The 56,524-nt window shown below is 63.8% G+C and carries 56 protein-coding genes (2 of these 56 running past the window's edge); 25 read left to right on the top strand and 31 right to left on the bottom strand.

The genetic code is table 11. The features are described 5' to 3' along the window. From FQ705_RS31770 to FQ705_RS31755, 4 genes are all read right to left on the bottom strand, one after another. On the bottom strand, positions 1–1,118 hold the 5' portion of the coding sequence (locus FQ705_RS31770; RefSeq protein ID WP_144148622.1) for a GH1 family beta-glucosidase. 286 nt of this gene lie to the left of the window's left edge; 1,118 of the gene's 1,404 nt are visible here — the first part of the coding sequence; its start codon is at positions 1,116–1,118; the stop codon falls past the left edge of the window. 196 nt (positions 1,119–1,314) lie between these two features. Continuing rightward, positions 1,315–2,532 carry a DUF2252 domain-containing protein gene (locus tag FQ705_RS31765; RefSeq protein WP_144148620.1) on the bottom strand — a complete coding sequence of 406 codons (1,218 nt, stop codon included), beginning with the start codon at positions 2,530–2,532 and terminating at the stop codon, positions 1,315–1,317. A 43-nt stretch (positions 2,533–2,575) separates the two neighbouring features. Continuing rightward, on the bottom strand, positions 2,576–3,343 hold the full coding sequence (locus tag FQ705_RS31760; protein ID WP_144148618.1) for a hypothetical protein: 768 nt from the start codon (positions 3,341–3,343) through the stop codon (positions 2,576–2,578). Between the two features lie 153 nt (positions 3,344–3,496). After that, on the bottom strand, positions 3,497–4,396 hold the full coding sequence (locus FQ705_RS31755) for a hypothetical protein (protein ID WP_144148616.1): 900 nt from the start codon (positions 4,394–4,396) through the stop codon (positions 3,497–3,499). Between the two features lie 425 nt (positions 4,397–4,821). Between FQ705_RS31755 and FQ705_RS31750 the strand changes: the two genes are divergently transcribed. Further along, positions 4,822–5,385, top strand: a complete 564-nt coding sequence (locus FQ705_RS31750; protein ID WP_144148614.1) for a GNAT family N-acetyltransferase — start codon at positions 4,822–4,824, stop codon at positions 5,383–5,385. A gap of 7 nt (positions 5,386–5,392) precedes the next feature. Here FQ705_RS31750 and ftrA read toward each other — a convergent pair whose 3' ends face one another. Together ftrA and FQ705_RS31740 are read right to left on the bottom strand one after the other, a co-directional pair. Continuing rightward, positions 5,393–6,358 (bottom strand): transcriptional regulator FtrA, encoded by a 966-nt coding sequence (gene ftrA, locus FQ705_RS31745; protein ID WP_144148612.1) that lies wholly within the window; start codon positions 6,356–6,358, stop codon positions 5,393–5,395. Between the two features lie 48 nt (positions 6,359–6,406). Further along, positions 6,407–6,814, bottom strand: coding sequence for a rhodanese-like domain-containing protein (locus FQ705_RS31740; RefSeq protein WP_144148610.1), 408 nt, complete (start codon positions 6,812–6,814; stop codon positions 6,407–6,409). Between the two features lie 247 nt (positions 6,815–7,061). On the opposite strand from FQ705_RS31740, the gene mug reads away from it, so the two are divergent. The 3 genes from mug to FQ705_RS31725 all read left to right on the top strand — a co-directional run bounded on the left by mug (position 7,062) and on the right by FQ705_RS31725 (position 10,723). Then, a complete protein-coding gene (gene mug / locus FQ705_RS31735; protein WP_144148608.1) occupies positions 7,062–7,592 on the top strand; it encodes a G/U mismatch-specific DNA glycosylase in 531 nt (176 codons plus the stop codon). 138 nt (positions 7,593–7,730) lie between these two features. Further along, positions 7,731–9,800, top strand: a complete 2,070-nt coding sequence (locus FQ705_RS31730) for a putative bifunctional diguanylate cyclase/phosphodiesterase (RefSeq protein ID WP_144148606.1) — start codon at positions 7,731–7,733, stop codon at positions 9,798–9,800. Positions 9,801–9,916: 116 nt separating this feature from the next. Next, entirely contained in the window at positions 9,917–10,723 is an 807-nt protein-coding gene (locus tag FQ705_RS31725; RefSeq protein ID WP_144148604.1) for a hypothetical protein, read from the top strand. Positions 10,724–10,763: 40 nt separating this feature from the next. On the opposite strand, the gene FQ705_RS31720 is transcribed toward FQ705_RS31725, so the two are convergent. From FQ705_RS31720 to dapA, 4 genes are all read right to left on the bottom strand, one after another. Further along, positions 10,764–11,198 (bottom strand): polymer-forming cytoskeletal protein, encoded by a 435-nt coding sequence (locus FQ705_RS31720; protein ID WP_144148602.1) that lies wholly within the window; start codon positions 11,196–11,198, stop codon positions 10,764–10,766. A gap of 128 nt (positions 11,199–11,326) precedes the next feature. Beyond that, positions 11,327–11,719: a hypothetical protein gene (locus FQ705_RS31715; protein ID WP_144148600.1), complete on the bottom strand. Its 393-nt coding sequence runs from the start codon at positions 11,717–11,719 to the stop codon at positions 11,327–11,329. Continuing rightward, the gene (locus FQ705_RS31710; RefSeq protein ID WP_144148598.1) at positions 11,712–12,722 is read right to left on the bottom strand and encodes a M23 family metallopeptidase; all 1,011 of its coding nucleotides are present in this window, start codon (positions 12,720–12,722) and stop codon (positions 11,712–11,714) included. The genes FQ705_RS31715 and FQ705_RS31710 overlap by 8 nt, the downstream gene beginning before the upstream one ends. A gap of 130 nt (positions 12,723–12,852) precedes the next feature. Further along, positions 12,853–13,776 (bottom strand): 4-hydroxy-tetrahydrodipicolinate synthase, encoded by a 924-nt coding sequence (dapA, locus tag FQ705_RS31705; RefSeq protein ID WP_144148596.1) that lies wholly within the window; start codon positions 13,774–13,776, stop codon positions 12,853–12,855. 388 nt (positions 13,777–14,164) lie between these two features. Between dapA and FQ705_RS31700 the strand changes: the two genes are divergently transcribed. Further along, positions 14,165–15,457: an aspartate carbamoyltransferase gene (locus FQ705_RS31700; RefSeq protein ID WP_144148594.1), complete on the top strand. Its 1,293-nt coding sequence runs from the start codon at positions 14,165–14,167 to the stop codon at positions 15,455–15,457. 2 nt (positions 15,458–15,459) lie between these two features. Here FQ705_RS31700 and FQ705_RS31695 read toward each other — a convergent pair whose 3' ends face one another. Together FQ705_RS31695 and FQ705_RS31690 are read right to left on the bottom strand one after the other, a co-directional pair. Next, positions 15,460–16,311 (bottom strand): alpha/beta hydrolase, encoded by an 852-nt coding sequence (locus FQ705_RS31695; protein ID WP_144148592.1) that lies wholly within the window; start codon positions 16,309–16,311, stop codon positions 15,460–15,462. Positions 16,312–16,451: 140 nt separating this feature from the next. Next, positions 16,452–17,228, bottom strand: a complete 777-nt coding sequence (locus tag FQ705_RS31690; RefSeq protein ID WP_144148590.1) for an NAD(P)H-dependent oxidoreductase — start codon at positions 17,226–17,228, stop codon at positions 16,452–16,454. Positions 17,229–17,300: 72 nt separating this feature from the next. Here FQ705_RS31690 and FQ705_RS31685 point away from each other — a divergent pair, with 72 nt between their 5' ends. Beyond that, complete coding sequence (locus FQ705_RS31685) at positions 17,301–18,209, top strand: LysR family transcriptional regulator (protein WP_144148588.1); 909 nt, start codon at positions 17,301–17,303, stop codon at positions 18,207–18,209. 27 nt (positions 18,210–18,236) lie between these two features. Here the strand turns inward: FQ705_RS31685 and FQ705_RS31680 are convergent, their stop codons facing one another. Next, entirely contained in the window at positions 18,237–19,241 is a 1,005-nt protein-coding gene (locus tag FQ705_RS31680; protein ID WP_144148586.1) for an aldo/keto reductase, read from the bottom strand. A gap of 145 nt (positions 19,242–19,386) precedes the next feature. On the opposite strand from FQ705_RS31680, the gene FQ705_RS31675 reads away from it, so the two are divergent. Then, positions 19,387–20,280 (top strand): LysR family transcriptional regulator, encoded by an 894-nt coding sequence (locus FQ705_RS31675; RefSeq protein WP_144148584.1) that lies wholly within the window; start codon positions 19,387–19,389, stop codon positions 20,278–20,280. A 12-nt stretch (positions 20,281–20,292) separates the two neighbouring features. On the opposite strand, the gene FQ705_RS31670 is transcribed toward FQ705_RS31675, so the two are convergent. Further along, a complete protein-coding gene (locus tag FQ705_RS31670) occupies positions 20,293–21,447 on the bottom strand; it encodes an acyltransferase family protein (RefSeq protein ID WP_144148582.1) in 1,155 nt (384 codons plus the stop codon). Positions 21,448–21,620: 173 nt separating this feature from the next. Further along, positions 21,621–22,502 (bottom strand): aldo/keto reductase family oxidoreductase, encoded by an 882-nt coding sequence (locus FQ705_RS31665; RefSeq protein ID WP_144148580.1) that lies wholly within the window; start codon positions 22,500–22,502, stop codon positions 21,621–21,623. 104 nt (positions 22,503–22,606) lie between these two features. Here FQ705_RS31665 and FQ705_RS31660 point away from each other — a divergent pair, with 104 nt between their 5' ends. Further along, positions 22,607–23,515 (top strand): LysR family transcriptional regulator, encoded by a 909-nt coding sequence (locus FQ705_RS31660; protein WP_144148578.1) that lies wholly within the window; start codon positions 22,607–22,609, stop codon positions 23,513–23,515. 57 nt (positions 23,516–23,572) lie between these two features. On the opposite strand, the gene FQ705_RS31655 is transcribed toward FQ705_RS31660, so the two are convergent. Then, on the bottom strand, positions 23,573–24,190 hold the full coding sequence (locus FQ705_RS31655; RefSeq protein WP_260854679.1) for a PleD family two-component system response regulator: 618 nt from the start codon (positions 24,188–24,190) through the stop codon (positions 23,573–23,575). A gap of 14 nt (positions 24,191–24,204) precedes the next feature. Here FQ705_RS31655 and FQ705_RS31650 point away from each other — a divergent pair, with 14 nt between their 5' ends. From FQ705_RS31650 to FQ705_RS31635, 4 genes are all read left to right on the top strand, one after another. After that, positions 24,205–25,422 (top strand): sensor histidine kinase, encoded by a 1,218-nt coding sequence (locus tag FQ705_RS31650; RefSeq protein ID WP_144148576.1) that lies wholly within the window; start codon positions 24,205–24,207, stop codon positions 25,420–25,422. Then, the gene (locus FQ705_RS31645; protein WP_144148574.1) at positions 25,423–25,902 is read left to right on the top strand and encodes a GNAT family N-acetyltransferase; all 480 of its coding nucleotides are present in this window, start codon (positions 25,423–25,425) and stop codon (positions 25,900–25,902) included. A gap of 248 nt (positions 25,903–26,150) precedes the next feature. Then, positions 26,151–27,185, top strand: coding sequence for a phosphate ABC transporter substrate-binding protein PstS (pstS, locus tag FQ705_RS31640; protein ID WP_144148572.1), 1,035 nt, complete (start codon positions 26,151–26,153; stop codon positions 27,183–27,185). 201 nt (positions 27,186–27,386) lie between these two features. Next, positions 27,387–27,818, top strand: coding sequence for an NUDIX hydrolase (locus FQ705_RS31635; RefSeq protein WP_144148570.1), 432 nt, complete (start codon positions 27,387–27,389; stop codon positions 27,816–27,818). Positions 27,819–27,973: 155 nt separating this feature from the next. Here FQ705_RS31635 and FQ705_RS31630 read toward each other — a convergent pair whose 3' ends face one another. From FQ705_RS31630 to FQ705_RS31595, 8 genes are all read right to left on the bottom strand, one after another. Next, positions 27,974–28,558, bottom strand: coding sequence for a copper-binding protein (locus FQ705_RS31630; RefSeq protein WP_144148568.1), 585 nt, complete (start codon positions 28,556–28,558; stop codon positions 27,974–27,976). A gap of 355 nt (positions 28,559–28,913) precedes the next feature. Beyond that, positions 28,914–30,116 (bottom strand): 3-oxoadipyl-CoA thiolase, encoded by a 1,203-nt coding sequence (pcaF, locus tag FQ705_RS31625; RefSeq protein ID WP_144148566.1) that lies wholly within the window; start codon positions 30,114–30,116, stop codon positions 28,914–28,916. A 382-nt stretch (positions 30,117–30,498) separates the two neighbouring features. Further along, positions 30,499–31,479: a D-erythronate dehydrogenase gene (denD, locus tag FQ705_RS31620; protein ID WP_144148564.1), complete on the bottom strand. Its 981-nt coding sequence runs from the start codon at positions 31,477–31,479 to the stop codon at positions 30,499–30,501. A 15-nt stretch (positions 31,480–31,494) separates the two neighbouring features. Beyond that, positions 31,495–32,283, bottom strand: coding sequence for a 2-oxo-tetronate isomerase (otnI, locus tag FQ705_RS31615; RefSeq protein ID WP_144148563.1), 789 nt, complete (start codon positions 32,281–32,283; stop codon positions 31,495–31,497). Positions 32,284–32,369: 86 nt separating this feature from the next. Further along, complete coding sequence (locus tag FQ705_RS31610; RefSeq protein ID WP_144148561.1) at positions 32,370–33,032, bottom strand: aldolase; 663 nt, start codon at positions 33,030–33,032, stop codon at positions 32,370–32,372. Continuing rightward, positions 33,029–34,351 carry a 3-oxo-tetronate kinase gene (gene otnK, locus FQ705_RS31605; RefSeq protein WP_144148559.1) on the bottom strand — a complete coding sequence of 441 codons (1,323 nt, stop codon included), beginning with the start codon at positions 34,349–34,351 and terminating at the stop codon, positions 33,029–33,031. Before otnK ends, FQ705_RS31610 begins: the two co-directional genes overlap by 4 nt. An 8-nt stretch (positions 34,352–34,359) precedes the next feature. Continuing rightward, complete coding sequence (gene ltnD, locus FQ705_RS31600; RefSeq protein WP_144148557.1) at positions 34,360–35,256, bottom strand: L-threonate dehydrogenase; 897 nt, start codon at positions 35,254–35,256, stop codon at positions 34,360–34,362. A gap of 73 nt (positions 35,257–35,329) precedes the next feature. Further along, the gene (locus FQ705_RS31595) at positions 35,330–36,034 is read right to left on the bottom strand and encodes a FadR/GntR family transcriptional regulator (protein WP_144148555.1); all 705 of its coding nucleotides are present in this window, start codon (positions 36,032–36,034) and stop codon (positions 35,330–35,332) included. Positions 36,035–36,249: 215 nt separating this feature from the next. Between FQ705_RS31595 and FQ705_RS31590 the strand changes: the two genes are divergently transcribed. Next, complete coding sequence (locus tag FQ705_RS31590; RefSeq protein ID WP_144148553.1) at positions 36,250–37,074, top strand: IclR family transcriptional regulator; 825 nt, start codon at positions 36,250–36,252, stop codon at positions 37,072–37,074. Between the two features lie 63 nt (positions 37,075–37,137). Here FQ705_RS31590 and FQ705_RS31585 read toward each other — a convergent pair whose 3' ends face one another. Further along, a complete protein-coding gene (locus tag FQ705_RS31585) occupies positions 37,138–38,445 on the bottom strand; it encodes an MFS transporter (protein WP_144148551.1) in 1,308 nt (435 codons plus the stop codon). An 81-nt stretch (positions 38,446–38,526) separates the two neighbouring features. Then, positions 38,527–39,717: a M20 aminoacylase family protein gene (locus FQ705_RS31580; protein WP_144148549.1), complete on the bottom strand. Its 1,191-nt coding sequence runs from the start codon at positions 39,715–39,717 to the stop codon at positions 38,527–38,529. A gap of 134 nt (positions 39,718–39,851) precedes the next feature. Here FQ705_RS31580 and FQ705_RS31575 point away from each other — a divergent pair, with 134 nt between their 5' ends. After that, entirely contained in the window at positions 39,852–40,757 is a 906-nt protein-coding gene (locus FQ705_RS31575; protein WP_144148547.1) for a LysR family transcriptional regulator, read from the top strand. A 20-nt stretch (positions 40,758–40,777) separates the two neighbouring features. Here the strand turns inward: FQ705_RS31575 and phnN are convergent, their stop codons facing one another. Genes phnN through phnF form a run of 3 tightly spaced genes read right to left on the bottom strand, consistent with a single transcriptional unit; the run spans position 40,778 to position 42,809 of the window. After that, on the bottom strand, positions 40,778–41,329 hold the full coding sequence (gene phnN, locus FQ705_RS31570; protein WP_144148926.1) for a phosphonate metabolism protein/1,5-bisphosphokinase (PRPP-forming) PhnN: 552 nt from the start codon (positions 41,327–41,329) through the stop codon (positions 40,778–40,780). 2 nt (positions 41,330–41,331) lie between these two features. Further along, positions 41,332–42,054 (bottom strand): DUF1045 domain-containing protein, encoded by a 723-nt coding sequence (locus FQ705_RS31565; RefSeq protein WP_144148545.1) that lies wholly within the window; start codon positions 42,052–42,054, stop codon positions 41,332–41,334. Continuing rightward, positions 42,051–42,809, bottom strand: coding sequence for a phosphonate metabolism transcriptional regulator PhnF (gene phnF / locus FQ705_RS31560; protein ID WP_144148543.1), 759 nt, complete (start codon positions 42,807–42,809; stop codon positions 42,051–42,053). Before phnF ends, FQ705_RS31565 begins: the two co-directional genes overlap by 4 nt. A gap of 182 nt (positions 42,810–42,991) precedes the next feature. On the opposite strand from phnF, the gene phnG reads away from it, so the two are divergent. The 7 genes from phnG to FQ705_RS31525 all read left to right on the top strand — a co-directional run bounded on the left by phnG (position 42,992) and on the right by FQ705_RS31525 (position 48,965). Then, a complete protein-coding gene (gene phnG / locus FQ705_RS31555) occupies positions 42,992–43,486 on the top strand; it encodes a phosphonate C-P lyase system protein PhnG (protein ID WP_144148541.1) in 495 nt (164 codons plus the stop codon). Continuing rightward, the gene (phnH, locus tag FQ705_RS31550; protein WP_144148539.1) at positions 43,486–44,097 is read left to right on the top strand and encodes a phosphonate C-P lyase system protein PhnH; all 612 of its coding nucleotides are present in this window, start codon (positions 43,486–43,488) and stop codon (positions 44,095–44,097) included. The genes phnG and phnH overlap by 1 nt, the downstream gene beginning before the upstream one ends. Next, positions 44,097–45,245 (top strand): carbon-phosphorus lyase complex subunit PhnI, encoded by a 1,149-nt coding sequence (locus FQ705_RS31545; protein WP_144148537.1) that lies wholly within the window; start codon positions 44,097–44,099, stop codon positions 45,243–45,245. The genes phnH and FQ705_RS31545 overlap by 1 nt, the downstream gene beginning before the upstream one ends. Then, the gene (locus FQ705_RS31540; protein ID WP_144148535.1) at positions 45,242–46,174 is read left to right on the top strand and encodes an alpha-D-ribose 1-methylphosphonate 5-phosphate C-P-lyase PhnJ; all 933 of its coding nucleotides are present in this window, start codon (positions 45,242–45,244) and stop codon (positions 46,172–46,174) included. The genes FQ705_RS31545 and FQ705_RS31540 overlap by 4 nt, the downstream gene beginning before the upstream one ends. Beyond that, positions 46,171–46,941, top strand: a complete 771-nt coding sequence (gene phnK / locus FQ705_RS31535; RefSeq protein WP_144148533.1) for a phosphonate C-P lyase system protein PhnK — start codon at positions 46,171–46,173, stop codon at positions 46,939–46,941. The genes FQ705_RS31540 and phnK overlap by 4 nt, the downstream gene beginning before the upstream one ends. Before the next feature lie 9 nt (positions 46,942–46,950). Continuing rightward, complete coding sequence (gene phnL / locus FQ705_RS31530; protein WP_144148531.1) at positions 46,951–47,715, top strand: phosphonate C-P lyase system protein PhnL; 765 nt, start codon at positions 46,951–46,953, stop codon at positions 47,713–47,715. 116 nt (positions 47,716–47,831) lie between these two features. Beyond that, positions 47,832–48,965, top strand: coding sequence for an alpha-D-ribose 1-methylphosphonate 5-triphosphate diphosphatase (locus FQ705_RS31525; RefSeq protein WP_144148529.1), 1,134 nt, complete (start codon positions 47,832–47,834; stop codon positions 48,963–48,965). Between the two features lie 180 nt (positions 48,966–49,145). Here FQ705_RS31525 and FQ705_RS31520 read toward each other — a convergent pair whose 3' ends face one another. Beyond that, positions 49,146–50,960: a sensor domain-containing diguanylate cyclase gene (locus FQ705_RS31520; RefSeq protein WP_144148527.1), complete on the bottom strand. Its 1,815-nt coding sequence runs from the start codon at positions 50,958–50,960 to the stop codon at positions 49,146–49,148. Further along, a complete protein-coding gene (locus FQ705_RS31515; protein ID WP_260854678.1) occupies positions 50,960–52,105 on the bottom strand; it encodes a PotD/PotF family extracellular solute-binding protein in 1,146 nt (381 codons plus the stop codon). The genes FQ705_RS31520 and FQ705_RS31515 overlap by 1 nt, the downstream gene beginning before the upstream one ends. A gap of 439 nt (positions 52,106–52,544) precedes the next feature. Here FQ705_RS31515 and FQ705_RS31510 point away from each other — a divergent pair, with 439 nt between their 5' ends. From FQ705_RS31510 to FQ705_RS31495, 4 genes are all read left to right on the top strand, one after another. Further along, entirely contained in the window at positions 52,545–52,787 is a 243-nt protein-coding gene (locus tag FQ705_RS31510) for a hypothetical protein (RefSeq protein ID WP_144148525.1), read from the top strand. Positions 52,788–53,020: 233 nt separating this feature from the next. After that, complete coding sequence (locus tag FQ705_RS31505) at positions 53,021–53,803, top strand: ABC transporter substrate-binding protein (protein ID WP_144148523.1); 783 nt, start codon at positions 53,021–53,023, stop codon at positions 53,801–53,803. 259 nt (positions 53,804–54,062) lie between these two features. After that, positions 54,063–55,178, top strand: a complete 1,116-nt coding sequence (locus FQ705_RS31500) for a succinylglutamate desuccinylase/aspartoacylase family protein (RefSeq protein WP_144148521.1) — start codon at positions 54,063–54,065, stop codon at positions 55,176–55,178. A 368-nt stretch (positions 55,179–55,546) separates the two neighbouring features. Continuing rightward, positions 55,547–56,524, top strand: partial view of a porin gene (locus FQ705_RS31495; RefSeq protein ID WP_144148519.1) — the 5' portion only. 162 nt of this gene lie beyond the right edge of the window; only the first 978 of its 1,140 coding nucleotides appear in the window; its start codon is at positions 55,547–55,549; its stop codon lies off the right edge, out of view.

Below are 56,524 nucleotides of genomic sequence, written 5' to 3'. Positions count from 1 at the left end.
TCGGTGATGTAGATCGGCGGCAGATTCCCGTAAGCGCCCTTGAAGCCGATCAGCAGATCGCGCAGACCGTCGGGATACACCTCCCAACCCATCTGCGTGCGCTCGACGCCTTCGAGCGGCACTTCCCTGAAACCATGCGCACCGTCGCTTTCGACATTAGTACGGAAGTAATAGTTGATGCCGAGAAAATCCAGCGGCGCGGCAATCGTTTTCATATCGCCGTCGAGCACGAGCGGTTCGGTGCCCGGCCACAATTCCCACAAATCTCGCGGATACGCGCCCTTGAGCAGCGGATCGAGAATCCATGCGTTGTGCTGAACCTCGAACAGGTGCGCCGCGCGCTGGTCGGCCGCGCTATCGCTGTTCGCCGTGCCACGGCCGATATTGGCGACGATACCGATCTGCGAACCCGGATCGTTGGCACGCAGCACGGGAACCGCAAGGCCATGTGCGAGCAGCAGATGATGCATGGCTTGTGTGGCAAAACGTCCATCGGCGAGACCCGGCGCGTGATGGCCGTTGCCGTAGCCGAGATAGGCCGAACACCACGGCTCGTTGAGCGTGGCCCACGCATCGACCGAGCCGGCCAGTTCGCGGCTCATCAGATCGGCGTAATCGGCGAAACGGTAAGCGGTGTCGCGGTTGAGCCAGCCGCCGCGATCTTCCAGATACTGCGGCAAGTCCCAGTGATAGAGCGTCACGAAAGTGGTGATGCCCTTCTCCTTCAGACGCGCCAGCAGGCGCTTGTAGAAGTCGATGCCCTTGCGGTTCGGCGCGCCGGAGGCGTCCATCACGCGCGGCCAGGCAATCGAGAGCCGGTAGCCTTCGAGGCCGAGCCCCGCCAGCATGTCGATGTCCGCTTCCCAGCGGTGATAGTGATCGCACGCGACCGCGCCCGTATCGCCGGCCAGCACCTTGCCGGGCGTCGCCGAGAAGGTGTCCCAGATCGACGGCAGGCGCCCGTCTTCGTTCACCGCGCCTTCGATCTGGTACGAAGCCGTGGCCGCGCCGAGCAGGAAGTTCTTGCGCCACAGCGATGAGTCCGCGGGCGGCGTAAAGGGATCGGCAAGTGTGTTGGGGGAAGTTACGTCGATGACTGCGGATGTGTCGATTGCCACGGATTCTCCTGCGCGGGGTCGTTGAACCGGTGCTGCGAAGCCCTGCTTCGCTCACGGCTTTTGCGCGAGTGGAAGCGCTTCCACACCAGACCAGCGAACGATATCAGTGGCCGATTCGGCGCGACAATCAGGGTTTGTCTGGAGCGATGCTGGCACGCACCGCGCTCCGATGCGTGACGCATTGGTCACGCATGGGTCACGCATTGCGCGCCGTTAAATTGAACGCGCCGCGATCGTAAGCTTCGCTATAGGCTTTCCAGTCGGCCGCGACCTGGGCCTCGCATTGCGTGGCGATATCGATCAGGCGCAACTGCCAGTCCGTGCGATTGCCGAACGCGATCAGATCATCGGCAATCGACGATTTCTGGCGCCCGCCGCTGCGCAGATGCGCCCACGCGCTCAACTCCGCCATGTTGTTGATCACCTCCTCCAGGCGCGGCAGCTTGCCGTCCCAGTCGCTCAAGGCCACGCGGTCTTCCGAGGGTTGCAGGCTGCGTAAAACATAGGAACGCTGATTGAAATCGACTGCGTGCAGAAAGGCTTGCGAAACCGCCTGATTGCGTCGTTGAATGTCGACCACGCGCTGCGCTTCGCTGTGCCACTTCGGCTGCGGCGTACGCACGTGCGGCGTGACCGACGAAGGCAGCGCTTCTTTCAGGTCGATCAGATAGTTACCGTCCGGCGAACCCTTACCTTCGACGAGGATCACATAGCGATCCACGCCAAGACTGCCCGTCCCGGCGATACGCCGCGCCACGTCGAGAATGCGATAGAACGCAGGATCAGGCTCGCCCGCGGCGAACGTGTTCATGAATTGCGTGACCGCGGCACGCTGTTTGTCGCTGACGGCCAGTGCCTTCTTGCCGTCCACCTTCAGCACGCGAGTCTTGCCCTTGAGTACGGTGCGCCGGTCGAGATGCGCAGCGCGAGTGCGGCTGGCGAGTGCGTCGAACAGATCGCGCACCATGCCGACCGCGCTCTCCTCTTCGATCCAGCGCGCCTTGCCGAACGCGAGCGCGCGCCCATAGGATTCCACTGCCGTATGGCACAGCGCGAGCGCTTGCGCGCGGCTCAGCTTGAGGTCGCCTGCCCCGACCAGCACGCTGCTCAGCAGGCGCACCAGTTCGTAGAGATTCGGCGCGAGACAGGCCTCGTCGAAATCGTTGTTGTCGAAATAGACGAGGCGATTGTCGCCCTTGTAGCTACCGAAGTTTTCCAGATGCATGTCGCCGCAGATCCACACCGGCGGCGCCTCGTCGAGCACCTTGTCTTGCGGCAAGCGTTCATAAAACAGATGACAGGTGCCGCGCAAAAATACGAACGGCGAACTGCGCATGGCCTTGTATTTCATGGCCAGCCGTTCGGGATCGCGCCCCGCGTTGAAGTTGGCGATGGTCTTCGCGATATCCAGCATGTCTTGCCTCCTGCATGCGGCCACCGGCCGCTTACTTCAGTGTTCAACGCGGTCGCATCGACTCCGCGAGCGCATGAAGATTGAGTGGCTTCACACGAATCACGCCGCCGCGCGGACTGTCGATATCCGCGATCAGCGCGAACGACAACGACACCACCAGCGGCACGATCAGGAGTAACCCCGCGCCCGCTTTCAGGGCTTTCGCGCCATAGCCCACCAGCACATTGGCGCACATCGCCATGAGCGTCATGAGCGCCCAGGCGGCAACGGGAATCCGATTCCACCACGCGGCCTGCGTATAGCCCTGCGTGTTCAGCACATCGTTCATCCCGCCGACGGCAAGCGCCACGACAGGTGTCGGCTGCGCAACGGCGGCGTTCCTGACCGCGGTCCACATGGCGTTCTGCAGGCGTTCGGTTTCGTTGTTGACGCTGGCCAGTTCGTCGGCGTCGCGCGTCGTATAGAACAGCACGCGCTGCTCGACGTAGGCTTTGAGCATGCCCTGAATGTTCGCCGCGTCGGCCGCCGGCAGCAATTCCGCGCGCACGTATTCCGTGCCGATCGCGTTGGCCTCTTCTTCCTCGTAGTTCTTGCGCTGATCGTAGCGGCCCACCGCCATCGAGAACGTGAAACCGATGAGCAGTGCCAGCAGCGTGAGCGTGGCCGCCTGAATCACGCCGAAGTCTTCGCGTGCGTCGTCCTCGATTTTTTTGTAGCGCCGTAGCAGCACCGCGCCGAACCGCGCCGACAGCCACATCGCGAGGAGAGCGACGATAAAGATCAGCGCCGGGTAGTCGAGAAGAGTTGGCATGGGCGAGCGTTTTTCTCAGATCGGGTGGACGGGCAACGCTTTCTGGCGACGATAGAACGGGCACGACCTCCGCATCATAAGCGCCGCAACGGCGTCATGAACAGCGATGCCGTGCATAACGACGCCACGCGACGGCTCGTGGCAAGCCGACCGTCAGGAGCCCGTCATCAGATAGTAACGCCCGTCGGCGCTCACGTTGGCGCCGAAACCGCATTCCGTCATTGCGCCGTGCGTGCTCACGTCGAGCGTCTCCGGCGCGGAGAGCCGGAATTCGATCAGGCATTTGTCCTCGCGTTTATCGTATGGCGCAAGGTTGGTGATTCTGCCGGTGGCGTCGAGCGGCGCGGCGCCCGCCGAGTCCGATACGACGACCCGCGCCACGCCGTCGTAAAAGCGCACATAGGCCGACAGGCTGCCCATGTTCGCACTCGCTTCGCCTTGCGCGTCAACGGTTGGATAGACGAAGTCGCCGTCGATCCGGTAGACGCCGTGGCGCCCCTTCACCGGCTTGACCGCGATGCTGTTCCAGGCGCCGAAGAACATATAGCGGGCATAGCGCGCGCCGCCGGGCGGCAGCGTGCTGACCACCGCCTTCTCCGAGATCGCTTCCAGGCGCTCGCGCGCGGCGGCCACGGCACGGCCGAGCAGCGCGTCGCCAGGATAGTCGTCGCCGCGACCGATCGCGGTCCGGTAGTAGGCGCGCGCGTCGGACAACGCACCCAGCTTCTGTTGCACGTCGCCCTGATGGACGAGCGCCATCGCCACGCGCGCCCGCGCCGAACTGGTGGCTTTGGGCGAGTTCTCCTCGGCGGCTTGCATGACCGTGGCCTCGGCGAGCGCGGCTTCCATCGCGACCAGCGTTTGCGCCTCCTGCACCTGCCCCGCTTCGAGCGCGGCCACGCCGAGCGCTGCGCACGACGCATTGGTGCGGCAGGGCACGTCCTTACCCGACAGAAGACTGCGGCGATACAGATCGGCGCGCGATTCCGGCGCCTGGGTCGCGGCATATCCCCACGCGGGCACGAGCACGGCACCAGTGCTGAGTAGAGCCACGAGAACTGCGGCAACGACAGTTTTGACGTTCATGAGGAAAAGAAGGACGGTGGCGGTGACGTGTTTCGATGACCCGTTCGAACACGTGTTTTGTATTGCCTTATGCGCGTCGCGTTCGACACGAGACAGCGTCGACGCTGGGCGTGATGCTGACAGAAAAACGTCGATTGCGCGACCAGTTCCGGACTATCGGGTCGAAGGAAAGACACGCGCAATGCCGCTTGCATCAAGCGTAGCGCATACCAGGTCCAAATAATCGATGCGTCTTGATGATTTGCCGTTTTACTTCGTAATGTGGCATTTTATTGCGCCGACCTTTGCGTCGACTACGCCTACCCACGACGCTACTGGCGACTATCTTTTCGCACGGACACAAAACACAATAGAGCCGGTCAACCGTGCCCGATTCCAGCAAAAATCCAGTCATGCTCAAAAGCACTTTTCGCGACACGCCGTTTCGATCCTTTTCCCTCGAAACGGAACGCCTGCATCTGACCGTACCCACGCTCGACGATTTCGACGACATGCACGCGATGTGGTCGGATATGCGCGTGGTCGGCAAGGTAACCGGGCGGCCGTATTCCGAAGAGGAGATCTGGGCGCGCATCCACCGCATTGTTGGGCATTGGGCGCTGATGGGTTATGGGCACTGGGTCGTACGGAAGAAAAGCAGCGGCAAATTCGTCGGCGAAATCGGTCTCTTTCACTTCAACCGGAAGCTCGGGCCGAGATTCGACAACACCCGGGAAATCGGCTGGATGATTGCGCACGAATCCCAACAGCGCGGCTATGCAAGCGAGGCCGTGACTGCCGCTTTGGCCTGGCTCGACCGCGAGGGCACAGGCACGGAAACGGTATGCATGATCGCACCGGACAACCTCGCGTCGCTGGTCCTGGCGAAGAAATTCGGCTACGAGGTCTTCGATGAAGTGGTCTACAAGCAGGAGCCGATGCGGGTCCTGCGCAGGCGTGCCCGAACGGCGGAATGATGCGCAGCTAGGCCGCTTTTCCGGCCCCGAAGCGCTTCCGGTAGGCACTCGGACTCGTCAAGGCAATCCGCCGGAAGTGCCGCCTCAGCGATTCCTCCGAGCCGAAACCCGCCAACTCCGCGACGCGTGCCATGGTGATCGGCGGATTCGCTTCGAGCAGTTCGCGAGCTATCGCCACCCGCTCGCGCACGAGCCATTCATACGGCGCCATGCCGGTGGCGTCGTGAAACTGCCGCTGCAGCGTACGCGGACTCATCGCCGCGTGTTCGGCGAGCGAGCGCAAGCTGTGCGGCAAGGCCGGATGACCGCGCACCCAGTCCATCAGCCTCGCCAGACGCCCGCTTTCGTCCTGCGGCATGGGGCGCGGCACGAACTGCGCCTGGCCGCCGTCGCGATGCGGCGGTACGACGAGCCGCTGCGCGACCCGGTTCGCCACCGTTGTGCCGTAGTCGCGTCGCACCAGATGCAGCAACATGTCGAGGCCCGCGGCCGATCCCGCCGAGGTGATGATGTTGCCTTCGTCGACATAGAGCGAGTCGGGCTGCACGCGTATTTGCGGATAGCGTTGCTGTAGTTTCCCGGCGTAGCGCCAGTGGGTCGTGACGGTCTTGCCGTCGAGCACACCCGCCGCGGCCAGCACGAACACGCCTGAGCAGATCGAACACAACCGCGCGCCACGTCGATGAGCCGCGCGAATCTTTTTGAGCAGGGGTTCGGGCGGCAGTTCGTCCGCATCGCGCCAACCCGGAATGACGATGGTGTCGGCACGATCCAGCAGCTTGAGGGTGTAAGGCGCGGCGACGGTGATGCCGCCCGCCGCCCGCAGTGGACCGGATTCGCCGGCGCACACGGCGAAGCGATACCAGTCGACGCCGAGTTCGGGGCGCTCCAGGGCAAACAGTTCGGTCACACAGCCGAACTCGAAGGTGCAGAGCCGGTCGTATGCCGTGGCGACGACGAGATGGGGTTTCATGGCGCAATGTTACCGGAGATGCGCATTGCGCCAAGCGTCTTTCAGGCCTTACCGGGCATCGACAGCCGCCAGTTCGAAACTTTCGTCGAGCCAGCCCGTCACGCCACCGATCATGACTTTGACGGGGCGGCCCAACTCCGCCAACCGGATCGCCCCACGCGTCGCGCCGTTGCAATGCGGACCTGCGCAGTAAGTGACGAATAGCGTATCGAGCGGGTACTCGGCGAGTTTCGACGCGACGATCTTGCCATGCGGCAGGTTCACGGCGCCCGGCACATGGCCGCGTGCGAATAACGCGGGACCACGGACGTCGAGCAGCACGAAATCGACGGCACCCGGCGGGCCGGCGAAGGCCGCGTGGACATCGGAACAGTCGGTTTCAAAGGCGAGCGACTCGCGATAGCGGGCGAGCGCGGCGGCACTGCCGGCGGCGGGAACGGCGGACACGGGCGACATCGTCGGACTCCTCGAACGGTTGGGTTGAAGCGATTATCGAATCCGGCACCGGTCCACGACAGTGGCCAGATCGACAACTTCCGGCAACATCACGCCAACCTCGCGCCAACCTCGCGCTAACCCCGCGCCGTCACACCGAGGCAAAATCCTGCTCTGCGCCGATTGCGGTAAGCTCGCTCGCCGCTCGTAAGCGGGCATCAGGCAGCCGAGTCGTCAGGCAGATTGCACTTCAAGGACCGTTTCATCCATGACTCACGTCGAATCGTTTCCGTCTCTTCCCGATGTCATCGAACCGGGCTTGTCGCTCATCTTCTGCGGAATCAACCCGGGAGTCCGCGCGGCGTCGACGGGACATCACTTCGAAGGCAGAAGCAACCGGTTCTGGCGAGTCGTCCATCTCGCCGGCTTCACCCCCGAACAGATTCGTCCCGAAGACGACCGCACGCTGCTTGAATATGGCTATGGCCTCACCACCGTGGTCCCACGAGCCACCGCGCGCGCCGCCGAACTCTCGCGATCGGAACTCGAATTGGCTGGCGCGGGTTTTCGGCAAAAGATCGAGCAGTACGCACCGCGGCACATCGCATTCCTCGGCAAGATGGCGCTTGCAGCGATTACCGCAACACGCCATATCGAGTGGGGACTGCAGATGGAGTCATTCGGCGGCGCGCGTGCGTGGGTCTTGCCGAACCCGAGTGGACTGAACCGCGGCTTCGACCTCGACGCACTAGTGAGCGCGTACCGGGAAGTTCGCGTGACGATAGCGTCAATGCCCTGAGATCGCGCGTTGCGGCCTGCTGCGTGCGGCACGAATTGCGCAGGCATCAATCGCTAAGATATTGAAAATCAATTAAATAAATGCCGGAAACGGTCGATAACAAGATCAGCCGCCTCCCTCCCGGCGGTTGGAATTAACATGCAGAGTTCATACAATTTTTGGCTGGTCGGCATCTCGTTCGTCGTGGCGACCCTGGCGTCTTACACGGCGCTCGATCTGACCGGCCGCATCTACTTGCTGGCGTCGGCACGTCTGCGCCACGCCTGGCGTCTGGGCGGCGCGGCGGCGCTCGGCGTCGGCATCTGGTCGATGCACTTCATCGCGATGCTCGCCTTTTCGCTGCCCATTCCGCTGGGCTACGACTTCGCGACGACCGCCTATTCGCTCGGCCTCGCTATCGGCGCCTCGTACCTGGCGCTGCACGTGGCTACCCACGAAGCGCTCACGGCGCCCCGCCTGCTGGCCGGCGGCACGCTGATGGGCGTCGGCATCGCCGCCATGCACTACACCGGCATGGCCGCCATGCAGATGACGCCGGGCATCGACTACCGGCCGTCGTGGTTCGCGGTTTCGCTGGTGATCGCCATCGGCGCCTCCACCGCCGCGCTCTGGCTCGCCCATACGCTCAGCAACGACGACGCCCGCAATGTGCTGCGCAAGCGCCTGATCGCCGCGCTCGTGATGGGCGTCGCAATCAGCGGCATGCACTACGCCGGCATGGCGGCGGCCGACTTTCCGGTTGGCGCGCTCTGCGGCGCGGCCAAGGGCGTGAACGCCGAGTGGCTTGCCACTTCGGTGATCCTGTTCACCTTTGCGATCCTGATCGTCACGCTGATGCTGTCGCGCTTCGACGCGCGCACCACCTTCCTCGTCGGCGCGGTGTCGAATCTGAACGGCCAGATCGTGCGGCTCGCCACGCTCGACACGCTCACCGGCCTGCCGAACCGCGCCACCCTGACCGAACGCATCGAACGGGCGATCCACAGTTCACGCCGCCAGCGCTCGCTCTTCGCGATCCTGTTCATGGACCTCGACGGCTTCAAGACCATCAACGATTCGCTCGGCCACTCGGTCGGCGACGAGGTGCTGTCCGCGTTCGCGCAGCGTCTGCTGTTGTGCGTGCGCTCGAGCGACACCGTGGCGCGACTGGGCGGCGACGAATTCGTGGTGCTGTCGGAAAACCTCGGCTCGCGGGAAGACGCCGGCGCCCTCGCCCAAGGCGTGCTCGACCGGATGCGCAGCGGCATGTGGACCGACTCGCAACCGCTGCAGGTCATGCCGAGCATCGGCATCGCGCTGTATCCCTATGATGGCGACACCGTCGAGATCCTGCTGAAAAACGCCGACGCGGCGATGTACGAAGCCAAGCGCGCCGGGCGCAGCACTTACCGCTTCTTCGAACGCAGCATGAGCGAAGCCGCCACCCGCACGCTGCAGATTCAGAATGCCCTGCACGATGCGCTCGCCGCCGGCCACTTCACGTTGCATTTCCAGCCGAAATTCCATGGCAACGGCAACTCGCTCGCCGGCGCCGAGGCGCTGATCCGCCTGCACCACCCGCAACTCGGCACGCTCACGCCGCTCGAATTCATTCCGATTGCCGAACGCTCGGGGCAGATCGTGCAGATCGGCTACTGGGTCGTGCGCGAGACTTGCCGGCAGATTCGCCGTTGGATCGAGCAGGGACTGCCGTCGATGAAGGTGGCGGTCAACCTCTCGCCGCGTCAGCTTTTGCAGCCCAACCTCGTCGCTACCATGCTGCAGATCGTGACGGACGCCGGCGTGCAATGCGAACAGATCATGTTCGAAATCACCGAAACCGTGGCGATGCACGACGCGCCCCGGACGATCGAGATGATCCGCGAGTTTCAGGCGAGCGGCTTCGAGATCGCCATCGACGATTTCGGCACGGGCTATTCGAGCCTTGCCTATCTACAACGGTTTCGCGTCAAGCAACTGAAAATCGACCGCTTCTTTACGAACGGGCTCGACGAACACGGTGCGGAAGGCAGTGCGATCGTCTCGGCCATCATTGCGCTCGCGCATTCGCTGGAAATGGATGTGGTGGCCGAAGGCGTCGAAACCGAATCGCAACTCGACATGCTCAGGTCGATGATGTGCGACGAAATGCAAGGTTTCCTGCTTGGCAAGCCACTGAGCGCCGATGATTTCAGCGAGATGCTCAGAGGAAGAATGCTGACGACCTGAGCAGCCCACGTCGACTCGAATGTGCGGCGCCGTGCGACGGCCTTTTGCGCGAATGCCGCTGGCAGCACCTGTTTTACGCATGAACGATAACAAGCCGAACCGGCGCCGGAGATTTCATGAAACTGGATGTAGCGACGTTCACTTCGTTGTGGCTGGTCACGTTTTTATGCTGTGCCCTCGTTACCACGGCCCTCTCGCGCATGTTCGCGCACGTCGCCGCATTCCGTTTCTGGTCGATTGCCTTCTATCTGCTCGCCGCCAGTTCGGCCTGCTTCGCGCTGCACCTGAGCTGGCCGACCGATGTGTTGCTGGTCGCCACCGCGACGCTTGCACTGCAAAGCCGTCTGCTGATCTGGTCGGGCACGCGCGCCCTGTTCGGCGCCAGCACGCCGTGGCGCGCCGGGCTTGGCGTGACCTTGCTGTTCTGCGTACTGTATGGCAGCGCGCTGCTGTTCAAAGCGCCGCTCATGCTGCGCGCCCTGCTGCTCGTGATGTTCTTTCTGCCGTGCCGGGTCGGCACGCTCTATGAAGTGTGCCGCCGGCGTCGGCCGCATCTCGGCCCGGCTCGCTTGACGGTGATCATCGGCAGCGCCATCGCTTCGCTCAATGCGGTCGTGCCGCTCACGCTCGTGCTGCTCGATCGCAGCAACATGTCGCTGCTGCTGGGCAATCCGCGCTCCACCTCGGCGGTGTATGCCGTGGTGTTCGCGGGCGATTTGCTGCTCGCGATCGGGCTGATCGTGCTGGCGTTCAAATGTCTGGTCGTCGAGCGGGACATGCTGGCCACGCTCGAACGCGGCGCCCTCGAACGTCTTGCCAGAAACCGCGAGACACGTGCGGCGGACAACGAGCGCCCGGCGCTCTGCGATGGCCTCGGCCACGATCTGGCGACCCCATGTCAGCCGCTGCCGAAGCCGGGTTGAAATTTGTAGGTGCGGCTCGACGGGCGACTGAACGGGCCGCTCAGCCCGCCTTGCGTTCGTCGCGTACGGCATCGGACACGGCGACCAGAAGCGGCGCCGCCGACTGCGCTGCATCGCGCTTCGTGAGTTTGCCGTCCACGGATGCACCGCAGTCCATCCGTAACTGCTGGTAGTGGATGTTGCCGGTCACGTGCGCATTGCTCTGCAATTCGACGAAGTGGTCGGCAATCACATCGCCGACGATCCGGCCGTTGACCACCACATCGTAGCCATGCACGTTGCCCTCGATCGAGCCGCGCTCGCTCAGGACCAGCAACGTCTGGGCGTCGGGCTCGCCGCTGACATTGCCGCACACGTGGCCATCGAGACGCAGACCGTCGCTGAACCGAAGATCGCCGGTGATGCGCACATCGTGAGCAATCAGCGTGGCGAGTTTGGTCTGCCGGATACCCGCGGTTTTTTTCCTGCTGAACATAAAGATCCCCTGAAAATGGAAATGTTCGTCGCGTGATGCCATCCGGGCGACGAGCCGGCGTTATTTGCCGGCGTTGTGTGCCGGCGTGATGGTTTGTGTCGTCCGACTCGCTACCGCCTCTCCCGCGTTCAGCGTTGCGGCGACGCCGCCGGAACGCGTCCTTTGCTCTGACCACGCAGAAACTGCAATTCGGCGCTGAGTCGGGCGACATCGGCAGCGGCGCTGTCGGCGCTTCGCTGCACCGCCGCGCGCGCGGCCGATTCCTCGGCCAGCGCCAGCCGGGTCCGGGCGAGTTCCGTCTGCTTGCCGCCGGCATCGACGGGCGTCGGGGCGCAAGACCCGTTCGACACGCCCGCGCGCTGCGCATACCAGGCGTTCGCCACCGCGCCGCCTGCTGCTGCGCTCAGAAGGCAAACCGTCGCCCATATCGCCACACGCAAGGCACGCGATCGCGCGGGTTGCAGTGCGTAGGCGCGGCGGCTCAAACGGCCCGCATAGCGCGGACTTGGCCGGTCAACCATGAGGCGTCGGCGCGAACAGCGCGAGATAAGCGGCCGGGTCGACCGGCGCGCCGTTCACGAGCACTTCGAAATGCAGATGCGGGCCGGTCGAGCGGCCCGTCGAGCCGACATTGGCGATGAGTTGACGCGGCAACACCAGCTCGCCCGCATGGACGAGCAGCCGCGACGCGTGGCCATAGCGCGTCATGAGTCCGTTGCCATGATCGATTTCGACCGCGTTGCCATAGCCCGATTTCTCACCGGCGAAAACCACGCGCCCGCCCGCCGCCGCGAGGATCGGCGTGCCGCTCGGCGCGACCAGGTCCACGCCCGGATGAAAACTCAGGCGACGCGTGAAAGGGTCCGTGCGATTGCCGAAGGGCGAACCGAAACGCGCGCCGTCGGCGGGCATGCGGCCTGGAAACGCCGCGTAGGCGATGGCGTGATCGGCGGTCTGCTGCTCGAGCGCCGACAGCGTCTCGCCGATGCAAGCGAGCTGCTGGCGGGTGCGCCCGGCGTCGGCGTGGCCGGTCGCCGCTCGTGGCGCGATGTCGGCGCAGCGACGCGGCGGTAACGACGGGCCGCCCTGACCCTCACTATCGGTGGCGGAAAAATCGGCTTCGGACGAAGCCGCCGCTGCCGCAGGCAACGCTGACGGTGCCGCCAGCAGCACCCCTGCGCGCGGCGCGGGACGCGGCGTGTTCAGACGCCGTTCGAAGTCGCGCAAGGCCCCGACTTGCGCGCTCAGCCGTGCGATGCGCGGCTCGATTTGCGCCACCGAGGCGTTCAGCTGGCCCAGTTGATCGATTGCGTAGTCGTGCTCGACGCGGCGGAATGCCTGCTCGTCCGGATGGCCCGCGCCGCCCGACGTAGCCCAGTGCACGCCGATCGCTATGCCCGCGGCGAGCGCCACCAGCGCGGCGCCGACGGCTACGCTCAATGCCGCCGTCAGCGCCGCGCGGCGCGTGACGAAGCGGACCGAGCCGCTCGCGAGCCGGCTGCCGGCGCGGAACACGAACGACATCAGCGGTTCCCCGCGCGCGGGCGAGGTAAAAAGCGGAGGAAGAGGACTGACTGCATGCGGGATCAGCCGGACATCTGCCGGCGGCGATAAAGGACAAAGGGCGCCGATTATCGCCTGGCATCCCGAAGCATCATCTCAAATAGTCCGCGGATAGCGGCTTGGCCGCCACCTGTGCGCTCAAGCACATGAGCCGCTCGACTAGCGCCCCGCTCGCGCGCGTCATCGGCAGACGCAGTTCGTCGCGGATCACATCCTGCGCGGCGAGGAGCGCCTTCACCGGCGCAGGATTCGGCTCGGCGAACAGCGCCTGGATCAATGGCGCGAGCGTGTGAAAAATGCGCCGTCCTTCGTCGAGATGACCCGCCGACAGCGCGCGATACAACTCGACAAATCGCCCGGGATGCACATGCGCGGACGCCGCGATCGCGCCGCTGCCGCCCAGACACAGGTTGTTGAGGATCTGGACATCTTCGCCGGTGAGCACCTGCAAGCGGCCGTCGCGGATCAGCGCAAGCGTCTTGTCGAGCGAGCCGGCGCAATCCTTGATCGCCTGAATACGCGGATGCGCGGCGAGCGTCAGCAGCGTGTCGAGTTCGAGCCGCACGCCCGTGCGATACGGTATGTCGTACAGCACGACGGGCTTCTCGCTGGCGTCGGCGAGCGCCGTGAAATGCGCGACGATGCCGGCCTGCGACGGCCGCGTGTAATACGGCGCGGCCATCAGCACGCCGGCTATCGGCAATGGATTCAGTTGCCCGATGCGCTCGAGCATGCTCGCGGTGTGATTGCCCGACACGCCGACCACCACCGGCAACGTCCCTGCCCCGTCGGCCGCGCGCGCAGCGGCGCTCGCCTCGTCGAGAATCGTCGCCAGCACGGCGTCCTGTTCAGCGGAGTCGAGCGTGGCGGGCTCGCCGGTCGTGCCGAGCGCGACGAGGCCGGACACCTGCGCGTCGGCATAACGGCGCACCAACGCGCGCAGGGCCGCGTGATCGACGGCGCCGTCGGCGAAAGGAGTGATGAGCGGAACCCAGATACCCGAAAAAATAGACATGACTTTCCCTTGATGACGACCGTATCGAGTCCGATCAGTGGCACGAGGGAGGAAAGGCAGGAAATGGCCCGGGTGGGCGTTGACCGTCTGCTCCGTCGCACATCTGACGGAACAGCTTGCTCCGGTCAGATGAGCGGCTGTTTTTTGGCTTTGGCGACGACGCTCGACTGACGCGCGCGTGCGAATCCACTGCTCGCGGGAGCGAGACGGGAGGGAGTCGACGAACGGGGTCGGAACGTTGGGCCGGAATGCATGTCGGGCAGTGTAACCGCGTCCGGGCCGGCTTGGCAAAGCTCATCGCAAAATTGCTTGACTTCTGCCGCAGGAAAACTAATATACGCACCGCGTACATCCGCCGCCATCTCCCTCTTCTCCGACAGGTGCCTCCATGAGCGTTCCGCAACAAGCCTTCCTACGCGATGCGATGCGTCGCCTGAACATGACGCGCGACTCGTTCGCGAGCCGCATCGGCGTATCGCGCCGGGCACTCGACACGTGGTTGCTGCCGGACGACTCGCAGGAATCGCGGGCCATGCCGGAGATCGTGGAGCGCTTCGTGTCGGAGATCGTGGTGCACGGCGAACCGGGCGAAGGATATACGCAAAGCGTAGACTCGCAGTCGCTCGCCAGCCAGATCCTGTTCGAAGGCAAGCCGCAGTTGTTGTCGGTGGATCAGTTCTCACGCGACTCGGTGGAAGCCCTCTTTCGCGTGGCCGACATCATGCAGCCGATCGCACGACGCCGCAAAATCTCCCGCGTGCTGGAAGGCGCGGTGCTCGGCAATCTGTTCTTCGAAGCCAGCACGCGCACCCGCGTAAGTTTCGGCGCGGCCTTCTGCCGGCTCGGCGGTTCGGTGTGCGACACCACCGGCTTCACGTTTTCGTCGATGGCCAAGGGCGAGTCGATCTACGACACCAGCCGCGTGATGAGCGGCTATGTGGACGCACTCGTGATCCGTCACCCGGACCAAGGGTCGGTGGCCGAATTCGCGCGTGCGACGAACGTGCCGGTGATCAACGGCGGCGACGGCCCCGGCGAGCACCCGAGCCAGGCGCTGCTCGATCTGTACACCATCCAGCGCGAGTTCTCGCGGCTCGGCAAGATCGTCGACGGTGCGCACATCGCGCTGGTCGGCGACCTGAAATACGGGCGCACGGTGCACTCGCTGGTCAAACTGCTGGCGCTGTATCGCGGCATCAAGTTCACACTGGTTTCGCCGCCGATGCTCGAAATGCCGAGCTACATCATCGAGCAGATTTCGCGTAACGGTCACGTGATCGAGCAGACTCACGACCTGCCCGCCGGGCTGCGCGGCGCCGACGTGGTGTACGCCACGCGCATCCAGAAAGAGCGCTTCACCGACGAATCGTTCGAAGGCTACACGCCGGACTTCCAGATCAATCAGGCGCTGATGGATAGCGTGTGCGGCCCCGACACGCTGATCATGCACCCGCTGCCACGCGATAGCCGACCGGGCGCGAACGACCTGAGCGTCGATCTGAACCACGATTCACGGCTGGCGATTTTCCGCCAGACCGACAACGGCATTCCGGTGCGGATGGCGATTTTCGCGGTGCTGCTGGGCGTGGAAAAACTGGTCCAGCATTCGATGCGCGACGCCGCCTGGCGCCCGCCCGTGTATCTGGGTCCGGACGACGCGGTGTTTCACGGCATCGACTGAAATCAGGTCGCGGCGCTGCCGGCGACCATGCCGTAGCGTTTGAAGGCCCCGGCGAAGAACAGCACCTGATATTGCACCGCGTTGGACCAGTACTTCCAGGTGTGGCCGCCGGGCCGCTCCGCATAATCGTGCGGCACGCCGAGTTCGATCAGCTTTGCGTGCAGCATGCGGTTCGATTGCACCAGCGAGTCGTTCACGCCGCAGTCGATGGTCAGCGCAATGTGCGCGGCGCCGAAGCCGCGCACGTTCTCCACGATGGCCTCGTTGTTCCAGAAGTCGGCATGCCGCGCCGGGTCGCCGAATACATCGTCGATGCCCGGCTCGTCTTCGCAGCCGCGCGGATCCACCGCCCCGCTGATACTTCCCGCCGCGCCGAATTCCTCCGGCCGGTCCAGCGCAATGTGCAACGCGCCGAAACCGCCCATGCTCAAGCCGGTGATGGCGCGCGCCTCACGCGTGGCGATCGTGCGGAAATGGGCGTCGACGTAGGTCACCACCTCGGTGCCCACGTAAGTCTCGTAGCGGCTGCGCGGGTCGACGGGGCTGTCGATATACCAGCTTTCGTGGCCGCCGTCGGGCATCACGAGAATCACGTGATAGCGGTCGGCGAGCTTGCCGATGTGCGAGTTCGCGGTCCAGTCGGTGTAGTCGCCGCCGGAGCCGTGCAGGAGATAGACCACCGGAAAGCGAGCGGCCGCTTTGCCATGCGCATATTGATCGGGCAACACCACCGTCGCCTCGAACGACTTGTGCATAGCCGCGCTGGGAATGGTGACGACCCGCGACTGGAACGCCCAGGCCGGCGTCGTGAAGAGCAGCGTCAGAATGAGCCAGAACGCACGAGCTTGATTCATGGTTTGTCGCTCTTCTTTGTCTAGGTATTCGGACTTGGGCGGTCCGGCACGCAGCGGCAAAATTCTGCCGACGACTCTAGCAATGGCGACTTACAACCAAATTTCAGCAAACCCTACGATCTTGTCAGTTTCACGCGCGTTTATTCAATATGTGCGGCGAAACCAACCCGATCGGGCGCGATATCGTCGCGCAACCGGCAGTCGGGAATCGTGTAGGCGCCGCCGTTCTGCCGGCGATACGGGATGGGCGCAGTCGTAAAGAGCCGATCGAGACGTTGTCCGAGCGCGTCGCTCACCTGCGGATAGTTCGCTTCGTCGATCTTCCCCGTGCGGTAGATCACGTGCGGCGGCAGCACCTCGAAGCCGGGGTAATGCAAGACGCCGTGCTGGATCGGGAACAACAGGTCGTCGATGGGGCCGTTGATGCCGCGTGCGCTGTAGTGCGGCTCCCAGCCGCCCGTCGTCACGACCAGCATCGCGCGCTTTCCTGCGAGCGTGCCTTCGCCATAACGATCGCCCCAGCGCTGGTCGGAATGTTCGCCCACGCCGTAGGCGAAGCCGTAGGCATACACGCGCTCGACCCATCCTTTGAGGATGGCGGGCATGGAGAACCACCAGAGCGGAAATTGCAGGATCACGGCGTCGGCCCACATGAGCTTGTCCTGTTCGAGTGCGATGTCCTTGCTTTGCAGACTGTGCTCGAAAGCGTGCTTCGAAGCCAGCGAGGGGTCGAAGCGCGCGCCGTCTTGTGGCTCGAGGCTGTCGTGCGCGTCGAGCGAGGCTTTCCAGTTCATCGCGTACAGGTCGGACACCTGCACGGCGTGTCCCGCGTCTTTCAGGCGCCTGACCGAAAAGTCCTTCAGGGAACCGTTCAGCGAACGGGGTTCGGGGTGGGCATAGACAAGCAGTACGTTCATCACCAAGACTCTCTCAGGGCTAAAGAAGTCAAGATAGAGCCCGCACGGGTATATTGGAAATGAATTCCCAATATGCCAGGTATTGTCATGCTTAATCTCAGAAGGCTGGACCTCAACCTGCTGGTCACGCTCGACGTATTGCTGTCGGAACACAACGTGACGCGTGCGGCGGCACGTTTGAACCTGTCGCAACCTTCGGTGAGCGTGCATCTGGCGAAGCTGCGCGAAGTGCTGGGCGACCCGCTACTGCTGGCCGGCCCACGCGGCATGCGCCCCACGGCTCGTGCGGAAGCATTACGCGAGCCGTTGCGCGAAGCGCTGGAAGCACTCGAACGCGCCGTCACGCCCGCCAGCCCCTTTGATCCTGCCGAAGCCACGCAGACCTGGCGCCTTGCGGCCACCGACTACGCCGAGTCGACCATCGTTTTGCCCGCCTTGGCCGCGCTGCGCGAAACCGCGCCCGGCACACGCCTCGCCGTGGTGGAATTGGCGCCGCCGCGCATCGCGCGACAGGCGGAGCGCGGCGAGATCGATATCGCCTTTCACACCAGTGAAGAGGCCCCGATCGGCATGCGCCGACGCGTGCTGTTCGCCGAGCGATATGTGCTGGTGGGGCGCGCCGGGCATCCGCGCCTGAAGCGTCGGCCGAGCCTCGCGCAGTTCTGCAAGCTGGAGCACGTGATCGTGTCGCCGGACGGCGGCGGCTTTGTCGGCGTGACCGATGCAACGCTCGCCAAGGCCGGACTCACCCGCAAGGTGGTGCTGTCGGTGCCGCACTTCCTGTTCATGATGTCCGTGCTGGAGAACACCGACCTCGTGGGCATGCTGCCGGCCCGTCTGGTTCGCCGCACCGGCGCGTTACGCATGGTCGAGCCGCCCGTAGAGGTGCCGGGCTACGACATGGCGATGCTCTGGCATGAGCGTTCGCATCGCGATCCGGCGCATCAGTGGCTGCGCGAGACGCTGGCGGCATCGCTGTGAAGTGCGGCCGCCAAGGCCGCTTCCGCTTCAGGCCACGCGCCGGCCTTCGACCGGATAGCCGGGGTCGGTATAACCCGGCGTCGAGGCATGACCGGGCACGACGAGGCTATCCACGAGTTTCTCGTCCTCCGGGCCGAGTTCGAGCGTCAACGCTTCCATGTAGCTATCCCACTGTGCCTCGGTACGCGGGCCGGCAATGGTGCTGCTGACCAAACGATTCTTCAGCACCCACGCCAACGCGAATGCAATCGACGTCGTATCACGCTTCGCCGCGTGCTCCGCGATCGTCTGCGCGATCCTGAGCGACTCGGGCCGCCACTCGGTCTGCTGGATGCGTTTGTCGCCGCGGCCCGCGCGCGAGTCCGCGGGCGGCGCGGCGTCCACCGCGTATTTGCCGCTGAGCACGCCGCGCGCAAGCGGACTGTACGACACGACGCCCAGCCCATAGTGATGCGCGGCAGGCAGTTGCTCGATTTCCGCCGTGCGATCGACGAGGTTGTAGAGCGGCTCGCTGGCGACCGGACGGTCGATCCCGAGTTGGTCCGCGAGATGCGCGACTTCGGCGATGCGCCAGGCGCGGAAATTCGACACGCCGAAATAGCGGACCTTGCCCTGGCGAATCAGATCGCCGATCGCGCGCACGCCCTCCTCCAGCGGCGCGTCGGCGAGTGCCCGGTGAAAGTACAGGATATCGATGTAGTCCGTGCCGAGCCGCTTGAGGCTCGCCTCGACCGACTGGATGATCCACTTGCGCGACTGCCCTTGCCGGTTCACGCCTTCGCCGCCCGGAAAGCCGAACTTGGTCGCCACGACCCAATCGTCGCGCCGGTCCGCGATGGCACGTCCGACGATTTCTTCCGAACGGCCCGTGTGATAAACGTCGGCGGTGTCGATGAAATTGACACCCTGCTCGAAGGCTTTGTCGATGATGCGTTTCGAGGTGGCTTCGTCGGTCTCGCCGCCGAACATCATGGCGCCGAGACACAGCGGTGACACTTTGAGCGCGCTGCGCCCCAGGTAGCGATAGTCCATTCTTCGTGCTCCGTTCAGGCCGAGCCTGCGATCGAGGTTGCGTTTCGGGTTGCGCGTGAAATTGCGCCAGACGGTCAATTTAATCGCTGCGGTCGTCTGCGACTAGACGGTAGAATCGGCAAACACCCATGAGCGATATTCATCAATGGCGCGCGAGAATCTGAACGACCTGCAAGCCTTCGTGGCGGTCGCCCGCGAACGCAGCTTCACCAAAGCGGCGGCGAAGCTGGGTGTTTCGCAATCAGCCTTGAGCCACACCCTGCGCGGTCTCGAGGCGCGGCTGGGCATCCGTCTGCTGACCCGCACCACCCGCAGCGTGTCGCCTACGCCGGCCGGCGAGCGCCTGCTCGGCACGGTCGGACCGCGCTTCGATGAAATCGACGATGAACTTGCGGCGCTGAGCGAACTGCGCGACAAACCGGCCGGCACGATTCGCATCACCACCGACGAATATGCCGCCAGTTCGATCCTGCAACCGAAGCTCGCGCGCCTGCTGCCCGAGTACCCGGACATCAGGATCGAAGTGGTGGTGGATTTCGGCCTCACGGATATCGTCGCCCAGCAATACGACGTGGGCATCCGTCTCGGCGATCAGGTGGCCAGGGACATGATCGCGGTACGCATCGCTGCGGACATGCGTATGGCGGTGGTCGGCGCGCCTGCCTACTTCGGGACTCGCACACGGCCCAAAACGCCGCAGGACCTGACGGAGCACAACTGCATCAACCTCAGGTTGCCCACCTACGGCGGCCTCTATGCCTGGGAGTTCGAAAAAGCCGGGCATGAGGTGAAGGTGCGCGTAGAGGGTCAACTGGTGTTCAACGGCACCAACCCGATGTTGCACGCGGCCCTGAGCGGCTGCGGCCTCGCCTACGTGCCCGAAAACCTGGCACGGCCGTATCTTGCCGAGGGGCAACTCAAGGCCGTTCTGAAGGATTGGTGCCCGACGTTTCCGGGTTATCACCTGTACTATCCGAGCCGCCGTCAATCGTCGCGCGCGTTGGCTGTGTTGATCGACGCCTTGCGGTATCGCCCCTGAACGGGGCGGCGTTCACACCACGGGCTGGCCCGGTTCGCCGGCAGGCACGCGCGCGGACAGGCCCGCAAAGCGTGCCTTGATGCGCCGGCGCATCGGTTCTTCATAAAAGGTGAAGCAAAGCAGGCTGACCATCACGCTGAAGACGATCACCATCCAGCCATTCGCGCGCCCGAAGCCGAGCATCAACGCCCATAGCGCGATCGGCAGATGCGTGAGATACAGCGAATAACTCGCCTCGCCCAGCCGCACGAGCGGCCGCCAGCTCAATATGCCGAACAGGGGCCGCTCCATGAGCGCGAGCCCGAGTATCAGCGCGGCGAAAAACGGTGCATCGACGAAGAAGGAAGGTGCGGGTGGCCGCCAGACGCTGAGTAGCGTGAGCACGACGAGCGCCATGCTCACCAGCCCCACTCCCCTCGCATGCTGCGACGTGCCCCGCGCCCTGAGACGCAGGAAGCAGAGTCCGGCGCCGATCCCCATCACAAACTCGGCGAGCCGCGTCAGCGGCATCGAGTAGATCATCGCGCCGCTACGCGAAAGTGGCATACAGGTATGCAGAAACACGATCCAGACGCCCGTCGCCAGCCAGAACGCAGCACAGACGGAGAGAAGCCGCACCGCGCTCATCGCGCCCATGCGGCGCACCAGAAACGGAAACAGCAGATAGAAGAACGCCTCGCACGAGACACTATCCGAGGGGCCGTTCCACGGCTGATTGACTGCCGAAAAGGGAAACCAGGCATTGAGCAACAACAACTGGCAAAGCAGGCTGACGGCCAGCGCGGGATAGATCGCATACTTGAGCGCGTACCACTCGAGCATCCGGGACGTGTCGCCGGTATGAAGCAGAAAGATCACGACCGGCACGCACATCAGTAGTCCGAGCAGAATCATCGGATAGATGCGCGCGAAACGTGCTTCGTAGAAAGTGCGTACGCCGCCGTGGTTCAGCTTGTCGCGATAGGTGAAGGTGAGAATGAAGCCGGAGAGAACGAAGAACAGTGATACCGCCGAGCGACCACCGTCGATAAAGTTGAATACCGACAACGGCAACGGTAGCAGGTTGTTTTCCGAGTAATGGGAAATCACAACCGCGAAAGCGGCGATGAACCGGATGCTCGTCAATGCTGGAAACGCGCCGCCCGACTGGTGTGAGCCCACCGCCATAGAGATCGCCTCCCGATTGTGCGCGCTTCAATCTACCATCCACAATTATTGAAACGCACACACCGGCAGGTCATTGTCGATGCAATGGCGGGAAGGCCTGGGTAGTTTGGCGCGAGCGGGCTAACGCCTGTGGTGCGGTCTCGGGCGGCCCGCCTACCCTTCGCACAACGCGTTTATGCTCCGTCTCGAACGCCGCCGATCGCGTCGAGTTCCGCGAGCACCTCGTCGCTCAGGTTCAGATCCGCCGCGGCGAGATTTTCACGCAAGTGCTTGACCGACGAGGTGCCTGGAATCAACAGAATGTTAGGCGCCCGATGCAACAGCCAGGCGAGCGCGACCTGCATAGGCGTCGCGCCGATCTGCTGCGCGATCTCCGAAAGCCCCGACGATTGGATCGGCGTGAAGCCGCCCAGCGGGAAGAACGGCACGTACGCGATGCCCTGCTGCGCCAGCTTGTCGATCAAGGCGTCGTCTTCGCGATGCACCAGGTTGTAGTGGTTCTGCACGCAGACGACCGGGACAATGCGAAGCGCCTCGTCGATCTGCGTGGAGGTCGCATTGCTCAGGCCGATATGGCGAATCAGACCGCGTTGCTGCAGTTCGGCAAGCGCGGTGACCTGTTTCTCGATCGACCCTTCGGCGGGTGCGTGCACGTCGCCCATGATTCGCATGTTGACGACCTCGAGCACGTCGAGGCCAAGATTGCGCAGATTATCGTGCGCGCCCCGCTCGAGGTCGGCGGGCTCCTGGGCCGATAGCCACGCGCCGTCGTCGCCGCGCACCGCGCCGAGCTTGGTGACGATCACGAGGTCATCCGGATAAGGATGCAGCGCTTCGCGGATCAACTGATTGGTGACGTGCGGCCCGTAAAAATCGCTCGTATCGATGTGGTTGACGCCCGCCGCCAACGCTTCGCGCAGCACAGCAAGCGCCGCGTCGCGATCTTTCGGCGGCCCGAACACGCCGGGTCCGGCCAGTTGCATGGCGCCGTAGCCCATGCGTCGCACCGGACGTCCGGCGAACATGAAAGTATCCGTGGCTGGGGAATTCGACATCGTGCGCTCCTTGATGAGTAGATGAGCGTCAGTATGGACGCGGTTGCGCTGTTAAATAAAGACGTCTAACGTGTACGGGTTGTTTAACAATTTGAACAATCGATATGGAACTGAACGATCTTGCTGCTTTCGTCTCCGTCGCTCGGGCCGGCGGCTTTCGCGATGCGGCGCGCAGCGGCGGTGTGTCCGCCTCGAGCCTGAGCATCGCCGTGCGCCGGCTGGAAGCAAAACTCGGTTTGCGGCTGCTGAACCGCACCACGCGCAGCGTGGCGCCCACCGAAGCCGGACAGCGTCTGATCGAAAAACTCACGCCGCTTTTCGGCGAGATGGAAGCGGCGCTGGACGTGCTCAACGGCTTTCGCGACAAACCGACCGGCACGCTAAAACTGAACGTGCCATCGAGCGCCGCGCGCATCGTCATGCCGGGCATCATCGCACCGTTCCTGAAGGCGTATCCCGACATTCGGATCGAGATCGTGGTGGAAGACGGCTTCGTCGATGTGCTGTCGATCGGCTGCGACGCGGGCATCCGCTATGACGAACGGCTCGAGCAGGACATGATCGCCGTGCCCATCGGGCCGCGCTGGCAGCGCTTCGCGACGGCTGCGGCGCCGGATTATCTGGACCTGCACGGACGCCCGCAGCATCCGCGTGAGCTGCTTTCGCATGCCTGCCTGCGCGGCCAGTTCGCCGGCGGCGCCATGCCCATCTGGTATTTCGCGCGCGAGGGTGAAGTGCTGCAACTCAATCCGACCGGCCCGCTGCTCGTGCGCCCCGGCGCGGCGATCGATCTCGCGGTCGGTGCGGCGGTGTCGGGGGTCGGCGTGATTCATCTGTTCGAGGAGATGCTGCGCCCGCATCTGGCAAGTGGCGCGCTGGAGCCGATTCTCGAGCCTTGGTGGCAGCGATTTTCCGGACCGTTCCTGTACTACCCCGGGCATCGCCATGTACCGGCGCCTTTGCGGGCGTTCATCGACTTTCTCAAGGCGATCAATGCCTCGCCCGTCGATTGACGCGCTCCAAGCCGATCGGCTGTACGCGCCCCTATTCCATTCGGGAAAAGTGCAGACTCAGTGCGAATGCCCCAATTCGCATAATTGGGCGACCGTCGTGAGAAACAGATCCGCGCCGACGGGCTTGCGCAGGCATACGTCCCAGTTCTTTCCGCCGCTCTCGGAGGGCGGCACGGCGGTGTGCACGAGAATCGGCACATGCGCGAATTGCGGCATGGTTTTGAGCCGGCGGCATAGTTCCGCGCCATCCATCAGGGGCATCATCCAGTCGGTAATGACGAGGTCGGGAACGACAGCGACAGCGCAGGCGACCGCTTCCATGCCGTTGCTTGCGCAACCCACTTCATAACCTTCGTTCTCGAGTATCAGGCGCCACGCTGCCAGAATTTCCGGTTCGTCGTCCACTAGCAAGATTGAGTGCATCAGGGCCGCCGGGTTAAACGTCTTTTGTGATCTGCCCATCCCGTCGCAAGAGGTGTTCCACCGTGGCGGATTGCGGCGATAATGAGGCGCACCGCCGTCCTGCGTCATTACCCGATCGACGCCCAAGGCGCGCGGATCAGGCTTTAAATTCATTCCCACCGAAAGTGTGTTTTCTCCTCCGGGCGCAGGCGCCACCCTCCGGTCCGCCGCGTCTGGCGTGGTTCTCGCCCGCGAATGTTGTAGAAACTTCATCCCAATGCACCATCATGACCGATACACGCGTTAGCCCGCTGCACCAGTTCGCCGATTTCGTCCGTGCGGAGCGAACCCGCTTTACCGAACAATGGATGGCCGCTGTCTTCGCCGATGACAATCTCGTCGAAGCCGACAAGCTCACTTATCAGCAGCTTGCCGACCATCTGCCGGAAATTCTCGAAGGCTTATGCGTAGCGATTGCGCTTGAAGATCTGGAGCGCGTCGAACCCGCCATCGAACGCGATGCCAGAAAACATGGCATGGTCCGCTGGCGCCAGGGCTACCGGATCGAAGAACTCGTGCGCGAGCTCGACCTCTTTGAACTGGTGCTCGCCGACGCGCTCGAAGAATTCGCCGCACGCGAGCCCGCGTTCACACGCCGTCACGAAAGCCGGGCGCGGCGCCTGATCGCCGAGACGTTCAGCATGGTCGCGCACACGTCGATCAAGGAGGTGGTCAGCGAACGCGACCGCAAGATCGACGAATACACCGGCCGCCTCGAGCGCGCCAATCACGAACTGACGTTGAAGCAGCGCCTGGTCGGCGATCTGCACGAATCGCGCATGCAGATCACGCGCAGTGTCGTGCATGATCTGCGCAATTTTCTGAATGCATTTTCCATCGCATTGCAGTTGATCAGCCGTGCGCCCGCCAAGGCCGATATGGCGTTGACGCTGGCGAACCGGCAAGCCGGCGACATGAAGCAGCTGGTCGATCAGATGATCGAATACTCAGTCGTACTCGGCGACTCGACACCGCTCGCACTCGAACAGGTGCCACTGCACAGCCTGTACGATGAACTCGTCACCTCGTGGCAGCCTTCGATCGAGTCCAAGGGGCTGCGCTTGCGCACCTCGTGCGATCTCGCGCTGAAGAGTGTCACGTCCAATCGACTCAAGCTGAAGCAGATTGCGGTCAATCTGTTATCCAATGCGACCAAGTACACGAAGTCGGGCGAAATCGAATTCGACTTCGCGATGGCCGGCACGGATCACTGGTCGATGCGCGTCTCGGATACCGGCGTGGGCATCGCACCCGCCGACGCGGAACGCGTGTTCGACGAATTCGAGCGTGCTGCGGGCGAAGATGTCGCGGGTACGGGTCTGGGTCTCGCGATCGTCAAGGAACTGTGCCGCGTGCTGAACGGGCACATCGATTTCAGGTCGCGCGAGGGCGTGGGCACGACCTTCGAAATCCGCTTTCCTCTCGTGCTGACGGAGCCGCAATAGATGCTGCAGATCTACCCTGCCCGATTCCCACACCAACTCGAGATCGTGCGGGACATCTTTCGCGAGTATGGGGAGAGCCTCGGCATCGACTTGAGCTTCCAGGATTTCGAAGCCGAACTCGCGGATCTGCCAGGCAAATTCGCGGCGCCACATGGCTGCGTTCTGCTCGCGGAAATCGATGCGCAGATCATCGGCTGTGTCGCGATGCGGCCACTCGAAGACACGGTCTGCGAGATGAAGCGGCTTTATGTCCGTCCGTCGGGACGCAATCAGCAGGCCGGCCGGCAACTCGCCGTGCGTATTTGCAAAATCGCCATAGAAGCGGGCTACACGCGTATTCGTCTCGACACGCTGCCGGGCATGCAACCGGCACTCGGACTGTATGCATCGCTCGATTTCGAGCCGATCGCAGCGTACATCTTCAATCCGATCCCCGGGGCGATATTCATGGAACGCGATCTGACTCGCCTGCCATCCTGATCTCAGCCAAGCCATGACGCTGAAACGCTCGCCATGAGCGTGGAATTATCCATAGCAAGTTCGCGCTTAAGAGACTACCTTAACGGCTGACTATCCGGCCGCAGCGCGCCACGCTTCGCACGCTGATCGAGCACGAGAGAGCGGCGGACAACCTCCAGAAACACTCGCCAAATACTAGTATTTCCACGCCGTGTTACGCGTCGGGCTTCACTTATTCGCGCTTCAACAACAATCCGGGTGAGGTTTTCGTGAGACACGTATTGACACTGACCGTGGGCCTGGCCGGCGCGCTCTGCGCCATCCCCGCCCGCAGCGCCGACATCACCGGCGCCGGCAGCACGTTCGCTGCCCCCATCTACGGCCGATGGGCCGACGCCTATCAGCGCACGAGCGGCGGCAAGGTGAACTATCGCGCAGTCGGTTCGACGGAAGGCATCAAGGAGATCGTCGCAAGCGAGGTGGATTTCGCCGGTTCGGATGCGCCACTGAGCGACGCCGATCTCGCGAAAAACGGCTTGCTGCAATTCCCGACCGTGATCGGCGGCGTCGTGGCCGCAGTCAATCTTCCGGGCGTCCCGACCGGCTCGATCACGCTCTCCGGCGAAGTGCTAGGCGACATCTTCCTCGGCAAGATCATTTACTGGGACGCCCCGGCCATTGCGGCGCTCAACCCCGGCATCAAACTGCCCGATACGCCAATCGCCGTGGTCCGGCGTCTGGACGGCTCGGGTACGACGCTGATCTGGACGCACTACCTCTCCCAGGTCAATCCGGAATGGAAAAGCAAGGTCGGCGAAGGGACCAGCGTGCGCTGGCCGCGCGGCATCGGCGGCAAGGGCAATGAAGGCGTCGCGACTTTCGTGCGGATTCTGCCCGGTGCCATCGGTTACGTGGCATGGGACTTTACGAAACAGAATCACATGTCGTACGTCGCGCTGAAAAACGCGGCCGGCGCCACGGTGCTGCCTGGTCCCGAGACGTTCAAGGCGGCTGCCGCAAGCGCGGACTGGTCGCGCTCTCTCGTGCCCATCCTGACCAACGAACCCGGTGCGCATGCGTGGCCCGTGGTCGGTGCGACCTTCGTGCTGATGCACGCCGCGTCGGATAAACCGGAGCGCGCCGGCGCCACCCTGAAGTTCTTCGACTGGGCGTTGAACAATGGCGACAAAGCGGCGGAAGAACTCGACTACATCCCCCTGCCGCCCAGCGTAATCGCGCGAGTCCGCACGCAGTTGCACACGCAGATCAAAGACGCCTCGGGCAAGGCCATCGCCGGCGAGTAACGCCCGGCTCGCCCATCGACGCGCGACGCGAATCCGCCGCCTGCGCGCCCCGCGCTCGCCTGACGTATCGCTTCAGGCGGCCACCGCGTGCCCGCTGCGCCACACAAATGACATATTTCCAAACCACTATCGACGCACGCACCGCACACGCGGTCACCCGGCGTCCATCAGAAGACGCCCCGACAGACTGGAAGAGACAACATGAAGCAGCGAGCGACCGTTGTATGTCAACGCGGCACGCGCATTCTGCTGGTAGCAAAGGAGCACTCGCGATGGTCGTTGCCCGGCGGCAAACCGCTGCCCGGTGAAGACTGGCAAGACGCCGCATTGCGCGAACTGGCCGAGGAAACCGGACTGCGCGCCCTGCGCACGGGTTACCTGTTCGACTTCACGGGTGTACGCACCTGCCATCACGTTTTCGCCGTGCAGTTCGCCGACGGGCAAGCGCCGATACCCGGCAACGAGATCACGCGCTGCTGCTGGGTGAAGTCCACCGACATCGCCCAACTGACCACGAGCATATCGACCCGCGCGATTGTCGAGATCCTCGCGATGAACGTAGGACGGCGACCGGGCCGCACGCATTTCGCATTGGACGCCGACGAGCACATTCGCGCGTCCGGTCCACTGTAACCACGGCGCAGCAGCTACGTCGATTCGCATTCGACGCTTCGTGCCGCCGAGTCGTTGTACGGCGCGACTGCGTTAGTGCGTTAGTGCGTTACTGCTGGGCGAAATCCGGTGAAAGCGCGAAGGCCTGGCCTTCGCGCTGTGCCAACGCAGCTTCGTTACTGCGCTGCCGCTTGCGGCGTAACCTGCACCGCAGCCGCCGACACGAACACCGCATGAATGGTGTCGCCCACCTTGACGTCTTTCAGATCGACGTCGGGACCTACTTCGAGCGTTTGCGTTTGATACGCGCCGCGCAAGGTAACGAGACGATGCTTGCGATCGATCTTCTGCACGGTGGCGAGCACCTCGATCTGACGCGCCGATTCGAAACCGCCCGAGGCCGGGGCATACACCTGCGTATCGACGCGCTTGCGAATGCCCTTGTCTTTGCCCGTGACCCTATCGGCCTTCACCAGCAGCGCGTTCTTGTAGAGCACGTCGACCCGGTCGCCCACCTTCAGCTGATCGAAACCGGCCACCTGCTGGCTGACCAGCACGACCACCGCATTGCCGCCCGGCCCTTTGAGCGTGAGCGTGCGGCTGCCCGGATCGATACCGACGATCTCCGCCTTCACGTGCACCGGCTGCACCGCGCCGACGACGCCTTGCGCGGCGCTTGCCAGCGTATCTTGCGCCCACACCGGCTGAGCCGCGGCGAACGCCGCTATGACCAACGCTGCTCCAATCGTCGCTGCCTTCATTTGCATTCTCCTTGGAAATGGATCGATCTGGCATGCCGGCGATCTGAAACCACGGAATGCCGGTTTTCTACGCCATGAATGGCTGACTCTTCAGGATGAAAATGTGAACAGATACGGCGCGAACGATTGTACATGCCAGACGAGGTGCTGCGATCGTTTGGAATGCAGAGCGACATCGGCGCATATTGAACGGCAACGCGTTATATGCGCCAGGCATTAAATGCCCTATCGCAAGAAAATCGCATACGCATTGGCAGTTTCTGGTTATTTCAAATAGTCACGGCGAGAAATGAAACAGCCCCTCCGCGCAAGCGAAGGGGCTGTTCATCAAACCAGTCGGGAAGCGATTACGTCATTACACGCGTTCAATGGCGATCGCGATGCCCTGGCCGACGCCGATACACATCGTGCACAGCGCAAAGCGACCTTGTGTGCGCTGCAGTTGATACATCGCGGTGGTCACGAGGCGCGCGCCGCTCATGCCGAGCGGATGGCCGAGCGCAATCGCGCCGCCGTTCGGATTGACGCGTGGGTCGTCGTCGCCGAGACCGAGGGTGCGCAGCACCGCGATGCCTTGCGAGGCGAAGGCCTCGTTCAGTTCGATCACGTCGAACTGGTCGATGGTCATGTTCAGACGCGCCAGCAGTTTCTGCGTGGCGGGCGCCGGGCCCATGCCCATCACGCGCGGCGCAACGCCGGCCGTGGCCATGCCCAGCACGCGCGCGCGCGGCGTGAGGCCGAAGCGCTTCGCACTTTCCTCGTTGGCGAGCAGCAAGGCGGCTGCGCCATCGTTCACGCCGGACGCGTTGCCCGCAGTCACGGTGCCGTCCGCACGCACCACGCCCTTCAGTTTGGCCAGCGCTTCGAGGCTCGTTTCACGCGGATGTTCGTCTTGCAAGACGGTGATCGGATCGCCCTTCTTCTGTGCAATCGTCACGCCGACGATTTCCTGAGCCAGCGTGCCGTCACGTTGCGCACGCGCCGCTTTCTGCTGACTGCGCAGCGCGAACGCGTCCTGATCTTCACGGCTGATCTTATAGTCGGTCGCGACGTTTTCGCCGGTCTCCGGCATCGAATCGACGCCGTACATCTGCTTCATCAACGGGTTGACGAAACGCCAGCCGATCGTCGTGTCGTAGATGTCGGCCTGCCGCGAAAACGCGCTGGTGGCCTTGCCCATCACGAACGGCGCGCGGCTCATGCTCTCCACGCCGCCCGCCAGCATCAGCGAAGTCTCGCCCGACTTGATGGCGCGCGCCGCGATACCCACGGCGTCCATCCCCGAACCGCACAGGCGGTTCACCGTCGAGCCCGGCACGCCCTGCGGCAAGCCGGCCAGCAGCAGCGACATACGCGCCACGTTGCGGTTGTCGTCGCCAGCCTGGTTCGCGCAGCCGTAGATCACGTCGTCGATCGCGCTCCAGTCGACGTCCTTGTTGCGCGCCATCAGCGCCTGGAGCGGCACCGCGCCCAGATCGTCGGCGCGAACCGAGGACAACGAACCCGCATAGCGGCCGATGGGGGTGCGAATCGCGTCGCACAGAAATGCTTCGGTCATGTGATGTCTCCAGTTGATGTGCTGCGTGCGCCACGCCGCTAACCTGCCGAACCGGTGGCGCGAGCCGGATGCGCTGAAGCGTCGGCCCGGCAAGCGCGGTGGGATCGGCCGGGCGGCGACCGTCGCCTCGAAGCAGCCTGGCGCAAGATAGCTGCGGCAATGAAGGCAGGATTACGCTCATTTGTTCTTTATACGAACACACGGTCATATATCGAACAACTAGGCCGATAATAGGCGCGGGTCGGAAACCCTGTCAAGCGATCCCACGCCCTTACCAGGGTATCCATGCAGGCCGTCGCGTGTCGTGCGAGGTTTGAGCGCGGCCGTCGCATGGCGCGGCAGGAACGGCTTCGATGCGCCATCACGTGGGCGTTCGTGCGTTTCAGCGAGGCTGGATAGGTTCATCCGCGAGATAGGCGCGGATCACGTCGGCGAATTCGCGCTCGCCGCTCAAGCCCAACTGTTCGGCACGCGACGTATCCCACCGCCCTGGCCAGCTGCCGACGATCTTTTCGACGCGCGCATCCGGCTCCCACACGATGCGCGCCGCGACTTCATCGCCTGCGACCTCGCGCAGCGCGGCGACCATTTCGTCGACGCTGACTGAAATGCCCGGCAGATTCAGCACGCGCTGGTTGCCGAGCGCGGCGTCATCCAGTTCGAGGCCGGCGATCAGGCTCTCGATCGCCTTGCGTGGCGACAGCAGCCACAAGCGCGTCGAGCCCGCCACCGGACACACCGCCGTCTCGCCGTTCAGCGGCTCGCGGATGATCCCGCTCGCAAACGACGACGCCGCCGCATTCGGCTTGCCCGGCCGCACGCTGATCGTGGGTAGTCGCAGCACGCGGCCGTCGACGAAACCTCGTCGCGCATAATCGTTGAGCAGCAATTCGGCGATCGCCTTCTGCGTGCCATACGACGATTGCGGATTCAGCGCCGTGTCGTTCTGCACGACCTCGGGCAAGTCGCCGCCATACACCGCCACCGAACTCGTGAACAGCACGCGCGGACGATGCCCGCGCTGCCGGCATGTTTCGAGCAGCAAACGCGACGCATCCAGATTGATGCGCATGCCCAGATCGAAGTCCGCCTCGGCCTGCCCGCTGACGATTGCAGCCAGATGGAAGATCGCCGACGTCTGGTCGTCGATCGCCCGTTCGAGCACGCTACGCTCGGCGATGTCGCCCACTTCCGTGCGTACGCGGCTGTCGCCGAGATCGTCGGCACGGACGACGTCGAGCAACACCAGTTCGGTGATCGCTTGCGGTGCGCCTCGTGCATCCTTTAGCGAACCGCGCGCCAGCAATTCGCGCGCAAGACGTTGACCGAGAAATCCCGCGCCGCCCGTTACGAGTACTTTCATGATGGATGCCCCTGATTAGCGCTCAGCATTCAGATACGGCCCGAGCCAGCCGAGCCCCGCCGACGTCGCGGCGCGCGGCCGGTATTCGCAGCCGATGAAACCGTCATAACCGAGCGAGTCGATCAGATCGAACAGATACGGATAGTTCAATTCGCCGATATCCGGTTCATGCCGTTCCGGCACGCCCGCGATCTGAATGTGGCCGATGCCGGCCATATCGCGTTTGAGCTTCACTGCCAGATCGCCTTCGACGATCTGGCAGTGATAGCAATCGAACTGCACCTTGAGATTCGGCGCGCCCACTTCCGCGCAAATCGCCTGCGCGTCGTCCTGGCGGTTCAGAAAAAAACCCGGTATATCGCGCGTATTGATCGGTTCGATCACTACCATGAGACCGTCGGCTTGCGCGGCCTTCGCGGCATAGTCGAGATTGCGCAGATAGACCTCGCGATGTTTCGCGCGCGGCTGATTTGCGCCGATCAAGCCGGCCATCACATGCAGCTTGCGGTTGCCGATCACGCGTGCGTAGTCGAGCGCGGTGTCGACGCTGCGGCGAAATTCGTCCTCGCGGCCGGGCAACGAGGCGATACCGCGCTCGCCCGCCGCCCAGTCGCCAGGCGGCGCATTGAAAAGCGCTTGCGTCAAACCGTTCGCGTCGAGGCGCGCCTTGATTTCGCCGGCGCGGAAGTCGTAAGGAAACAGAAACTCTACCGCCTTGAAGCCGTCTTTCGCCGCGGCGGCGAAACGGTCGAGGAAGGCGTGCTCGTTGTACATCATCGTCAGGTTGGCGGCAAAACGTGGCATGGCATCAGTTCCCTGGATTCGATCGGGTTCGGTTGGAGTCGGCGCACGGCAAGATCACACGCCGCGCGCGGATGTAGGGTTTGCAGCTACCAGCGCGCGTTGAACACGGCGCGCAGTTCATCGAGCGCGGCTTCATCGAGCGGGGCGGGACGCGGATGGGTCATCAGCCACAGACGTGCGGTCTCTTCCAGCTCTTCGAGCGCGTAGCAGGCCTGGGCCACCGAACGCTCCCATACCACCGGCCCCAGGCGTTCGAGCAACACTGCGCGCACCGAACTGGCGAGCCCGGCGATCTCGGCGGCGACCTCCGGGTCACCGGGACGCCGGTAACGAATCAACGGGACGTGGCCGACTTTCATCACGTAGTACGGCGTGATCGGCGGCAGCACGTCCTGTTCGCTCCACACCCCGGCGAGCGTCAACGCGACCAGATGCGTCGAATGCGTATGGACGATGCCGCGCGCCTCGCTATTGCCGGCGTAGATACCGCGATGGAGTGCCAGCGTTTTCGACGGCTTGCTGCCCGACACCGGATTGCCGTCGAAATCGACTTTGGCGATATCGGCGGGATCGAGCCGGCCGAGACAGGCATCGGTCGGCGTGATGAGCCAGCCGTCGTCCAGCCGCGCGCTGATGTTGCCCGCGCTGCCCACCGCGTAACCGCGTTCATGGAGACTCGCGCCGCTCGCGCAGATTTCTTCGCGCACGCGCGCTTCGTCGCTCGTGTGGAGAGCCGGTGCAATGGTCATGAAGCCGCTCCGTCGAGATGGCGCAAGGCTTTTTCAAAGAAGTCGGTCGAACCGAAGTTGCCGGACTTCAAGGCGAGCGCGAGCGGTTCGGCGCCCGAGGTCGCGGTCGCCGGGACGCCCGGATCGATCTGCGCGCCGATGCGCAGCATGCGCACGTCGAGCGCCTGAACGACCGCACCTGAGGTCTCGCCGCCCGCCACCACGAACTTGCGCACGCCGCGTTCGCGCAAGCCTCGCGCGATCGACGCCAGAGTGGCCTCCACCAGATGCCCGGCCTGGTCGACGCCGAGTTCGCTCTGCACGGCCTTGACTTCGTCAGGCGTCGCGGTGGCGTAGATCAACACGGGTTGCGCAGCGCGTAAGTGATCCTGCGCGAAAGCGAGCGCCTGCTCGACCACCGGCTCGCCGCGCGCCACCGCCAGGGGATCGATCCGGAACGCCGGCCTTGTTTCGCGCCAGGCCGCCACCTGTGCGTTGGTCGCTTTCGAAGCGCTTCCCGCCAGCACCGCCGACAACCCCTCGACACGCGGTAAGCGTGCAGCGTCGGCCTGCCCGGACAACAAACCGGCGCGGCGGAAGTTACCGGGCAAGCCGAGCGCCACGCCCGAGCCGCCTGTCACCAGCGTGAGGTCGGCGCAGGCTTCGCCGAGCACGTAGAGGTCGGCGTCGGAGAGCGCATCGGCGATTGCCATGCGCACACCCTCTGCGCGCAGCGCCTCGCAGGCTGCGCGCACCGCCGCCGCGCCCCTGGCCACCGCGTCGTAACGCAGCAGGCCGACTTTCGATGCGCTCTGCCGCTGCAGCACGCGCACGAGGTTCGCGTCGCGCATCGGCGTGAGCGGATGGTTCTCCATGCCCGATTCGTTCAACAGCGCATCGCCGACAAACAGATGGCCGCGATAGATCGTGCGTCCGTTCTCGGGAAACGCCGGGCAGGCAATCGTGAAAGCTTGCGCGCCATCTCCTGTGCCGGCATCGGCGGACAAGGCATCGAGCAACGCATCCGCGACCGGACCGATATTGCCGGCGTCGGTCGAATCGAACGTCGAGCAGTATTTGAAGAAGAATTGCCGGCAACCTTGTGCGCGTAACCACTCAAGGGCGGCGAGCGATTGCGCGACGGCGTCGGCGGCGGGAATCGTGCGCGACTTCAATGCGACGACCAGCGCGTCCGCTTCGAGCGCTTCGTTCGACGCGGGCACGCCGATAGTTTGCACGGTGCGCATGCCGCCGCGCACCAGCATGTTGGCGAGATCGGTGGCGCCGGTGAAGTCGTCGGCGATGCAGCCCAGCAGCGCGCGTCCATTCGATATGCTCATCACCATCCCTATGCCTGGTTCGAAGCCGGCAAATCGATGCCGGGGAAAATCTTGATCACCGCAGCGTCGTCCTCGCCGCCATGCCCCGCCGTGGACGCCATCATGAACATCTGATGCGCGGCCGCCGACAAGGGCAGCGGGAATTTCGAACGACGCGCGGTATCGAGCACGAGGCCGAGGTCCTTCACGAAGATATCGACCGCGGACAGCGGCGTGTAGTCCGCCTTGAGGATGTGCGGCACGCGGTTCTCGAACATCCACGAATTGCCCGCACTGTGCGTGATGACCTCGTACAGCGCATCCGGATCGACGCCTTCGCGCAGACCGAGGGCCATCGCCTCGGCGGCCACGGCAATATGCACGCCCGCCAGCAACTGGTTGATGATCTTCACCTTCGACCCCGCACCGTGCCCGGCGCCCAGGCGATAGACCTTACCCGCCATCGCGGCCAGCACGTCCTCGCAGGCGGCATAGGCGGCGGCGGGGCCGGAGGTCATCATCGTCATTTCAGCCGATGCCGCGCGCGCCGCGCCGCCGGAGACCGGCGCATCGAGCATCTGCAAACCGGCGGCCTCGACACGTCGGCCGAGTTCGATCGCGAAGTCCGGCGCGACCGTCGCGCTGGCGATCACCACGCTGCCGGGCTTCATCGCCGCGACCGCGCCCTGTTCGCCGAACAGCACGGCCTCGGTCTGCGCCGCGTTGACGACCAGCGTCACCACCACGTCGCATTGCGCGCCGAGTTCCGCCGGCGTTGCGCAGCCGATGCCGCCCGCTGCCGCGAAGGCTTGCAGGATTTCGCTGCGCAGATCGCACGCATGCACCTGAAAACCCGCGCGCAACAGCGAACGGGCGACGCCCATCCCCATTGCTCCGAGACCGATCACGCCGACGTTGCTCGCCATATCTGACCTCTTAAGGTTGATTAGCCGGAACGCCTCGTTGCAAGCGCTTCGCCCCGGCTCGATGCCATCCGGCTCAGACAATCCCTGCTTCCGCGAGCCGCCGCGCCGCGTTGTTCATATGCGTGCTCGCTGCCTCGCGCGCCGCCGCCGGGTCGCCCGCGCGGATCGCCGCGACGATCGCCGCGTGCTCGTCGCGCACCTGGCGCGAAAAATCCTCCCGCAACGCCTCGTTGCGCCGGGTCACCAGGGTGCCGGCTTCAAGGTATTGATTGAGGAATGTGAGTGTCTTGAGGAAATACGGATTGCCAGTGGCCGCGGCGATGACACGATGAAACGCGACGTCTTCGGCGACACCGTCCTCGCCGTGCGCCGCCGCTGCGTCGATCCTCGCGAGGGCGGCGTCGATCGCCGTCATGTCGGCGGCGCTGCGCCGCAGCGCCGCTTCCGACGCGACTTCGGCCTCGATGGCCCGCCGCAGCGCGAGAATCTGCAGCACGGAGCCCGCTTCGGCCACGTCCGCGTAATCGATCCGCAGCGGCCGGATCGCGCCGTGCGCGGCGATGAATACGCCGCTGCCCTGGCGCGGCTCGACTACGCCCTCGTTCTTCAGACGTGAAATCGCCTCGCGGATCACCGTGCGGCTGACCCCGAACTGCTGCGCGAGGACCGCCTCGGTCGGCAATTTGCCGCCGCGCTCGAAGGTGCCTTTGTCGATCTGCTTGAGGAGTTGCTGGGCCACGGTGTCGCTCAACGCCCGAGCCGGGATCTTTTCAAACATGCGTGCCTCGGTGGGACGTCAGCGAATCATGTTGTCGGGTCATCATACAAATTTGGCAGATGGCCGGCATCCATGCTAACCCTGATTTTTTTGAGCAAACGCCGCAAAGTTGGCGAAACAGAAGGCTTGAGCTATCGTCACGCCTTTAGCGCATCGCGCCGGGCGAACACGCGCGAGCGTCGTCCGTTGCCTCCTCGAACGCACTTTCAAGGTCCATGAGCAAAGCCCTGCCGCCGTCTTCCGCCGCTCCCGTCAGCGACGAAACCGCCCCGGAGAAACCGGGCGATTCGTATGTGCAGTCGTTCGCACGCGGCCTTGCGGTCATTCGCGCGTTCGACGCCACGCGCCCCGAACAGACACTGACCGATGTCGCCGCCGCTACCGGGCTCACCCGCGCCGGCGCGCGCCGCATTCTGTTGACCTTGCAGACGCTCGGCTACGTGGAAGCCGAAGGCCGCCTGTTCCGCCTCACGCCGAAGATTCTCGACCTCGGCTTCGCCTATCTGACTTCGATGCCGTTCTGGAACCTCGCCGAGCCGGTGATGGAACAGTTGTCGGCCGAGGTGCACGAAAGCTGCTCGGCGGCCGTGCTCGATCGCACCGAGATCGTCTACGTGCTGCGCGTGCCGACCCATAAGATCATGACGATCAACCTGTCGATCGGCAGTCGCTTGCCGGCGTATTGCACGTCGATGGGCCGCGTGCTGTTGTCGGCGCTCGACGACGAAACGCTCGAAGCGACCCTCAGTTCGGCTCCGCTCTATGCGCATACCGCGCGCACCGTGACCGACAAGGAGGAGTTGAAGAAGGTGATCGCGCAAGTGCGTCGCCAGGGCTGGGCGATCGTCGATCAGGAACTGGAGGGCGGGCTGATCTCGCTGTCCGCGCCGATCCGCAATCGTCAGGGGCGCGTGATCGCCGCGATGAACATCAGCGGCAATGCGCAGCGCAATTCAGCCAAACAGATGGTGAAGGCATTTCTCGAGCCGCTGCAAAACGCGGCGCAAACCGTGTCGGAGATGGTGGCGCGACGCGGATAAGCGATAACGGGCGTCCGGCGATGACGGCGCCCGCTTCGCGCACTTTCCTGCAAGTCGGATCGTTCAATCTATCGGCTTATCCGCCGTTTCCTTCAGCATCGACACCGCGATCAGCGACACCACCACGCACGTCGCTACATAGCCGGCCGGCGCCAGCTTGCTGCCGGTCAGCTTGATAAGCCATGTCGCGACCAGTTGCGCCGTCCCGCCGAACAGGCACACGCTCAATGCATAGGCGATCGAAATACCGGTGGCACGCACGCGCCGCGGAAACGACTCGCACATCAAGGCGAACTCCGACGCCGAGCCCATCGAATAGAACAACAGCATCAGCGCAGTCAGCGACATGATCACGGGCAACTGCGGAAAGCGGTTGATCAGCACGAAGGCCGGAAACAGCAGCAGCACCAGCACGCCGCGCCCGAACAGAATCGGCCGCTTGCGGCTACCGATACGATCCGACAGCATGCCGAACAGCGGGCACGTCACCAGCATGACGAAGCCCGAGGCGACGCCGACCAGCATCGACAGCGACATCGGCAGGCCGAGCGTGTGGATCGCGTAGGTCGGCATGTAAAAGGTCAGGATGTAGGTGGACACCGTGCCGCCCATCACCGTCAGTGTGATCAGCAGCAAGGTGCGCAGATGCTGCGTAAAGAGCTCATGCAGCACGCCGCGTTCGATGGCATGGCTGTGTGCACTGGAGGCGTCGTCGGCGAGACGGCGGCGCAGGTACATGCCGACCGGCGCGATCAATACGCCGATCAGAAACGGAATGCGCCAGCCCCAGCTTTCCAGCGACTCCTTCGGCAACGCGGCCGACAATGCAGCGGCGATGCCCGACCCCATCAATGCCGCGCCACCTTGAGTCGCCAGTTGCCAGCTCGCGCGAAAACCGCGTCGTGTGCCGCCGCCCTGTTCCAGCAGCGTGGATGTGGCCGCGCCGAACTCACCGCCTTGCGAGAAGCCCTGAACGAGCCGCGCGAGCACGATCAGCAGCGGCGCCGCGAGGCCGATCTGCGCATAGGTCGGCACGATGGCGATCAGCCCCGTGCTCGCCGCCATCAGCATGATGGTCAGATTGAGCGCGGCCTTGCGCCCCTTGCGGTCCGCGTAGACGCCGAGCATCACACTGCCGAGCGGCCGCGTGATGAAACCCGCCGCGAAAGTCGCCACCGACAACAGCAACGACGTCGTCGCATCCGCCGAAGGAAAATACAGCTTGCCGATGATCACGGCAAAAAAACCGTACACGGTGAAATCGAAGAACTCGAGCCAGTTGCCGATCACCGCGGCGGCAATCGCGCCGCGGCTGGTGGTTCGGGCGACGGCGGCGGCGTGGCTCGCATCGGCATCGGTCGTGGCGTTCATGGCGGGTCTTCCTCGTCGTTATGATTGTCCGGCAGCGGTTCGTCACCAGGGCTCGTGGCGACTGCTAGCGCCCCGGTAAGCTCATTGCCCCAGATAACGCTCCACCAGCCGCGTCCAGAATGCCGCGCCGACCGGCAGATTGCGGTCGTTGAAGTCGTAATGCGGGTTGTGCACCATGCAGCCGTCCTCGCCCGCGCCGTTGCCGATCCGCAGGAACGTGCCCGGTCGCTTCTGCAGCATGAACGCAAAGTCCTCGCTGCCCATCAGGATGTCGGTTTGCGCGACCACCTTGTCGTCGCCGACCAGTTCGCGCGCCACGTCCACCGCGAAGTCGGTTTCGGCATCCGAGTTGACTACCACCGGATAGCCTTCGATGTACTCCACCACCGCCTTGCCGCCATAGCTCGCGGCCTGGCTTTCGGCGAGTTCGGTAATGCGCTTCTTCAGCAGGGCGCGCACTTCGGGGCTGAACGAACGCACGCTCAGCTCGAGTTTCGCGCTGCTCGAAATCACGTTATTAGCGGTGCCCGCGTGCATCGAGCCGACCGTCACGACCGCCGGTTGCGACGGATCGACGTTACGCGCGACGATCGTCTGCAAGGCCATCACGATGCTGGCCGCCACCACCACCGGATCGACCGTCAGATGCGGACGCGCCGCGTGGCCGCCGACGCCTTCGATCGTGATGATCGCCTTGTCGCCCGCCGACATGAACGGTCCCTTGCGGAACAGCAGCACGCCAGGCTCCGCGCCGGGATGGTTGTGCACGCCGAACACGGCGTCGCACGGAAAGCGCTCGAACAGGCCGTCGTTGATCATCTTCATGGCGCCGCTATCGATGCCGCTCTCTTCGGCCGGCTGGAAATACAGATGCACCGTGCCCGAAAAATTACGCGTGGCCGCGAGTCGTTGCGCGGCGCCGAGCAGCATGGTCGTGTGGCCGTCGTGGCCGCAAGCATGCATCTTGCCGTGCGTGCCGCTCGCATACGGCAGGCCGGTCTGCTCGATGATCGGCAAGGCGTCCATGTCGGCGCGAATGCCGATGCTGCGTTGGCCGTCGCCTACTTTGAGCGTACCCACCACGCCGGTTTTGCCCACGCCGCGCGTGACCTGCCAGCCCCACTGCTCGAGTTTTTCGGCGACCAGCGCGCCGGTTTGCACTTCCTCGTAGGCCAGTTCCGGATGGTGATGGATGTGATGGCGAATCTCGCGCAGGCTGTCGGCGGCAGGCGCCAGGTCGGACACTTCGGTGAAACGCGCGGCTTCGCTCATCTTGATTGGCTCCATGGATTCGGACCGCATGAAAATGCGGCAAACAGACGAGCACTATAGCTACGCCGTTTTGTTCGAATAAGATGCTGTTTTTTTCACCCCGATTAACAATCGTTATATACGGGATTACCCTCATGAAGCTGCAGCAGTTGCAGGCGTTCGTCGCCGCCGCCCATCATCGCAGCCTACGCGCGGCCGCGCGCGAACTCGGCGTGACGCAACCGGCCGTCACGCATACGATCCGTGAGCTCGAAAGCGCGCTGAATGCGGAGTTGATGGTGCGCAGCGTACGCGGCATCGAATTGACGGCGTGCGGCCTCGCGCTGCTGCCGCGCGCCGAGCAGTTGCTCGGCGACATGCGGCGCACGGTCGAAGCTGTGGAACAGGTGAAGGGAGAACTGGCCGGCAAGGTCAGCGTCGGCACCATGCCGTCGATCGCGCTCACGGCGTTGCCGCATGCGGTGTCGAAGTTTCGTCGCGTGATGCCGCTGGTGAATCTGCATCTGGAAGAGGTGACGATACCGGACGCGGTGGCACGCTTGCGCAACGGCGCGCTGGATATCGCGGCGATTCATCACGTGCAGGCACTCGACAGCGATCTGGTGCAAGCGCCGCTTTATTCGACGCAATTCGTCGTCGCAATGCGGGCGGGGCATCCGCTGGCGAACGTCACGCGCCTGCATGAGTTGCTCGACGCCGAGTGGATCGTGACCGTGGGCGCGGATCACTTCCCGCACAGCGTGATGATGGCGATGTTCAACGCCCACGGCTTGCCGGTGCCGAAGCGGTTGGTGCGCGCGCCCTCGTCGTTCGCGGTGACGCTCGGGCTGGTGTCGCAAACCGATGTGATCGGCTGCTTCACGAGGCCGCTTGCGCAAATGGTTGCGCCGCTCGGCATACGCGTGGCGCAGATCGAAGAGGCGCTGCCGAACTACGATCTCAGCATCATTTCGCGGCGCGATCTGCTGCCCACGCCCGCCGTGCTGCAGTTCGTGGCGTGCCTGCAGGAAGCGACCCGGGAGCGGATGAGCGCCGCCTGACCCGACCAGCCGGGCGCGGGTCAAACATTGGCTTCTGCCTTCAGAAACGCGATCAATGCGTGGCCGGCGTCATCGAGCAAACCGGAGTTGTCGATCGTCGTGCAGCGAACGCCCTCGGGCAACGAAAACGGTGCGCGCCGTGCGAGCCGCGCCGCGACCTGCTCCGCCGATTCGCGTGCCCGCGCGCCGAGACGCGCTTCGAGAATATGCGGTGCGGCGTCCACGTGCACGACTTCCGTGTTGGGATAACGCTGCAACGTATGCTGCAAATGCTGACGCGAACCGTTGACGACCACGGTGCAACCGCGCGCGAGCCATGCATCGAGTTCGATGCCGATGCCGTAATGCAACGAGTGACTGGCCCATTGCAGCGCGAACAGTCCGAGCACGGAGCGCGCGGCGAATTCCTCGACACTCAGCGCGACGTGCTCTTCGCCGTTACCGCTCGGGCGCGTGATGTAGCGATGCGCGAACAGAATCGGCTCGCCCATCAGATGCCGCCGCGCAAACACCAGCAAGGAATCCTTGCCCGCGCCGGACGGCCCCATTACATAGATCAACCGGCCTGCCATGCTCATTGCACCTCATCGGTCTTGAAGGACACGCGCTGCCAGAGCACGAACGGCTCGCCCGGCGCCGGCTCGACGAAGAGCGCGGCGTGATCGATTGCGAGCGGCCCGAGCGCGGGAGTGTGCGCCTGCCACCAGGCAACCAGTAGCGCACGCTCCTCAGCGTCAGCGAGCGAGCTGGATAGCGTCATGTGAAAGCGGAACTCATCGAACACGTACGGATAGCCCCATTCGATCAGCAACGCGCGTTGCCGTTCGCTCAGTGGCGCGGCAAGCCGACGCGCGAGATCGGCGGCGGCGGGTTTCGCACGCAACGTGTCGAGGCTTTGCAAGGCACTCGTGGCGACGGCGCGAATGGCCGCTTCACCCTGTGCGTCGGCGGGACGCAGCGCGACGAAATCGCCGAGCGTGGCGGCTTCCACCGGCAAGGCAAAAGCGCTTTGCCGGATCGCCCATGTGTGCGTTGCGTGCAGCAAGTCGTCTTGCGTCACGCTGTCGGCGAGACGGAACGGCGCGACCAGCGTGCCGTGCCAACCATAGCGGCGCGGCGCTTCGGTCAATTCGTTCAACGGACGTAACAGCCCCGGCGGCTGCGGCGCCGTACAGCGCTCGCCGCTCTGCGCATCGCGCCCGAGCCATGCCGAGCCAGCGCGCCACCATGCCGACTCACGCGATGGCGCGTAATACACCGCAAAGCGCGCCGCGTCGTCCCATTGCACGCCGCTCACAGGTCGTGCTCCACCAGCAACTGCACGCGATCCGCCGCGAAATGCGTGAAGCCGTATTTCACCGGTGTGCCTTGCAGATCGACATCGACGTTTTCGACCCACAGCACCGGCTGCTGACGGTTGATATTCAGACGCCGTGCGACTTCCGGTTCGGGCAGCACGCTGCCGATCCGGCTCCACTTGCGCAGATAATCGGTCACCCCCAGTTCGGCCATCGCCTTGGTGACGCCGCCGGTACGCTCCACCACTTCCGGCAGGTTCGCGAAACGCGCGGCGGGATACCAGTTGCGAGCGAACGTCAGCGGCACGCCATCGGATTCATGCATCGTCTCGATCCGGTAAACCGAGGCACCGGCGCGCAGAGCGAGCGCCTTCGCGACATTCGGCTCGGCCTTGACCCGAGCGGCCGACAACATCATGCCCGCCGCCGGTTGCTGTTGCCGGCGCAAGTTTTCTGTAAAGCGCGTGCGACGCCCAATCGAGTAGTCGATCGCGCCGGGCTGCACGAAGGTGCCGCGCCCCTGCTCGACGCTGACGAGGCCCAACGCCGCCAGGCCCAGCATGGCCCGGCGCACAGTGTGGCGGTTCACGTCGAAACGTTTGGCCAGTTCGCCCTCGCTCGGCAAGCGCCCCTCCTCGCCGAAACCGCTGGCGGCGATCTCCGCCGCCAGGATCTGCTCGATCTGCCGCCAGACGGCAACGCCCGCGCCGCGTTCGAGCAGAGTGCCCGGCGTCGCGTTGTCGTTCGATGTCATGGTGCTGTCATTCCTTTGGGTTCAAATTCTCGCTATGACGTGCATTGTAGTGCGCGAGCCGTGATGGAAATGTGAAACGGCGCCATGCGCAGCAACGCTCGACAAGCATACCTTTAAACGTCTAGACGTTTAGATGAATAGATGCTCAAATGTCTACTCGCTGGATCAACCGGGAAACCTCGATGAGTGCCTCTTCCGCCTCGCCTTCCTCTGCCCCGGCGTCATCGGCCCGGCGTGCATGGATGGCCGTGCTGGCCCGCACGTCGCGCGCCGACCTCGAAGCCGCGCTCGAACGCGCACTGCGCGGCCTGCCCGCTCCGGCCTATGACTGGCTGCGCCCGCCTGAAATCGGCCTCGCGATGGTGCGCGGCCGTGTCGGCGGCAGCGGCGACCCGTTCAATCTCGGCGAAGCCACCGTCACCCGCGCCACCTTGCGCCTGCGAGCTGCGGGTGAGGCGGCCGCGGTCGGCGTGGCCTGTCATCTGGGCCGCGATCGCCGCCGCGCCGAACTCGCTGCGTTGGTAGATGCACTGCTGCAAATACCCGAGCATCACGCGGCTTTGCATCAGCAGTTGATCGAACCGTTTGCCGCGCAGCAAGCCGTGCAACGCGACGCGCAACGTCAGGACGCGGCAGCCACGCGCGTCGAATTCTTCACGATGGTCCGGGGCGACTGATGGAAAACTCGCAGATTGCATTGTCTACATTGACACCGGGTTTCGCAGACCCGGTCCACGATACGCAGGCGGTCTTTCGCACACTGCTCGACACGCTGTCGCGGCCGGGCACGGTCGGCACGATCGAAAACCTGTTGCCCGACGTGCGGGCCACGCGTGCGGACCTCGCGGCCTTTGCCGCGCTGCTGGCGCTGTGCGACTACGCCACGCCGGTCTGGCTCGCACAGCCCGACGCGGCGCTCGGCTCGGCGGTGCGCTTTCATACGGGTGCGCCGCTCGTCGATGAACCGGGCGAGGCTGCTTTCGGCTACATCCACGATGCCGGCGCCATGCCCTCGCTGGACAGCTTCTCGCTAGGAATCGCCGAATCGCCCGAGCAAGCCGTGACGCTGCTGATCCGCGTCGAAGCCTTCACGGGTGGCGCGCCGATCGTCCTGAGTGGCCCCGGCATCCAGCACAGCACGACGATCGCGCCGGTTGGTCTGCCGCCGGGTTTCTGGCGCGAACGCGCTGCTCTCGCGCCGCTCTTCCCGTGCGGCATCGACTGTTACCTGGTGTGCGGCGCCGAATTGATCGGCCTGCCCCGCACCACTGACGCAAAGGTGAACTGATGTACGTTGCCGTCAAGGGTGGAGAACGCGCGATCGAAGCGTCGTGGCGCCTGCTCGACAAAGCACGCCGCGGCGACACGCGGCTGGCCGAACTGAGCGTCGCGCAGATTCGCGAACAATTGCGCCTCGCGGTCGCGCGCGTCATGACCGAAGGCTCGGTCTACGACGAGGAACTCGCTGCGCTCGCAATCAAACAGGCCGCCGGCGATCTGGTCGAAGCGATCTTCCTGCTGCGCGCGTATCGCACCACGTTGCCGCGTTTCGGCTATACGCAACCGATCGATACGGAAGCCATGCAAGTGGAGCGCCGCATCTCGGCGACGTTCAAGGACGTGCCCGGCGGCCAGTTGCTCGGCGCGACTTACGATTACACGCAACGTCTGCTGGATTTTGCATTGCTCGCGGAAGGCCACGGCGACAGCGAAGCAACAACGCCCAGCGCCAGATCGAGCCAGTCCGGCGCACCCGAAGCCGAAGCCATGCCGCGCGTGGTGAGCCTGCTCGACAAGGAAGGTTTGATCGAACAGGAACGTCCTACGCCGATCGCATCCGAGCCCGGCGATCTGTCGCGTGAACCGCTCGCGTTTCCCGCGAGTCGCGCCACGCGTTTGCAAAATCTCGCACGCGGCGACGAAGGCTTTCTGCTGGCGATGGGCTACGCGACGCAACGCGGTTACGCGCACTCGCATCCGTTCGCCGGTGAGATCCGCTTCGGCACCATCGCGGTCGAAATGGAACTCGACGAGCTGGGCGAGACAGTCGAAATCGGCGATATCGACATGACCGAATGCCAGATGATCAACCAGTTCGCCGGCAGCGGCGCGGTGCCGCCGACCTTCACGCAAGGCTACGGCCTTGCGTTTGGTCACTCGGAGCGTAAAGCGATGGCGATGGCGCTGGTCGATCGTGCGCTGCGTGCCGAGGAACTCGGCGAGACGCTCGCCTCGCCGACCCAGGACATCGAATTCATGCTCTCGCATAGCGACAACGTGGAAGCGTCCGGCTTCGTGCAGCATCTGAAGTTGCCCCACTACGTCGACTTTCAGTCCGAACTCGAACTCGTGCGGCGTCTGCGCGCGCAACACGTCGTTCAGGCTGCGCAGCGCGACGCGGACCAGGACAACGATCAGCAGGAGCAGGCAGCATGAACGCGCCCGACCTTTCCCTCAACACCGCCTCGTACGACAGCGCCGCCGACGGCTACAACTTCGCGTACCTCGACGAGCAAACCAAACGCATGCTGCGCCGCGCGCTGCTGAAAGCGGTGGCCGTGCCGGGTTATCAAGTGCCGTTCGCCTCGCGCGAAATGCCGCTGCCGTTCGGCTGGGGCACAGGCGGAATTCAGGTGACCTCCGCGATCATCGGCAAAAGCGACACGCTGAAAGTGATCGATCAGGGCTCCGACGAAACTACCAACGCGGTCAACATCCGCCGCTTCTTCGCGCGCACCACCGGCGTGGCCACCACGCGCCGCACGGTCGACGCGACGATCATCCAGACGCGTCACCGCATTCCCGAAACCCCGCTCACCGACAGGCAGATTCTGGTGTACCAGGTGCCGATGCCGGAACCGTTGTATCGACTGGAACCGCGCGCCACCGAATGCAAGAAGCTGCACGCGCTCGCCGATTACGGTTTGATCAGCGTGAAGCTGTATGAAGACATCGTCCATCACGGCAGCATCGCCACGACTTACGATTATCCGGTGATCGTCAATCATCGCTATCTGGCGTCGCCCTCGCCGATCCCGAAGTTCGACAATCCGAAGATGCACATGAACGCCGCATTGCAGTTGTTCGGCGCGGGCCGCGAGCGGCGCATTCACGCGATTCCGCCGTACACGCATGTGCGCAGTCTCGACTTCGACGACCACCCTTTCGAAATACAGAAGTGGGAACACGCCTGTGCGTTGTGCGGCTCGACCGAAAGCTTCCTCGACGAAATGATCGTCGACGACGCGGGCACACGCATGTACGTCTGTTCGGATAGCGACTACTGCCACGAACGTCGCGGCGATGACGAGGACCTGAAACTCGCGAAACCGTCGCCCACAGCAAGCCAGGGAGAATCCGTATGACGCCGCTGTTGAGCGCCCGCTCGCTCACCAAACAATACGGCGGCCGTAACGGCTGCAGGAACGTCAGCTTCGATCTTTACCCGGGCGAGGTGCTGTGCATCGTCGGCGAATCGGGTTCGGGCAAGACCACGCTGCTCAATACGCTTGCCTTGAAAAACGAAGCCGACAGCGGCTCGCTGCATTACACCACCACGCATGGCGACATGCTCGATCTGCTGGCCTTGTCCGAACCGCGCCGCCGTTTGCTGATGCGTACCGAATGGGGTTTCGTGCAGCAGAATCCGCGCGACGGCCTGCGCAGCGGCGTGTCCGCCGGCGCGAATATCGGCGAACCGCTGATGGCCGTCGGCGCGCGCCACTATGGCGATATCCGCAGCGTGGCCACGCAGTGGATGGAGCGCGTCGAGCTGGACGCCTCGCGCATCGACGAATTTCCTTCGGCGTTTTCGGGCGGCATGCAACAACGCTTGCAGATTGCGCGCAATCTCGTCACCGGTCCGCGGCTCGTCTTTATGGACGAGCCCACCGCCGGTCTCGACGTTTCCGTGCAGGCGCGTTTGCTCGATCTGTTGCGCACGCTGACGTCCACGCTGCATCTGTCGGTACTGATCGTCACGCACGATATCGGTGTGGCGCGTCTGCTCGCGCATCGGCTGATGGTCATGCAAGGCGGCGAAGTGGTCGAGGCGGGTCTCACGGACCAGGTGCTCGACGATCCCCAGCACCCGTACACCCAAACGCTGGTTTCCTCGGTTCTGCCGGTTTGAGGCTCACACATGCGATCCATTGAAACAAACCGTTCATCGCACGACGCCACGCGTGTGTTCCTCGACAATCCGGCCCTGATGCTGCGCGCGGTCGAGATCCGCAAGACCTTTACGCTGCACGGCCAGGGCGGCGTGCAGATCGAAGCGCTCGCAGGCGTCTCGCTCGACGTGGAGTGCGGCGAGTGTGTCGTGCTGGTCGGGCCGTCCGGCGCGGGCAAGAGCACGCTGCTGCGCTGCCTGTACGGCAACTACCTGGCCAGCACGGGCTCGATCGAGATTCGCGACGTGGCCTCCGACGGGCAAGCCGTGTCGATCACCGGCGCCGAACCGCACGACGTGCTGCGTTTGCGCCGTGGCGTGGTCGGTTACGTGAGCCAGTTTCTGCGCGTGATTCCACGCGTACCGACGCTTACGCTGGTCGCCGAGCCCCTGCTGTCGCGCGGCGTGATCGAAGACGAAGCGCATGAACGCGCTGCCGCGCTGCTGGCCCGCCTGAATGTGCCGGAGCGCCTCTGGACGCTCGCGCCCGCCACGTTTTCCGGCGGCGAACAACAGCGCGTGAACATCGCGCGCGGCCTGATCGCGGAGCATCCGCTGTTGCTGCTCGACGAACCGACCGCCTCGCTCGACGCGGAGAACCGCGATGTGGTGGCCGATCTGATCGTCGAGGCCCGCCAGCGGGGGGCTGCGATCGTCGGCATTTTTCACGACGAAGATACGCGCAACAAGGTCGCCACGCGCCGCCTTGAACTGAAGCCGCCGCTGCGTCACTGAGCAAAGCGAAACCGCACTACACTGATGTCAGGCGCGCATGGCATGCGCTGATAAAACGCCCGGCTCAGGTACAGCCAGCAGCAACCTTCAAGTCTGACTGACTACGGAGCAAGTCGATGTTGATCAGGAACGCTCGCGTTGTGACGCGAGACGAAGTATTCACCGGTACGGTTCGCGTCGAAGACGGCGTGATCCGCGATATCGAGCGCGGCACGACCTCCGCGCGCGATGCGGAAGATTGGGACGGCGACTATTTGTTGCCCGGTCTGATCGAACTGCACACGGACAATCTCGAGAAGCATCTGGCGCCGCGTCCCGGCGTGCAGTGGAATACCGACGCCGCCTTCGTGATTCACGACGCCCAGGTAGCCGCCGCCGGCATCACCACCGTATTCGACGCGCTCGCCATCGGCTCGCGCTCGAATGTCGGACTGCGCGGCCGCGACGTGCAAACGCAATGCGCCGCATCGCTCACGCGTTTCTCCGAGCGCAAGCTGCTGCGCGCCGAACACTTTCTGCATCTGCGCTGCGAGATTGCCACCGCCGACGTGGTCGAGCTATTCGACACGCTGTGCTCGCATCCGTTGCTGCGCCTCGCCTCGGTGATGGATCACACGCCCGGTCAACGCCAGTGGCACGACCGCGAGCAATGGCGCCGCTTCCAGGAGCGCAACGGCAAACTGAGCGATGAACACGTTGCCACCGCGCTGGTGGAACTGTCGGTCGAGCAGGAGCGTTATGCCGATGCGCATCGCAAAGCGATCGTCACACGCTGCAAGGAACTCGGCATTCCGGTGGCGAGCCACGACGACACACTGGTCGAACACGTCGAACAGGCCAAGGCCGAGGGTATCGTGCTCGCCGAATTCCCGACCACCCGCGTGGCTGCCGAGGCCGCGCGCGAGCATGGCATTTCCACCATCATGGGCGCGCCGAACATCGTGCGCGGCGGCTCGCACTCGGGCAACGTGTCGGCGCTCGAACTGGCGAAGGCGGATCTGCTGGATATTCTGTCGTCGGATTACGTGCCGTCGAGTCTGATGACCGCCGTATTCGAACTCGTCGACAAAGCCGGCTGGACCCTGCCGCGCGCGATGGCGACGGTCTCCGCCGAGCCGGCGCGCACGGCCGGCCTGCATGATCGCGGCGCGATCGAAATTGGTTTGCGCGCGGATTTCGTGCGCGTGACGATGATGGACAAACTACCGGTGCCGCGCGCAACGTATCGCGCCGGAGCACGGATCGTTTAAGCGCTTTCCCGTCAGCGGAGGGACGCGGTCGCATTGGCGCCGCCTCCCTCGACGGCGCACACATCGACGTCCTTCCGCTCGATAGCGATAAAGAGCGGCGAGCGCGATCCGCGCCGCCGGTTTATTTGGCCTGCGCCAGATCGGAGGAAGCGACGCGCTTCTGTCAGCGTTGCGCCGGCTTCAGGCGGTCGGCTCGGCCTCGCGCCCGCGCGTTGTGTCTTCGTCGTTACGGGCGCGCGCTTGCGACGCCTGTCCTTGCCGACGTGCCTCCAGCACGTCCTGGTAGCGCAGATACGCGCAGCGTCCACCGGACTTGGCCGCATACATTGCCGCGTCCGCATTGAGCAGAAGCTCCTCGGCGGTGCCGCTGTCGTCGGGAAACTGGCTGATGCCGATACTCGCGCCCACGGTCATGCTCTGGCCGTCCATCAGGAGCGGTTCGTTCAATGCGTCCACGATGCGCGAGGCGATCGCCAGAGCGACCTCCGCCGAACGCGGCCCCTCGATCAGCACGATGAATTCGTCGCCGCCGAGACGCGCCACCACGTCGGCCGAGCACAGCACCAGCTTCAGGCGCCGCGATACGGCCGCCAGCACCTTGTCGCCGATGGAATGGCCGAACTGGTCATTGATCTGCTTGAAGCGGTCGAGATCGACGAACAGCACGGCAAGCCCTTCCTGACGCCGCGTGGCTTCCTCGATCGCGTTCTCGAGCTTCTCCATGAAGAGCATGCGGTTCGGCAGCCCGGTCAGCACGTCGTGGGTGGCCAGATGCACGAGCTCGCGCTGCTTGGCATGCAGCACGTCCATCTGCGACTTGATTTCACGGCGCAGACGATCGAAACAGCGCGCCAGCACACCGATCTCGTCGGTGCGTTTGAGCGGCAGGGTTTCCATCGCATGCGCGGCGAACAGGTGCGTCGCCGCGTAAGCGAGCATGTGCAGCGGCTTGGTGAGCGCGCGCGCGAACAGCACGGCGAGGAACAAGCCCAACACGCTAAAAATCATGACGATGCGGATGATCTGACTGCCCAGCAGATGCGCGCCGGACAACACGTCCTGGAGCGGCCTCGCGAGACCCAGCACGATGAAGCGGTTGCCTTCCATATCGCCGAACGGTCTGCGTACGAACGACAGCACTTCACCGGCCGCCTGCTTGCGCCTGACCAGTCCGTTGACCACCACTTCGCTTTGCGACTGCTCGAAAAGCGGCCTGGTGACCGAGAAGCTGTCCTGCATCAGAACCCGCCGGCCCCGGTCGAAGCCGAAAGCTTTGGAGGGATCGGGGTGAACCAGAAAATCGCCCCACTCGTTGGCCAGATAGACCTGATAGTCGCTCGGCAAATCGGCGCGCAAGCGTTTGAAGAGGCCCGCCAGATCGACGTCGATCACGATCACGCCCTCCACCACGCCATTGGCGTCCGCCACCGGCGTGCCGAGCCGCAAGGTCGGCTTGCCTTCCGCGGAATGCGCGCCATACTCGTGATTGACGAGGATCGGCGACGTGTAGATGCGCCCCGGTGAAAACGCCAGCGTCTCGAACACGTAGGCAAACTGACCTTTTTCCTGCAGGTTGCTGCCTTGCACGCGCACGAGGCCGTCGGCGTCGCGATCGAAGCGGATCAGTTCGAGCCCATGATGCTCGCGCGTAATCAAGCGGATCTGCAGGTACTCGGGGTGATGAACCATGAAGCTGGAGTAGACCTGCGCCAGCCGCTCGCGCGGTTCGCTCGCCCCCATGCCGTCGTCGGTCTGCACGACGAACGCCGAGGACGGCATGCTCGCGAGCACGAGCGCGTCGGCGCCGACGTCATCGATCGAGGTGGAAAAGCGCTGGCCCAGCAACTCGGTCGAGGTCAGCAGGCTCTGCCCGGCTTCGTTCACGAGCATCGTGCGATTGGCGCGATACGCGTAATAGCCGGTTGCGCCGGACGCCAGCACGCCGATGCACGCGAGCAGAATGGATAACTTGATGGTAAGGCCTGGCCGTATCATCAGAAGCGCTCCGGCCGGTCTCCGGACACGATTCGGGCCCACAGGTCCTCGCGCCGTTGAATGTCTTCCACCGGCCCGATCCACACGATGTGTGCCGGGTCACCGCTTTCCGCAGGCGCGCTCAACGTGTTGGCGAGGCCCTGGCGCTGCGTCAGCAACGCGCTCACCTCGGGTTCGAGCATGTAATTGATCCACGCGAGCGCGAGCGGCTGATCGGTTGCCGCACGCGTCATCGACCAGCAGTCCAGCCACGCGAGCACGCCTTCATCGGGAATCACATAGCCGACGTCAGCGCCCGCACGGCGCAGCAACTCGACCTGCTGCGTGCCGTAGTTGCCGAACATCAAGGCAACCTTGTGCTGGATGAAATACGCGGTGGCCTCTTCCGGCAAGGTGTAATACGTCAGCAGATTGCGGCGCAGATCGACGAGCTTGCGGGCAATCGTGCGCATCTGCACCGCGTCGAGCTGGAACGGATGCGGGTAGCCCAGCGCCAGCGCCGTGAACGAGAAATTATGCTGGGCGCTGTTGAAGTCGAGAACCTTGCCGCGGTATTGAGGATTCCACAACTCACGCATGGAGCGCGGCGCGACGGCGATCTGCTTGCGATCGTAGATCAGGCCCATCGACGAATACGTGAAGGGAATCGCGTAGGCCTTGCCTGCCGAGGTCAAACCGCCGATCGACGACAACGCCTGAAAGCGCGGCAACTGTTTCTTCGTGTTCGGCAAGCTGGCGAGATCGAGCGGCGCCAGCAGATTCGCCTGGGTATAGCGCTGGATTTCCGCTGTGTTGGCGGCGAGCACATCGAACGGCGGGATTTGCTGGGCGTGCATCTGCGCCCAGAGCGCTTCGTCGGAGTCGACCAGCGTGACTTCTACCTTGGCGTGGTAGCGCGTCTCGAAGGCTTTCACCACGTCGGCGTCGGCATAACCGGGCCATGCGAGCACGCGCAGGACTTTGCCCTCGGCGTGAGCGGCCGTCGATAACAAGCCGCCGCAAAGCACGACGCCGATCAGCAAGGTCAAAAACGCGTGAAAACGGCCGCGACGCGATGTATACGCGCGAGCCGATCCCAACACGATTCGCCCCGGAAAGAATCGTTTGGAACAGCGCCTCTCATCTGCCATCAACATCTTGTGCATACACGACACCGTTTAGCAGAAAGCCGTTTCCCCAAGCGTAGACATGCGCAATGAACCCCGCGGACGTGGTGGCTTGATGACATTCTTCAGACAGATATACTCTCGACCCGGCTATGGCTGGCCCGAGGAGTACCGATAATAGCGCCAAGTAATGCAATTTGGGTTTGACTCGCGCCAGAATCAGAAAGAATAACCAGTCAAATATCGGGCGGCAAACTGGCATCCCGGTATTTAACGGCAATTTATGCGGAATCTTTAATTTACCGCTCAACGTTTGAAATCCGGCGTCCGTAATAACTCGTAATCGGTGCTGTTAAATATTAGTTTCAAAATGGGGCTGAATCGTGCGTCATTAAAGAAGCCCGCACTCGTGCCGATAACGCTGACTCGTCCCTGGCTGCCGTCGGCGGCTGACGGCAGACCGAAAAAGAAACAGACAATGCGCTTGAGAAAAACGGAGTGGGTGTCGCTGGCGCTGGTCGGCGCCCTCGTAGCAGGCTTCGGCAGTTGGCTTCAGGGTGAGATGAACCGTGCCACGTTCGCGCGCACGCAGCGCGAAACACTCGACCAGCGCGGCGCCTGCAGCGGCATGACCCTGCAGGAATCGCAAACGATGGACAAAGGCGCACTCTGGTGCGGCGTGATCGATGCCGCTCGCGCCGGCTCGCTGACCAAACCTTAGGCAATGCACATCGCGGCGCCGCACCCCACCACATTCGGGCGTTAGAAGCTAGCGTCGAAAACCATCCGGTATTTCACTAGCTACCCAATATTTTTGAACTGATAAGCTTGGCGCGCGCTGCTGGCCGCCCCGGCCGGCAGCTTCAACCCAAGACCCGTCGTGAGTCGCGCCGGGCGTCCCGCAGTGGCACAACCGCAGGCGGGAGTATTTGAACTACACCGAGGAGTTAAACAGTGAAAAAACTGCTAGCGGCTTTGACGGTTGCTCTGCTTGCAACCGTCTCGATTGGCGCACACGCTAAAGATTGGTCGACCATCCGCTTCGGCGTTGACGCCAGCTACCCCCCGTTTGAGTCGAAGGGCTCGGACGGCAAGCTCGTTGGCTTCGATATCGACCTCGGCAATGAAATCTGCGCGCGCCTGAAGGCCAAATGCGTGTGGGTGGAAAACGACTTCGACGGCATGATTCCGGCTCTGAAGGCGAAGAAGTTCGACGGCGTGCTGTCGTCGATGTCCATGACGCCGCAACGCGCTGAGCAGGTCGCTTTCTCGTCGAAACTGTTCAACACGCCGACGCGCCTCGTCACGAAGAAGGGTTCGGGCGTGATGCCGACGCCTGAGTCGCTGAAGGGCAAATCGGTTGGCGTCGAGCAGGGCACGATCCAGGAAACCTACGCGAAGACCTACTGGGAGCCGAAGGGCGCCAAGGTGGTCCCGTATCAGAACCAGGATCAGGTCTACGCCGACTTGCTGTCGGGCCGTCTCGACGCTTCGCTGCAAGACGCAGTGGAAGCCGAAATCGGTTTCCTGAAGACGCCGCGCGGTGCTGGCTATGAGTTCGCCGGCAAGGATCTGGTCGACGAGAAGGTGCTCGGCAACGGCGCAGGCATCGGCATGCGCAAGGAAGACACCGATCTGAAGGCGAAGGTCGACAAGGCAATCGCCGACATCATCAAGGACGGTACGTACAAGAAGCTCGAGAAGAAGTACTTCGACTTCGACGTGTACGGCAGCTAAGCAGTCGACCTGGCAGGCTGCGCGCGTCTGACTGCGCGCCTTCTGCCGGCACGAAACGGGCTCCGCCAGTGGCGGAGCCCGTTTCGTTTGTAGCGCCGCACAAAACCACGCTTTGCATCATATCGGCTAAGATCGTGCGATCGCAGCGCCTCGCAAGCGCTGCCCGGCGGTCTCGCACCGACCGGCCATCGGCCAAGTTTTCCCACTGTTATCAACGAGATAGCGCGGCACGCCTCATCTGGCCGCGGATTTGAAAACCATGCAAACCCAGACCCATCCGCTGATTGCCCCGACGCTCGGCACCGCCCGTAACCTGACGAGTTTCCACTACGGTCCCGGCGGCGGGCAGAAGATCTACATCCAGTCGTCGCTGCATGCCGACGAATTGCCCGGCATGCTGGTGGCGTGGGAATTGCGCCGCAAGCTCGCCGCGCTGGAAGCCGCCGGCAAGATCCGCGGCGAAGTCGTGATCGTGCCGGTGGCCAATCCGATCGGCCTGAACCAGCATTTTCTCGGCCATCTGACGGGTCGCTTCGAAACCAATACAGCGCAGAACTTCAACCGCAACTTCCACGATCTTTCGGCGCTCGTCGAGCCCGTGATCGAGGCGCACCTGACCGACAACGTCGACGCCAACCGCGCCGCGATCCGCACCGCGATGCGCGAAGCGCTCCACGCGCAAACGCCGCAAACCGAACTCGAATCGCAACGCCTCGCCTTGCAGAAACTCTCGTACGACGCCGACGTCGTGCTCGACCTGCACTGCGACTGGGAAGCCGCGATGCACCTCTACACCAACCCGGACCTGTGGCCGGACGTCGAGCCGCTCGCGCGTTATCTGGATGCGAAGGCCTCGCTGCTGGCGCTCAATTCGGTAGGCAATCCGTTCGACGAAATTCACAGCTTCTGCTGGTCGGATCTGCGTGGCCGCTACGGCGAGCGTTTTCCGATTCCGAACGGCTCGATCTCCGTGACCATCGAACTACGCGGCCAGCGCGAGGTGTCGTACGAGTACGCCGGGCGCGACGCGCAAGCGATCATCGAATACCTGACCTCGCGTGGCGTGATCGACGGGACGGCCGCCCCGCTGCCGCCGCTCGAATTCGCCGCCACGCCGCTGGCAGGTGCCGAGCCGATCGTCGCGCCCATGAGCGGCGTGCTGGTGTACCGCTGCGAAGTGGGCACCTGGGTGGACGTCGGCCAGGAAATCGCCGATATCGTCGACCCGCTGACCGATCGCGTCGTCACGCTGAAGAGCAACGTCGCCGGCGTGCTGTACGCGCGGCATCTGACGCGCTTCGCGACCGCCGGCCTCGAATTCGCGCGGATCGCCGGTGCGAAGGCCTTCCGCAGCGGGTCGTTGCTGAGCAACTAACGCCGGCTGCGGCAGCCAGAGCGCAGTCTGGAAGGCGTGGAACGAGCGCGCCTTCGAACTGCGTATCGATGTAATCCGACACTTCCTCCGACTCGAAACGGGCATCGCCGCATGCGGTCCGATGCCCCCGAACCCATCGCTTTTTCAGGCGCTCGCTTAAGCAGAAAATCGAAAAAGCTTATGCGCACCAGCCCTTGCTTCATTTCAACTTGTAATGCTATGTGAGTGTCGCGCCGGCGCGACAGATACGAAAAATAACCAAGGCTGTCACATACCTTACTCTGCATTCCCTTAAATTGCGGCCCATCGGACGACTACGCCACAAGAGCACGGCGTCGCGATTGCTCAATTTTTTATCGGAGAAAGTCTTGAACAAGAAAGTATTGGCCGCCGCTACTCTCGCCGTCTTCGCATCCGCAGCTCACGCACAAAGCAGCGTTACGCTGTACGGCTTGATCGATGCCGGCTTCACGTATGCTAACCATGCTGGCACTAACGCCCAGCATCTGTATCAGTACGGCGACGGTGTCGCTCAAGGCAGCCGTTTCGGCCTGCGTGGTTCGGAAGACCTCGGTGGTGGCCTGAAGGCAATCTTCACCTTGGAAAACGGTTTTAACTCGGGCACGGGCGCACTGGGTCAAGGCGGCGCGCTGTTCGGCCGTCAAGCCTTCGTCGGCCTCTCGCAAAACGGTATCGGCTCGCTGACGTTCGGCCGCCAGTACTCGTTCTCGACGGACTATCTGGGTGGTTCGTACTCCAACGGCGGCAACACCGTCGCGGGTAACTACGGCTTCCACATCAACGATATCGACCAGCTCACGTCGAGCCGTATCAACAACTCGGTCAAGTTCAGCAGCGCGAACTTCGCAGGCCTGACGTTCGGCGGCATGTACGGTTTCTCGAACCAGGCAGGTTCATTCGCAGGCGCGCCGGGCACGACCGGTTCGTCGGCAACGTACAGCTTTGGCGTGAACTACGCAAACGGCCCGTTCGGCATCGGCGCTGCGTACACGGACATCCGCTTCCCGGGCTCGGCAGCACCGGCCTTCTCGACGACGCTCGCTAACTCGGCACTGCCGGGCACGGCGAAGGATCTGTCGACGGTTGGCGTCGGCGCTCGTTACGCAATCGGACCGGCAACGATGTACGCGCTGTGGACGCACACGAACATCGAGCAGATCACGGGTCACATGACGACGTTCAACGCGTACGAAGCAGGTGCCAAGTACGCCTTCACGCCGGCATTGACGGGCGCGCTGGGCTACACGTACATGCAAGCCAAGGACCTGACGAACGGTCACTGGAACCAGGTCGACGCCAGCGCCGACTACGCACTGAGCAAGCGC

This window comes from Paraburkholderia sp. BCC1884 (assembly GCF_900996225.1).
GTDB lineage: Bacteria > Pseudomonadota > Gammaproteobacteria > Burkholderiales > Burkholderiaceae > Paraburkholderia.
This window is presented reverse-complemented; position numbering and strand designations above follow the sequence as displayed.

Coding starts and splice junctions, on each gene's coding strand:
- FQ705_RS31525 (WP_144148529.1), top strand. CDS start 47,832: ATGTTGATCAGGAACGCTCGCGTTGTGACGCGAGACGAAGTATTCACC.
- FQ705_RS31585 (WP_144148551.1), bottom strand. CDS start 38,445: ATGAACGCCACGACCGATGCCGATGCGAGCCACGCCGCCGCCGTCGCC.
- FQ705_RS31710 (WP_144148598.1), bottom strand. CDS start 12,722: ATGTCGTTCGTGTTCCGCGCCGGCAGCCGGCTCGCGAGCGGCTCGGTC.
- FQ705_RS31630 (WP_144148568.1), bottom strand. CDS start 28,558: ATGAAGGCAGCGACGATTGGAGCAGCGTTGGTCATAGCGGCGTTCGCC.
- FQ705_RS31765 (WP_144148620.1), bottom strand. CDS start 2,532: ATGCTGGATATCGCGAAGACCATCGCCAACTTCAACGCGGGGCGCGAT.
- phnG (WP_144148541.1), top strand. CDS start 42,992: ATGAGTGCCTCTTCCGCCTCGCCTTCCTCTGCCCCGGCGTCATCGGCC.
- FQ705_RS31595 (WP_144148555.1), bottom strand. CDS start 36,034: ATGTTTGAAAAGATCCCGGCTCGGGCGTTGAGCGACACCGTGGCCCAG.
- otnK (WP_144148559.1), bottom strand. CDS start 34,351: ATGAGCATATCGAATGGACGCGCGCTGCTGGGCTGCATCGCCGACGAC.
- otnI (WP_144148563.1), bottom strand. CDS start 32,283: ATGCCACGTTTTGCCGCCAACCTGACGATGATGTACAACGAGCACGCC.
- FQ705_RS31580 (WP_144148549.1), bottom strand. CDS start 39,717: ATGAGCGAAGCCGCGCGTTTCACCGAAGTGTCCGACCTGGCGCCTGCC.
- phnL (WP_144148531.1), top strand. CDS start 46,951: ATGCGATCCATTGAAACAAACCGTTCATCGCACGACGCCACGCGTGTG.
- FQ705_RS31730 (WP_144148606.1), top strand. CDS start 7,731: ATGCAGAGTTCATACAATTTTTGGCTGGTCGGCATCTCGTTCGTCGTG.
- FQ705_RS31725 (WP_144148604.1), top strand. CDS start 9,917: ATGAAACTGGATGTAGCGACGTTCACTTCGTTGTGGCTGGTCACGTTT.
- FQ705_RS31760 (WP_144148618.1), bottom strand. CDS start 3,343: ATGCCAACTCTTCTCGACTACCCGGCGCTGATCTTTATCGTCGCTCTC.
- phnN (WP_144148926.1), bottom strand. CDS start 41,329: ATGGCAGGCCGGTTGATCTATGTAATGGGGCCGTCCGGCGCGGGCAAG.
- FQ705_RS31660 (WP_144148578.1), top strand. CDS start 22,607: ATGGAACTGAACGATCTTGCTGCTTTCGTCTCCGTCGCTCGGGCCGGC.
- FQ705_RS31575 (WP_144148547.1), top strand. CDS start 39,852: ATGAAGCTGCAGCAGTTGCAGGCGTTCGTCGCCGCCGCCCATCATCGC.
- FQ705_RS31685 (WP_144148588.1), top strand. CDS start 17,301: ATGCCAGGTATTGTCATGCTTAATCTCAGAAGGCTGGACCTCAACCTG.
- FQ705_RS31635 (WP_144148570.1), top strand. CDS start 27,387: ATGAAGCAGCGAGCGACCGTTGTATGTCAACGCGGCACGCGCATTCTG.
- FQ705_RS31675 (WP_144148584.1), top strand. CDS start 19,387: ATGGCGCGCGAGAATCTGAACGACCTGCAAGCCTTCGTGGCGGTCGCC.
- ftrA (WP_144148612.1), bottom strand. CDS start 6,358: ATGAAACCCCATCTCGTCGTCGCCACGGCATACGACCGGCTCTGCACC.
- dapA (WP_144148596.1), bottom strand. CDS start 13,776: ATGTCTATTTTTTCGGGTATCTGGGTTCCGCTCATCACTCCTTTCGCC.
- phnK (WP_144148533.1), top strand. CDS start 46,171: ATGACGCCGCTGTTGAGCGCCCGCTCGCTCACCAAACAATACGGCGGC.
- FQ705_RS31670 (WP_144148582.1), bottom strand. CDS start 21,447: ATGGCGGTGGGCTCACACCAGTCGGGCGGCGCGTTTCCAGCATTGACG.
- mug (WP_144148608.1), top strand. CDS start 7,062: ATGACTCACGTCGAATCGTTTCCGTCTCTTCCCGATGTCATCGAACCG.
- FQ705_RS31695 (WP_144148592.1), bottom strand. CDS start 16,311: ATGAATCAAGCTCGTGCGTTCTGGCTCATTCTGACGCTGCTCTTCACG.
- FQ705_RS31520 (WP_144148527.1), bottom strand. CDS start 50,960: ATGATACGGCCAGGCCTTACCATCAAGTTATCCATTCTGCTCGCGTGC.
- FQ705_RS31690 (WP_144148590.1), bottom strand. CDS start 17,228: ATGAACGTACTGCTTGTCTATGCCCACCCCGAACCCCGTTCGCTGAAC.
- FQ705_RS31650 (WP_144148576.1), top strand. CDS start 24,205: ATGACCGATACACGCGTTAGCCCGCTGCACCAGTTCGCCGATTTCGTC.
- FQ705_RS31680 (WP_144148586.1), bottom strand. CDS start 19,241: ATGGACTATCGCTACCTGGGGCGCAGCGCGCTCAAAGTGTCACCGCTG.
- FQ705_RS31610 (WP_144148561.1), bottom strand. CDS start 33,032: ATGACCATTGCACCGGCTCTCCACACGAGCGACGAAGCGCGCGTGCGC.
- FQ705_RS31750 (WP_144148614.1), top strand. CDS start 4,822: ATGCTCAAAAGCACTTTTCGCGACACGCCGTTTCGATCCTTTTCCCTC.
- FQ705_RS31655 (WP_260854679.1), bottom strand. CDS start 24,190: ATGAAGTTTCTACAACATTCGCGGGCGAGAACCACGCCAGACGCGGCG.
- FQ705_RS31720 (WP_144148602.1), bottom strand. CDS start 11,198: ATGTTCAGCAGGAAAAAAACCGCGGGTATCCGGCAGACCAAACTCGCC.
- FQ705_RS31545 (WP_144148537.1), top strand. CDS start 44,097: ATGTACGTTGCCGTCAAGGGTGGAGAACGCGCGATCGAAGCGTCGTGG.
- ltnD (WP_144148557.1), bottom strand. CDS start 35,256: ATGGCGAGCAACGTCGGCGTGATCGGTCTCGGAGCAATGGGGATGGGC.
- FQ705_RS31645 (WP_144148574.1), top strand. CDS start 25,423: ATGCTGCAGATCTACCCTGCCCGATTCCCACACCAACTCGAGATCGTG.
- FQ705_RS31540 (WP_144148535.1), top strand. CDS start 45,242: ATGAACGCGCCCGACCTTTCCCTCAACACCGCCTCGTACGACAGCGCC.
- pcaF (WP_144148566.1), bottom strand. CDS start 30,116: ATGACCGAAGCATTTCTGTGCGACGCGATTCGCACCCCCATCGGCCGC.
- FQ705_RS31715 (WP_144148600.1), bottom strand. CDS start 11,719: ATGGTTGACCGGCCAAGTCCGCGCTATGCGGGCCGTTTGAGCCGCCGC.
- FQ705_RS31740 (WP_144148610.1), bottom strand. CDS start 6,814: ATGTCGCCCGTGTCCGCCGTTCCCGCCGCCGGCAGTGCCGCCGCGCTC.
- FQ705_RS31590 (WP_144148553.1), top strand. CDS start 36,250: ATGAGCAAAGCCCTGCCGCCGTCTTCCGCCGCTCCCGTCAGCGACGAA.
- FQ705_RS31700 (WP_144148594.1), top strand. CDS start 14,165: ATGAGCGTTCCGCAACAAGCCTTCCTACGCGATGCGATGCGTCGCCTG.
- FQ705_RS31500 (WP_144148521.1), top strand. CDS start 54,063: ATGCAAACCCAGACCCATCCGCTGATTGCCCCGACGCTCGGCACCGCC.
- phnH (WP_144148539.1), top strand. CDS start 43,486: ATGGAAAACTCGCAGATTGCATTGTCTACATTGACACCGGGTTTCGCA.
- FQ705_RS31515 (WP_260854678.1), bottom strand. CDS start 52,105: ATGCACAAGATGTTGATGGCAGATGAGAGGCGCTGTTCCAAACGATTC.
- FQ705_RS31665 (WP_144148580.1), bottom strand. CDS start 22,502: ATGTCGAATTCCCCAGCCACGGATACTTTCATGTTCGCCGGACGTCCG.
- phnF (WP_144148543.1), bottom strand. CDS start 42,809: ATGACATCGAACGACAACGCGACGCCGGGCACTCTGCTCGAACGCGGC.
- FQ705_RS31510 (WP_144148525.1), top strand. CDS start 52,545: ATGCGCTTGAGAAAAACGGAGTGGGTGTCGCTGGCGCTGGTCGGCGCC.
- denD (WP_144148564.1), bottom strand. CDS start 31,479: ATGAAAGTACTCGTAACGGGCGGCGCGGGATTTCTCGGTCAACGTCTT.